At 42.7% G+C, this 57,671-nt stretch carries 55 protein-coding genes and 1 riboswitch (2 of these 56 cut by a window edge); of the genes, 1 reads left to right on the forward strand and 54 read right to left on the reverse strand.

Translation table 11 applies throughout. The features are described 5' to 3' along the window. The 50 genes from DW152_RS09890 to gpr form a co-directional block, all read right to left on the reverse strand. Positions 1-79 carry the 5' portion of a lipoate--protein ligase gene (locus DW152_RS09890; RefSeq protein ID WP_118288533.1) on the reverse strand. 920 nt of this gene lie to the left of the window's left edge, so only the first 79 of its 999 coding nucleotides appear in the window; the start codon lies at positions 77-79; the stop codon falls past the left edge of the window. Between the two features lie 24 nt (positions 80-103). After that, positions 104-1,534, reverse strand: coding sequence for an aminomethyl-transferring glycine dehydrogenase subunit GcvPB (gcvPB, locus tag DW152_RS09895; protein ID WP_118288534.1), 1,431 nt, complete (start codon positions 1,532-1,534; stop codon positions 104-106). 3 nt (positions 1,535-1,537) lie between these two features. Then, positions 1,538-2,848: an aminomethyl-transferring glycine dehydrogenase subunit GcvPA gene (gcvPA, locus tag DW152_RS09900; protein WP_118288535.1), complete on the reverse strand. Its 1,311-nt coding sequence runs from the start codon at positions 2,846-2,848 to the stop codon at positions 1,538-1,540. 37 nt (positions 2,849-2,885) lie between these two features. Beyond that, entirely contained in the window at positions 2,886-3,266 is a 381-nt protein-coding gene (gene gcvH, locus DW152_RS09905) for a glycine cleavage system protein GcvH (RefSeq protein WP_118288536.1), read from the reverse strand. Between the two features lie 87 nt (positions 3,267-3,353). Beyond that, on the reverse strand, positions 3,354-4,442 hold the full coding sequence (gene gcvT / locus DW152_RS09910) for a glycine cleavage system aminomethyltransferase GcvT (RefSeq protein ID WP_118288537.1): 1,089 nt from the start codon (positions 4,440-4,442) through the stop codon (positions 3,354-3,356). A gap of 141 nt (positions 4,443-4,583) precedes the next feature. Further along, positions 4,584-4,679: riboswitch (glycine riboswitch) on the reverse strand. A gap of 237 nt (positions 4,680-4,916) precedes the next feature. After that, the gene (gene alaS, locus DW152_RS09915) at positions 4,917-7,556 is read right to left on the reverse strand and encodes an alanine--tRNA ligase (RefSeq protein ID WP_118288538.1); all 2,640 of its coding nucleotides are present in this window, start codon (positions 7,554-7,556) and stop codon (positions 4,917-4,919) included. A gap of 89 nt (positions 7,557-7,645) precedes the next feature. After that, a complete protein-coding gene (locus tag DW152_RS09920; protein ID WP_021859966.1) occupies positions 7,646-9,157 on the reverse strand; it encodes a 4Fe-4S dicluster domain-containing protein in 1,512 nt (503 codons plus the stop codon). A 114-nt stretch (positions 9,158-9,271) separates the two neighbouring features. Then, positions 9,272-10,279: an aspartate--ammonia ligase gene (asnA, locus tag DW152_RS09925; RefSeq protein WP_118288539.1), complete on the reverse strand. Its 1,008-nt coding sequence runs from the start codon at positions 10,277-10,279 to the stop codon at positions 9,272-9,274. Between the two features lie 64 nt (positions 10,280-10,343). After that, complete coding sequence (locus DW152_RS09930; protein ID WP_118288540.1) at positions 10,344-12,743, reverse strand: homocysteine S-methyltransferase family protein; 2,400 nt, start codon at positions 12,741-12,743, stop codon at positions 10,344-10,346. Between the two features lie 26 nt (positions 12,744-12,769). After that, positions 12,770-13,417 (reverse strand): vitamin B12 dependent-methionine synthase activation domain-containing protein, encoded by a 648-nt coding sequence (locus tag DW152_RS09935; RefSeq protein ID WP_118288541.1) that lies wholly within the window; start codon positions 13,415-13,417, stop codon positions 12,770-12,772. 12 nt (positions 13,418-13,429) lie between these two features. Then, positions 13,430-14,302, reverse strand: coding sequence for a methylenetetrahydrofolate reductase [NAD(P)H] (metF, locus tag DW152_RS09940; protein WP_118288542.1), 873 nt, complete (start codon positions 14,300-14,302; stop codon positions 13,430-13,432). Between the two features lie 232 nt (positions 14,303-14,534). Continuing rightward, entirely contained in the window at positions 14,535-15,971 is a 1,437-nt protein-coding gene (gene glgA / locus DW152_RS09945; RefSeq protein WP_021859971.1) for a glycogen synthase GlgA, read from the reverse strand. Between the two features lie 68 nt (positions 15,972-16,039). Then, complete coding sequence (spo0A, locus tag DW152_RS09950; RefSeq protein WP_021859972.1) at positions 16,040-16,831, reverse strand: sporulation transcription factor Spo0A; 792 nt, start codon at positions 16,829-16,831, stop codon at positions 16,040-16,042. Between the two features lie 145 nt (positions 16,832-16,976). Continuing rightward, positions 16,977-18,035: a SpoIVB peptidase gene (gene spoIVB / locus DW152_RS09955; protein ID WP_117537289.1), complete on the reverse strand. Its 1,059-nt coding sequence runs from the start codon at positions 18,033-18,035 to the stop codon at positions 16,977-16,979. Between the two features lie 149 nt (positions 18,036-18,184). Further along, on the reverse strand, positions 18,185-19,861 hold the full coding sequence (gene recN / locus DW152_RS09960; RefSeq protein WP_118288543.1) for a DNA repair protein RecN: 1,677 nt from the start codon (positions 19,859-19,861) through the stop codon (positions 18,185-18,187). Between the two features lie 8 nt (positions 19,862-19,869). Then, a complete protein-coding gene (argR, locus tag DW152_RS09965) occupies positions 19,870-20,319 on the reverse strand; it encodes an arginine repressor (RefSeq protein WP_117537290.1) in 450 nt (149 codons plus the stop codon). Positions 20,320-20,324: 5 nt separating this feature from the next. Next, positions 20,325-21,158: an NAD(+)/NADH kinase gene (locus DW152_RS09970; protein WP_118288544.1), complete on the reverse strand. Its 834-nt coding sequence runs from the start codon at positions 21,156-21,158 to the stop codon at positions 20,325-20,327. Between the two features lie 14 nt (positions 21,159-21,172). Continuing rightward, positions 21,173-21,979, reverse strand: coding sequence for a TlyA family RNA methyltransferase (locus tag DW152_RS09975; protein WP_021859977.1), 807 nt, complete (start codon positions 21,977-21,979; stop codon positions 21,173-21,175). Continuing rightward, positions 21,976-23,844 carry a 1-deoxy-D-xylulose-5-phosphate synthase gene (gene dxs, locus DW152_RS09980; RefSeq protein ID WP_021859978.1) on the reverse strand — a complete coding sequence of 623 codons (1,869 nt, stop codon included), beginning with the start codon at positions 23,842-23,844 and terminating at the stop codon, positions 21,976-21,978. Before dxs ends, DW152_RS09975 begins: the two co-directional genes overlap by 4 nt. A gap of 15 nt (positions 23,845-23,859) precedes the next feature. After that, the gene (locus tag DW152_RS09985) at positions 23,860-24,762 is read right to left on the reverse strand and encodes a polyprenyl synthetase family protein (RefSeq protein ID WP_021859979.1); all 903 of its coding nucleotides are present in this window, start codon (positions 24,760-24,762) and stop codon (positions 23,860-23,862) included. Beyond that, on the reverse strand, positions 24,746-24,961 hold the full coding sequence (xseB, locus tag DW152_RS09990) for an exodeoxyribonuclease VII small subunit (protein WP_021859980.1): 216 nt from the start codon (positions 24,959-24,961) through the stop codon (positions 24,746-24,748). The genes DW152_RS09985 and xseB overlap by 17 nt, the downstream gene beginning before the upstream one ends. After that, the gene (gene xseA, locus DW152_RS09995) at positions 24,954-26,165 is read right to left on the reverse strand and encodes an exodeoxyribonuclease VII large subunit (RefSeq protein WP_117537291.1); all 1,212 of its coding nucleotides are present in this window, start codon (positions 26,163-26,165) and stop codon (positions 24,954-24,956) included. Before xseA ends, xseB begins: the two co-directional genes overlap by 8 nt. Positions 26,166-26,177: 12 nt before the next feature. Further along, on the reverse strand, positions 26,178-26,579 hold the full coding sequence (gene nusB / locus DW152_RS10000; RefSeq protein WP_021859982.1) for a transcription antitermination factor NusB: 402 nt from the start codon (positions 26,577-26,579) through the stop codon (positions 26,178-26,180). Further along, positions 26,580-26,963 carry an Asp23/Gls24 family envelope stress response protein gene (locus DW152_RS10005; protein WP_117537292.1) on the reverse strand — a complete coding sequence of 128 codons (384 nt, stop codon included), beginning with the start codon at positions 26,961-26,963 and terminating at the stop codon, positions 26,580-26,582. Positions 26,964-27,083: 120 nt separating this feature from the next. Then, complete coding sequence (locus DW152_RS10010; RefSeq protein WP_021859984.1) at positions 27,084-28,688, reverse strand: peptide chain release factor 3; 1,605 nt, start codon at positions 28,686-28,688, stop codon at positions 27,084-27,086. 120 nt (positions 28,689-28,808) lie between these two features. Next, on the reverse strand, positions 28,809-29,432 hold the full coding sequence (locus DW152_RS10015) for a SpoIIIAH-like family protein (protein ID WP_021859985.1): 624 nt from the start codon (positions 29,430-29,432) through the stop codon (positions 28,809-28,811). An 18-nt stretch (positions 29,433-29,450) separates the two neighbouring features. After that, positions 29,451-30,044 (reverse strand): stage III sporulation protein AG, encoded by a 594-nt coding sequence (locus tag DW152_RS10020; protein WP_243059909.1) that lies wholly within the window; start codon positions 30,042-30,044, stop codon positions 29,451-29,453. Further along, positions 30,028-30,378 carry a stage III sporulation protein AF gene (locus tag DW152_RS10025; RefSeq protein WP_021859987.1) on the reverse strand — a complete coding sequence of 117 codons (351 nt, stop codon included), beginning with the start codon at positions 30,376-30,378 and terminating at the stop codon, positions 30,028-30,030. Before DW152_RS10025 ends, DW152_RS10020 begins: the two co-directional genes overlap by 17 nt. 8 nt (positions 30,379-30,386) lie before the next feature. Continuing rightward, entirely contained in the window at positions 30,387-31,601 is a 1,215-nt protein-coding gene (locus DW152_RS10030; RefSeq protein WP_118288546.1) for a stage III sporulation protein AE, read from the reverse strand. Next, the gene (spoIIIAD, locus tag DW152_RS10035; protein ID WP_021859989.1) at positions 31,598-31,984 is read right to left on the reverse strand and encodes a stage III sporulation protein AD; all 387 of its coding nucleotides are present in this window, start codon (positions 31,982-31,984) and stop codon (positions 31,598-31,600) included. Before spoIIIAD ends, DW152_RS10030 begins: the two co-directional genes overlap by 4 nt. 15 nt (positions 31,985-31,999) lie before the next feature. Continuing rightward, a complete protein-coding gene (gene spoIIIAC / locus DW152_RS10040) occupies positions 32,000-32,194 on the reverse strand; it encodes a stage III sporulation protein AC (RefSeq protein ID WP_021859990.1) in 195 nt (64 codons plus the stop codon). Positions 32,195-32,205: 11 nt separating this feature from the next. Beyond that, the gene (locus DW152_RS10045) at positions 32,206-32,724 is read right to left on the reverse strand and encodes a stage III sporulation protein AB (RefSeq protein ID WP_021859991.1); all 519 of its coding nucleotides are present in this window, start codon (positions 32,722-32,724) and stop codon (positions 32,206-32,208) included. Then, positions 32,709-33,701 (reverse strand): stage III sporulation protein AA, encoded by a 993-nt coding sequence (spoIIIAA, locus tag DW152_RS10050; protein WP_021859992.1) that lies wholly within the window; start codon positions 33,699-33,701, stop codon positions 32,709-32,711. The genes DW152_RS10045 and spoIIIAA overlap by 16 nt, the downstream gene beginning before the upstream one ends. 139 nt (positions 33,702-33,840) lie before the next feature. Then, on the reverse strand, positions 33,841-35,928 hold the full coding sequence (locus DW152_RS10055; protein ID WP_021859993.1) for a polyribonucleotide nucleotidyltransferase: 2,088 nt from the start codon (positions 35,926-35,928) through the stop codon (positions 33,841-33,843). Between the two features lie 236 nt (positions 35,929-36,164). Further along, positions 36,165-36,431 carry a 30S ribosomal protein S15 gene (gene rpsO, locus DW152_RS10060; RefSeq protein WP_021859994.1) on the reverse strand — a complete coding sequence of 89 codons (267 nt, stop codon included), beginning with the start codon at positions 36,429-36,431 and terminating at the stop codon, positions 36,165-36,167. 132 nt (positions 36,432-36,563) lie between these two features. Continuing rightward, positions 36,564-38,207: a Na/Pi cotransporter family protein gene (locus tag DW152_RS10065; protein ID WP_117537294.1), complete on the reverse strand. Its 1,644-nt coding sequence runs from the start codon at positions 38,205-38,207 to the stop codon at positions 36,564-36,566. 12 nt (positions 38,208-38,219) lie between these two features. Continuing rightward, positions 38,220-39,119, reverse strand: a complete 900-nt coding sequence (locus DW152_RS10070) for a bifunctional riboflavin kinase/FAD synthetase (protein WP_021859996.1) — start codon at positions 39,117-39,119, stop codon at positions 38,220-38,222. 18 nt (positions 39,120-39,137) lie between these two features. Beyond that, positions 39,138-40,058 (reverse strand): tRNA pseudouridine(55) synthase TruB, encoded by a 921-nt coding sequence (gene truB, locus DW152_RS10075; RefSeq protein WP_117537295.1) that lies wholly within the window; start codon positions 40,056-40,058, stop codon positions 39,138-39,140. 2 nt (positions 40,059-40,060) lie between these two features. Next, the gene (locus DW152_RS10080) at positions 40,061-41,008 is read right to left on the reverse strand and encodes a DHH family phosphoesterase (protein WP_117537296.1); all 948 of its coding nucleotides are present in this window, start codon (positions 41,006-41,008) and stop codon (positions 40,061-40,063) included. Continuing rightward, entirely contained in the window at positions 40,998-41,381 is a 384-nt protein-coding gene (gene rbfA, locus DW152_RS10085) for a 30S ribosome-binding factor RbfA (protein WP_021859999.1), read from the reverse strand. The genes DW152_RS10080 and rbfA overlap by 11 nt, the downstream gene beginning before the upstream one ends. 20 nt (positions 41,382-41,401) lie before the next feature. Then, the gene (gene infB / locus DW152_RS10090) at positions 41,402-44,158 is read right to left on the reverse strand and encodes a translation initiation factor IF-2 (protein ID WP_117537297.1); all 2,757 of its coding nucleotides are present in this window, start codon (positions 44,156-44,158) and stop codon (positions 41,402-41,404) included. A gap of 24 nt (positions 44,159-44,182) precedes the next feature. Then, positions 44,183-44,473, reverse strand: coding sequence for a L7Ae/L30e/S12e/Gadd45 family ribosomal protein (locus DW152_RS10095; protein ID WP_186855643.1), 291 nt, complete (start codon positions 44,471-44,473; stop codon positions 44,183-44,185). Between the two features lie 10 nt (positions 44,474-44,483). Then, positions 44,484-44,738 (reverse strand): RNase P modulator RnpM, encoded by a 255-nt coding sequence (gene rnpM, locus DW152_RS10100; RefSeq protein ID WP_117537298.1) that lies wholly within the window; start codon positions 44,736-44,738, stop codon positions 44,484-44,486. Between the two features lie 32 nt (positions 44,739-44,770). Next, positions 44,771-45,964 carry a transcription termination factor NusA gene (gene nusA / locus DW152_RS10105; RefSeq protein ID WP_117537299.1) on the reverse strand — a complete coding sequence of 398 codons (1,194 nt, stop codon included), beginning with the start codon at positions 45,962-45,964 and terminating at the stop codon, positions 44,771-44,773. An 18-nt stretch (positions 45,965-45,982) separates the two neighbouring features. Beyond that, a complete protein-coding gene (gene rimP / locus DW152_RS10110; RefSeq protein ID WP_117537300.1) occupies positions 45,983-46,450 on the reverse strand; it encodes a ribosome maturation factor RimP in 468 nt (155 codons plus the stop codon). A 463-nt stretch (positions 46,451-46,913) separates the two neighbouring features. Next, on the reverse strand, positions 46,914-47,795 hold the full coding sequence (gene nudC / locus DW152_RS10115; RefSeq protein ID WP_021860005.1) for an NAD(+) diphosphatase: 882 nt from the start codon (positions 47,793-47,795) through the stop codon (positions 46,914-46,916). A gap of 16 nt (positions 47,796-47,811) precedes the next feature. After that, the gene (locus DW152_RS10120; RefSeq protein ID WP_021860006.1) at positions 47,812-50,052 is read right to left on the reverse strand and encodes a DNA gyrase/topoisomerase IV subunit A; all 2,241 of its coding nucleotides are present in this window, start codon (positions 50,050-50,052) and stop codon (positions 47,812-47,814) included. Positions 50,053-50,064: 12 nt separating this feature from the next. Continuing rightward, the gene (locus tag DW152_RS10125) at positions 50,065-51,987 is read right to left on the reverse strand and encodes a DNA gyrase/topoisomerase IV subunit B (RefSeq protein WP_021860007.1); all 1,923 of its coding nucleotides are present in this window, start codon (positions 51,985-51,987) and stop codon (positions 50,065-50,067) included. Positions 51,988-52,089: 102 nt separating this feature from the next. Further along, entirely contained in the window at positions 52,090-53,244 is a 1,155-nt protein-coding gene (gene spoIIP, locus DW152_RS10130) for a stage II sporulation protein P (protein ID WP_021860008.1), read from the reverse strand. Positions 53,245-53,341: 97 nt separating this feature from the next. Then, on the reverse strand, positions 53,342-54,262 hold the full coding sequence (gene gpr, locus DW152_RS10135; RefSeq protein WP_117537414.1) for a GPR endopeptidase: 921 nt from the start codon (positions 54,260-54,262) through the stop codon (positions 53,342-53,344). Between the two features lie 194 nt (positions 54,263-54,456). Here gpr and rpsT point away from each other — a divergent pair, with 194 nt between their 5' ends. Next, positions 54,457-54,720, forward strand: coding sequence for a 30S ribosomal protein S20 (rpsT, locus tag DW152_RS10140; protein WP_021860010.1), 264 nt, complete (start codon positions 54,457-54,459; stop codon positions 54,718-54,720). Between the two features lie 122 nt (positions 54,721-54,842). Here the strand turns inward: rpsT and DW152_RS10145 are convergent, their stop codons facing one another. The 4 genes from DW152_RS10145 to DW152_RS10160 all read right to left on the reverse strand — a co-directional run. Then, positions 54,843-55,487: a hypothetical protein gene (locus DW152_RS10145; protein ID WP_021860011.1), complete on the reverse strand. Its 645-nt coding sequence runs from the start codon at positions 55,485-55,487 to the stop codon at positions 54,843-54,845. A gap of 124 nt (positions 55,488-55,611) precedes the next feature. Continuing rightward, positions 55,612-56,631 carry a ketol-acid reductoisomerase gene (gene ilvC, locus DW152_RS10150; protein WP_117537301.1) on the reverse strand — a complete coding sequence of 340 codons (1,020 nt, stop codon included), beginning with the start codon at positions 56,629-56,631 and terminating at the stop codon, positions 55,612-55,614. A 92-nt stretch (positions 56,632-56,723) separates the two neighbouring features. Beyond that, positions 56,724-57,254: an acetolactate synthase small subunit gene (ilvN, locus tag DW152_RS10155; RefSeq protein ID WP_021860644.1), complete on the reverse strand. Its 531-nt coding sequence runs from the start codon at positions 57,252-57,254 to the stop codon at positions 56,724-56,726. Between the two features lie 127 nt (positions 57,255-57,381). Beyond that, a protein-coding gene (locus tag DW152_RS10160; protein ID WP_021860645.1) for a radical SAM protein crosses the window boundary here: on the reverse strand, positions 57,382-57,671 show its 3' portion. It continues 592 nt past the right edge of the window; 290 of the gene's 882 nt are visible here — the last part of the coding sequence; its start codon lies beyond the right edge, outside the window — the gene reads right to left on this strand; its stop codon occupies positions 57,382-57,384.

Here is a 57,671-nt window from a genome sequence, read left to right on the forward strand (position 1 = left end):
AGAAAAGATATTCTTCCACTGCCAGGTTTTTATAAGGATTATACTGCTCGCTCTCAATATATGTTAACTTATTAACCACTTTATTATTCTCCTGCCATTCTAATTAGTCTTCAAACTGATATCTAAGAATCGGATGTCTTGCTGCTCCTACTTCATCCATTCTTGTTACTGGTGTTGTCATCGGAGCATTATGAAGACTCTCTGCATCCTCACCGGCAGTCTCATACAATTTGCGGAATACTGCAATCGCCTCATCCATTGTCTCTTTAGACTCTGTCTCTGTAGGCTCAACCATTAATGCTTCGTCCACGATCAGAGGGAAATACATTGTCGGTGGATGGATTTCGAAATCGAGAAGTCCTTTTGCAATATCCATTGCTGATACACCTGTCTGTTTTTTCAGATCTGCAAGACTCATAACAAATTCATGCATGCACACTTCATCATAAGCCATTGTATAGAGATCTTTTAATTTATTCATCATATAATTAGCGTTCAGAACTGCATTCTTGCTTGCTTCCGGAATTCCTTCTTTTCCAAGTGTCATAACATAAGCCAGGGCACGTACTACAACAAGGAAATTTCCATAAAAGTTCTTCATCTCACCAATACTGTCTTTTTCTTTTACAGCAACCAGTTTGTCTTCACCTTCTACAAGAATCGATGGAAGGAATGGAACAAGGAATTCCTTGCATCCTACCGGTCCACTTCCCGGGCCGCCTCCACCGTGCGGAGTTGAGAATGTCTTATGAAGATTCAGATGAATAACATCAAATCCCATATCTCCAGGTCTTACTGTTCCCATAACTGCATTTAAGTTTGCTCCGTCATAGTAGCAGAGTCCGCCACAGTCATGAATAATCTTTGTAATCTCAAGAATATTCTTGTCAAACAGACCTACTGTATTCGGGTTTGTAAGCATAAGCCCGGCTACATCATCGCCTGCAATTTCTTTTAATTTTTCAATATCTACGCATCCATCCGGTCCTGAAGGAACACTCACTACTGAAAATCCTGCCATTGCTGCACTTGCCGGGTTCGTTCCGTGTGCAGAATCAGGAACGATGATCTTTTTACGTTTTTCATCTCCACGGCTCTTATGATATGCTTTGATCAGAAGAAGTCCTGTAAACTCTCCATGCGCACCTGCTGCCGGTTGGAAAGTCATACGCTTCATTCCGGCGATCTCGCACAGATAGGATTCCAGTGTTTTTAATACTTCCAGACATCCCTGCACAGTCTCTGTCGGCTGTAACGGATGAATATCTGTAAATCCTTCCAATCCTGCTGCCACTTCATTAACTCTCGGATTATATTTCATAGTACAGGAGCCCAATGGATAGAATCCATCGTTCACACCATGTGATTTCTTTGCCAGTTCTGTGTAATGTCTGCTAAGCTCGCCCTCTGAAAGCTCCGGCAGATGTAATTTCACTTCTCTTTTATCTTTTGCATCTAAAGTAACGACTGGTACATCGCACTCCGGAAGGTTCTGGCATTTTCTTCCTGTTTTGCTTTTTTCAAAAATCAGCATCCACTACACCTCCTTTAAGATCGATACTGCTTTGTCGATCTCTTCTTTTGTGTTCATCTCTGTACAGCACCAGAGAATCCGCTTGTCATCCAGTGGATATCCACCAAGGATGTCTTCGTCCTCCAGTGCCTTCAGTACTTTTTCAGAAGGTGTATCTGATACAGTTACAAATTCATGAAAGAAATTCTGTTTGTTTTCTACTTTAAATCCTGCTTCCGCAAGTTTCTCTGCCATGTAATGTGCTTTGGACATGCTCTGCTCGGCTGCTTTTGTCACACCTTCATTTCCCATGCAGGAAAGATATACACCAACAGCAAGTGCACAAAGTGCCTGGTTCGAACAGATGTTGCTGGATGCTTTCTCACGACGGATATGCTGCTCTCTTGCCTGTAATGTCAGAACATAGCCTTTCTTTCCGTTGTGATCTTCTGTCTCTCCGACAACTCGTCCAGGAAGCTTTCTCATCATACTTTCCACGCATGTCATGAAGCCGAGATATGGTCCGCCAAATGCAATTGGAAGTCCGAGTGGCTGTCCGTCGCCAACTGCAACATCTGCGCCATACTCTCTTGGTGTCTTCAATGCTCCAAGAGAAATCGGATTCACACTCATAACGTATTTAGCGCCTGCCTCGTGTGCCACTTCGCCGATTGTCTGGGCATCTTCCAAATTTCCATAATAATTTGGATGCTGAATCAGCACACATGCTGCCTGTTTATCAATATGTTCTTTCAGATAAGCAATATCTGTCACTCCGTCTTTTTCCGGAATTACTTCGATTTCTAATTCGTTACCGAAGCAATATGTTTTAATAACTTCTAACACACTTGGCATTACTGTTGCTGAAACAAATGCTTTCTTACGTTTTCTGTCAGCACACATTGCAACCGCCTCTGCTGCTGCCGTAGCTCCGTCATAAACAGATGCATTGGATACATCCATTCCTGTAAGATCTGCCATCATTGTCTGATACTCAAAGATGGACTGCAGGATTCCCTGACTGATCTCTGCCTGATACGGTGTATATGCAGTCTGTAAATTTTCTTTTGAAATGACATTGTTTACCATAGCCGGAATATAGTGTCTGTATGCGCCTGCACCACGGAAGATTGTCGGAAATACTTTATTTTTCTTTGCGATTTCTTTCATCTTTTTCAGAACTTCCATCTCTGGCATTCCTTCCGGAATATCTAAGCCGCCCTTGATCTTAACCTGCTCCGGGATGTGGCGGAATAAATCATCGATGCTCTCATATCCGATTTCATTCAGCATCGCTTTTCGCTCATCTAATGTGTTTGGAACATAACTACCCATGTTCTTTATCCACCGCCTTTCTTCACATTCTTATGTATTAAGCCTCTTCGCTTTCTACAAATGCTTTGTATGCGTCAGCATCTAACAGTTCTTCTGTCTCTTTTACTTCACCAACTTTTACAAACCATGCATCATAAGGTGTTTCGTTGATAGATTCCGGAGCATCTAACAGCTCTTCATTGATCTCTGTTACAACACCTGAAACCGGTGAGAATACATCAGATACTGCTTTTACAGACTCAACATCTGCGAATGCTTCTCCGACTGTTACTTCATCTCCAACTTCCGGAAGGTTTATAAATACAAGATCTCCTAATTCAGACTGTGCATAATCTGTTAATCCGATCACTCTTACGTCTCCATCCTCTTTTATCCACTCGTGTGATTTTGAATACTTTAATTCTGCTCTTAATTCCATTGTTTTAATCTCCTTTTCTTTTATGATATAATATGCCCCTGTTTTTGATACCCTCGGTTTCAGACCTTTTCCCTGGCATCCTTATATTTATTTTGCTCTCTTATAGAACGGAAGTGCTACAACTTCTACATCAATCATACGTCCTCTGACATCTACCTGTAATTTTGTTCCTACATCTGTATAGGCAGTTTCCAGTAATGCCATTCCGACAGCCTTGTCAATGAAAGGACCTTTTGTACCGGATGTTGTATGTCCGATCACTTTGCCGTCTGCATATACATCCTGATGTTCACGGATGATTCCTCTTCCAATAACTTCCAGACCTACTCTCTTTCTCGTTAGTTCTGCATGTTCTTCCAGAGCTTTCTTACCGATGAAGTCATCTTTTTTCATCTTCACTGCGAATCCAAGTCCTGTCTCCAGCGGTGAAACATCATCATCCATCTCGTGACCGTAAAGTGGCATTGCTGCTTCCATACGAAGTGTATCTCTTGCTCCAAGACCACACGGGATAAGTCCTTCTTCTTTTCCATTTTCAAGAAGTGTATCCCACATCTTCTCTGCATACTCGCTTGGCAGATATAATTCTACTCCATCCTCACCTGTGTATCCTGTCTTGGAAATGATACATGGGATTCCGGCTACTTCTGTGTCGAATACTGCATGGTAGTATTTCTGAGGAATGTTCTCTTCTGCTGTCAGCTTTCTTAAGATATCCATTGCTTTTGGTCCCTGCAGTGCAAGCTGTGCATACTGAGCAGATACGTCTGTAAATTTGACTTCTCCAAACTGATGATTTAACATCCACTGATAATCTTTATCTTTGTTTGCTGCATTGACAACAATAAAGTAATGATCATCGGAATGTTTGTAAACAATCAGATCGTCTACTGTTCCGCCATGTTCATTACACATCGGACTGTATCTTGCCTGTCCATCCACCATATTGTCAAAGTTATTTGTCAGTATCATCTGGATATTTGCAAGTGCATCCTTTCCTTCGCATAAAACTTCTCCCATATGAGATACATCAAATAGTCCTGCCTGAGTACGAACAGCCATATGTTCTTTGATTACACCTGCTTCATACTGTACCGGAAGAAGGTAACCTCCAAATGGTACGATCTTACCTCCTGCCTTCACATGTGCATCATAGAGTGGCGTTTTTAATTCCATGATAAAAATCCTCCTTTTTTCTCATCATGAACTGCTCTGTCAGCGGGTCTTGTTCCGTTAAAAGTTTGTCGGAGCAAAAAAATAAGAGACATGTCCTATTTCAGGACTTCCTGCCTCCCTGTCTGCTTTCTTTCAGAGCTTCGTCCGAACCCAATTCTTCTGCCTGAGAGTTTCGAATTACTTCTTGCCCCTTCGGCGCTATTACTTATTGCTAATAATCTCTCTTAGGTTCATCACCCGATCACTTTTCTTTTATTTTGACAGGCTTATTGTAACAGCCCTTGAATTATCTGTCAATAATTGTTTATTTTTTAACTTTTCTGTTATTTATAGGCAATTGCAACAGTCATTATAGTTATTATCTATAAAAAAGAAAGATACATTTTCACTTTTTTGTAGAAAATGTATCTTTCTTTATTTCCATTGTATTTTATTGTACTATTATCTGCGTATTTTCATACTTCTAAAGTGCACTTATGCAAGCTGTTCAGCCAGTACTTCTTTCGCTTTTGTGAGTGCATCATTCATGCCTTCCGGCTTCTTGCCCCCAGCTTGGGCCATATTCGGGCGGCCACCACCACCACCGCCAACGCATGATGCACAAGCCTTGATCAGATTACCTGCATGTGCGCCTTTATCAATTGCTCCTTTGGTAGCCATAGCCATCAGGCTGACTTTACCATCTGTAGCCGATACAAGCACGACAACACCTTCGCCAAGCTTGTCTTTTAACTGGTCACCAAGATCACGGAGTCCGTTCATATCCACGCCATCTACCTTTGCGGCGAGCAGTTTCACACCGACAACTTCTGTCACCTGATTCATCACATCACCTATAGCATCTTTGGCAAGCTTGCCCTTCAGGCTCTCCACTTCGCTCTTCAATGCCTTATTCTCAGCCTGCAGATGACTGATCTTCTCTTCCATATTATCCGGAGTTGTCTTCAACATCTTCGCAGCTTCGTGAAGCTTCTGCTCCTGTTCCTCGTAATAATCCATCAGTCCTTTGGAAGTCAGTGCTTCAATACGGCGCACACCGGCTGCGACACCGGACTCGGAAAGGATCTTAAATGCCATGATATCACCGGTATTTGCCACATGTGTACCACCACAGAACTCAATAGAGAAATCTCCCATGCTGACAACACGTACAATATCTCCGTATTTTTCACCAAACAGAGCCGCTGCTCCTGTCTTTTTTGCTTCCTCGATCGGCATGTTGCGCACAACAACCGGAAGATGATTACGAATTTCTCTGTTGACGATTGCCTCTACTTCTTTGAGCTGTTCTTCTGTCATAGCAGAAAAATGCGTAAAGTCAAAACGAAGTCTGTTCGCATTGTTCAGAGATCCAGCCTGTTCTACATGTGTTCCAAGCACCATGCGGAGTGCTTTCTGTAACAGATGTGTTGCACTGTGGTTATTTGCAGCAAGTGCACGGTTCTCACGATCAACTTCCATTGTCACTTTATCACCGATTTTGATCATGCCTTTTGTCACATGACCGACATGTCCGAATTTGCCACCGAGAAGTTTTACAACATCTTCTACTACAAATTCACCGTCTGCACTGCGGATCACGCCTTTATCAGCTTCCTGTCCACCGCTTGTTGCGTAGAACGGAGTCTTCGCTACAATGACCGTTCCCTTTTCTCCGTCAGAGAGTGCATCTACAATCTCTTCTTCACTTGTAAGTGCTGTAACTTCTGACTCTGCTTCCATATTGTCATATCCGACAAATTCTGTTGTCAGTTCCGGATCAAGCGCATCATAAACGCTTGCGTCTGTACCACTGTAACTGTGTGTTCCAAAAGTTCCTTCGGACTTCGCGCGCTGTTCTTTCTGTGCTTTTTCAAAGCCTTCTTTATCATATGTCAGTCCCTTTTCCTCCAGGATCTCACTTGTCAGATCCACCGGGAATCCATAAGTATCATAAAGCTTGAATGCATTCTCTCCGGAAAGTACGGTTGTACCTTCTGCTTTCATATCTGCTTCCATGTCAGCAAGAATAGACAGTCCCTGATCGATCGTCTTGTTAAACTGCGCTTCTTCTTTTGCAATGACATTGAAAATAAAGTCTTTTTTCTCTTCCAGTTCCGGATATCCATCCTTGGAACCATCGATAACAGTCTGTGCCAGTTCTACGAGGAATGCTCTCTCAATGCCAAGCAGTCGTCCATGACGGCAGGCACGACGCAACAGACGCCGCAGCACATAACCTCTTCCACTGTTGGACGGCATAATTCCGTCAGAGATCATAAACGTGACAGAACGGATATGATCCGTGATAACACGGAGAGAAACATCTGTCTCATCGCTTGTTCCATAAGATACACCTGTAATGCGGCATACATGGTCGCGCAGTGCTTTCATTGTATCGATATCAAACATAGAATCTACATTCTGCACAATACATGCAAGACGCTCCAGTCCCATACCGGTATCAATATTCTTCTGTTCAAGTTCTGTGTAGTTGTTGTGTCCGTCATTGTCAAACTGTGTAAATACGTTATTCCAGATTTCCATGTACCGATCACATTCACATCCTACTGTACAATCCGGACGTCCGCAACCATATTTCTCACCGCGGTCGTAATATACTTCTGAACATGGACCACAAGGACCTGAACCATGCTCCCAGAAGTTATCTTCCTTGCCAAACTTGAAGATTCTCTCCGGTGCAATCCCAATCTCTTCATTCCAGATCTTCCACGCTTCATCGTCCTCAAGATAAACAGATGGATACAGACGATTCGGATCAAGACCTACAACTTCTGTCAAAAACTCCCATGTCCAGTGAATTGCATCGTGTTTAAAATAATCTCCAAACGAAAAGTTACCAAGCATCTCGAAGAAAGTACCGTGTCTTGCAGTCTTTCCTACATTCTCGATATCTCCTGTACGGATACACTTCTGACAGGTTGTCACTCTCTTTCTTGGTGGAATCTCCTGTCCTGTAAAATATGGTTTTAACGGCGCCATACCGGAATTGATAAGCAACAGACTCTTGTCATTGTGCGGCACCAGTGAAAAGCTTTTCATAGCCAAATGTCCTTTACTTTCAAAAAAATCAAGGAACATTCTACGTAATTCATTTACTCCGTATTTTTGCATAATTTCCTCCTCCAAACTCACTATCTCCTAATTATAATAAGATACCCGCCGTTTGTCAACGACAGGCATCTTTGCACATTTCTTCTTTTTTACTTTAATTCAATCTCTGCCAATTCTTTTGGCGGAAGTTTTTTCGTGGATGCTTTTACAAATTCTTTGATATTCTTCTGCGCTTTCGGAACCGGAATATTTGTTCCTGCACCTGCCACGCATCCTCCTGGGCATCCCATTCCTTCAATCAGACATCCGTTCATGCGTCCTGCTTTTGCAAGAGCAAGCATCTTCTTACACTCAGCCAGTCCTTCCGCATGTTCGATATTTACTTCTACATCCGGATAATACTCATGGATACATTTCTCGATTGCCTCTGCAACGCCTCCTGCTACTGCATACCCTCTTCCTGCTCCGGTCGCATCATGGAAAGACGATTCTGCTTCATACTGTGTCAGGTCAATATTCTTAGCATCGAACATTGCCTGCAGTTCTTCAAATGTAATAACAAAATCCACATCACTTCGCACATCCCGGCGCATCGCTTCCAGCTTCTTTGCCGCACACGGTCCAATGAATACCACTTTGGCATTCGGATGCTTCTGCTTGATCGTACGTGCAGTCGCAACCATCGGCGTTAACTCCTGTGATACCTGATCAATGAGGTCCGGAAAATACTTCTTAGCAAGCATCGCCCATGACGGACAGCAAGATGTAAGAAGGAACGGCAGTTCTCCTGTCACAACTTTTTCCACATAATGGTGCGCCTCCGCAACTGCACCAATATCTGCCCCAAGTGCAACTTCATAAAATTCCGAGAAACCAAGTTCCTTGAGTGCCGCTTTTAGATTTCTCGGCGTGATATTATCTCCAAACTGTCCTGCATATGCCGGAGCAATCTCGGCAACAATCTCTTCACCATCTTTCAGTGCATGCGCTAACTGGAAAATCTGCGATTTATCAGAAATCGCACCAAACGGACAGTTTACCATACACATTCCGCAGGATACGCATTTATCATTGTTAATGTAAGCTCTTCCCATAGCATCTGACTCAATTGCTCCTACACCACATGCCATTTTGCAAGGTCTTGCCTTACAGGAGATTGCGTCATACGGACAGGCGGATTTGCATTTTCCACACTTGATGCATTTTTCCTGGTCAATGTGAGATTTACCATTTACCATGGAAATCGCACTCTTCGGACAGACTTCCATACACGGATGTGCCAGACAGCCCTTACACATATTGCTCACTTCATATCCACGTTCCTCACATGCTGCACACGCTGACGGTATGACCTGCATAAGCGGCGGCTCATAGTATTTGTCCGAAATATTACTCGCCTCCACACCGGCAGTCAGATGAACCGGTTTGTTCTCCGGACGGAGTGACAATCCCATAGCAAGACGGAGACGCTCCCTGACAACTGCTCTGGCTCTGTAAATGCTGTCCCTGTAAACAGGGCTTTCTTCATTCACCATAGCATATGGAATTGCTTCCATGTCGTCACAAAGCGTCTCATCATTTGCCTCGAAGCCAAGTCTTGCAACTTCTTCGAATACTTTCCGTCTCAAACGTTTGACTGTCGTATCTAATCCTCTGATCATATTGACACATCCTCCTGATTCTCTTTCCTGATAGGATTTCTCATAAACTCCTTTAAGTATAAAAAATCGTTAATACAGTGTCAATATTCCCGCATGTACAGAATTAAATACAACTTACAGTAATACGATATTATGCTCTTTGCATGTCTTTTTCATTTCTTCCGGCCAGATACTTGCCTGAACCTCTCCGACATGGGCACGATCCAGAAGCAGCATACAAAGTCTTGACTGACCGATACCTCCACCGATCGTATACGGCAATTCTCCATTTAAAAGCATCTTATGATACGGCAGTTCTTTGCGTTCCTCGCATCCGGCTTTTTTTAGTTGTTCTGCAAGAGATTTCTCATCTACACGGATACCCATGCTGGAAATCTCCAGTGCACAGTTCAGATTTTCAAACCAGAATAGGATATCTCCATTTAACTGCCAGTCATCATAATCCGGTGCACGACCATCATGCGGCTCCCCGCTTGCCAGCTTGTCACCGATCTGCATAACAAATACACAACCGTATTCTTTCGTAATCAGATTTTCTCGTTCTTTTGGTGTCTTATCCGGATAACGGTCTTCCAGCTCCTGAGAAGTGATAAACGTCACTCCGTCCGGCAGATGTTTCACTGCCTGTGGATACTTATACCATACTTCATGCTCCATATGTTTGATTACTTTGAAAATTGTACGCACGGTATCTTTTAATGTCTCAACTGTACGCTCTTCTTTTGTAATTACTTTCTCCCAGTCCCACTGGTCAACATAACAGGAATGAAGATTATCCAGTTCTTCATCGCGGCGGATTGCATTCATATTTGTATAAAGTCCTTCGCCTGGTTTGAAGCCATATTCATGAAGGGCCATACGTTTCCATTTTGCAAGAGACTGTACAACTTCTACTTCTTCTCCTTTGATCCCTGCAATATCAAACTGTACCGGACGCTCCACACCATTCAAATTGTCATTCAGTCCGCTCTTCTTCGTAACGAAAAGAGGCGCTGAAATTCTTTCCAGATTCATCTCTTTTCCAAATTCTTTCTGAAAGGTGTCGCGAATGTACTTGATTGCTTCCTGCGTCTCTCTTACCGAAAGATGAGGGTCATATTTTTCAGGTAATATTAATGCCATGTTTCTTCCTCCTAGCTGTGACTTGTTTTATGTTTGCTCTATTGTTATGAATCTTCTTATCTGTCTATTCCCGTCCGAATACTTTCTGTGCATAGTATACGGATTGCATTGCATCTTTTCCATAGAAATCTGCATGGATCTGGTCTGCATAATCCTGATTTAGGACTGCACCGCCTACCATAACTTTACAATCCGGCTTTTCTTTGTTGAGCTGTCTGATCGTTTCTTCCATGCTGACTACAGTTGTCGTCATAAGCGCACTTAATCCAACCAGTTTAATATCTTCTTTTACTGCTGTCTCAACAATCAATTCCGGCGGTACATCTTTTCCAAGATCCAGAACATCAAAGCTGTAATTTTCAAGAAGTACTTTCACGATATTCTTGCCTATATCGTGAATATCTCCTTTTACAGTTGCAAGAATGATCTTGTCTTTTTCCTCTTCTTCTGTGCCGCTCTTTGCCAGTTCATCCTTCAATACCGCAAATGCAATCTTAGCGGCATCTGCACTCATCAAAAGCTGCGGAAGGAATACCGTACCTTTTTCAAATCCTTTTCCAACTCCGTCTAAAGCCGGAATCATCTCCTCATTGATAATATCAAGCGGTGCCATCGTCTTTACAAGCTCATAGGCTGCATGATGCGCTTCTTCTTTTAAGCCTTTTTCAATTGCACTCTTGAGCGTAATCTGCGTATCTTTGGCAACAGGTTTGTCTGCCTTTACGCTTCCGTATTGTCTGATATATTCTTCACAGTTCTCATCATAATTCATCAATGCACAATAAGAATAGTATGAACGCATCATATCTTCTGACAGAGGATTGATAATTCCTGCACTCAGACCGTTCTGCATTGCCATTGTGTAGAAATTGGAATTGACTGCCGGGCGGTATGGAAGTCCGAATGAAATATTCGATACTCCAAGCACCGTACAGACTCCATATATCTCCCTGACTTTTCTCAGAGATTCCAATGTGATCCGGGCGCCTTCCGGTTCTGAACTGATCGTCATTGTAAGAACATCGACAACAATATCTTTCTTTGGGATACCATATTTTGCTGCTTCTGTAATGATCTTTCCGGCAATCTCCACACGTTTTTCAACTGTCTGTGGAATCCCGTCTTCATCGATTGTCAGCGCTACTACTGCTCCGCCATACTTTTTGATCAGCGGGAATACCTGATCCATGGACTCCTGCTTTCCATTCACGGAGTTTACCATCGGTTTTCCGTTATAGATACGCATAGCGGCTTCCATTGCCTGCTGGTCAACTGTATCGATTTGAAGTGGCAGGCTTGTAATACTCTGCAGATTCATGACAACTTCACGCATCATCTCTACTTCATCAATATCCGGAAGTCCGACATTGACATCCAGGATATGTGCTCCATGATCCTGCTGGGAAATCGCTTCACGCAGAATATAATCCATGTCGTGATCTTTGAGCGCCTGTTTAAACTTTTTCTTACCGGTTGGATTGATACGCTCTCCGATGATCAGCGGCTTCTCACCTAAAAATGCTGCTTTTCCGTAGGAAGATACGATCGTTCTCTCACAAACTTCCGGCAGTTTTCTTCTGTTCCATGCATCGGATGCTTTCACTCTTGCAATCATCTGACGGATATGCTCCGGTGTTGTACCGCAACAGCCTCCGATCACAGCAGCGCCTTTCTCAACAATCTTTATCATATATTCGGAAAATTCTTCCGGATCTACATCATAATAAACTTCTCCGTCCTTCTGTTTCGGAAGTCCGGCGTTAGGCTTGACAATGACCGGAACGGAAGTATATTTTAAAATCTCATCAAGGATCGGCATCATCTGTTCCGGTCCCATACCACAGTTAATACCGAGTGCATCTACGCGGAGCCCTTCCAGCATCGCAACTACAGACGGAACATCTCCACCTGTGAGAAGTTTTCCTTTTTCATCAAAGATCATCGTTGCAAATACAGGTAGTGATGTATTCTCTTTTGCAGCCAGTATTGCCGCTTTCACCTCATAAGTATCGCTCATTGTCTCAATGTGGATCAGGTCTGCACCGGCTTTTTCTCCATAAATGGTAACTTCTTTAAATGCATTATAGGCATCCTCAAAGTCCAGATCTCCCATTGGTTTTAATAATTTACCGGTCGGTCCGATATCAAGTGCTGCATACACTTCTCTTCCATCCGTAACACCTTCTTCTGCCGCTTTCTTTAAATTTGCAACAGAAGCATTCACAATCGCTTCCAATGAATACTGCGAATCGTGAAACTTCAATGCATTTGCGCCAAATGTATTACTCAGTACAATATCGCTTCCAGATTCATAATATTTTTTATGAATCTGAACCATTGTATCTGGATGCTCAATGCTCCATGTTTCCGGAAGTTCTCCCGGTTTTAATCCATTTTCCTGCAAAAGAGTTCCTGTTCCTCCATCAAAAAACAAAAGCTCTTTCCCCAGCCTGTCTAATAGCATATTCTTGCTCCTTTATCTTTGATTTTCTATGATTCTCTGCGATAAATGCAGTCCTTCTTTCCACAGACCTCGCAACCTTTCTGATGACAGTTCTCCTGCGTCGTACTAAGACCGATCAAAGCGGTTACTGATTTTGTCGGTGTGAGCATACTGCTTTCTGTCATCGTCAGACCAATCTTCTTCGATGCCTCCATCAATGTTAAAATCTCTCGCTGGTGAAGAATGGAAAAATCACCGTATCCCGGGCTGAATCGCGGGCGCAGATACAAGTCCTGTTTTTCCATCTCTGTGCGTATCTCTTCCTGCCTCTCATCCAAATACTCTTCTAACAGTGCTGCTGCACACGCCTGCATTACAACAGCTTTTGCCATTTCCGTATAAGAATATCTCTTAATGAGATAGTCCACTTCAATCCCCAGTGTCCCGCACAGCAGAACGACCTGACGGCAGCCTTTCAGATTCTTTGAAAGATTCCTGCTATGTATTTCCATCATCTCTATCCGGATCGTATCTGTCTGCTTCCACTGAAGTTCAAATGTACGATATATGCTTCTCGGTTTCGCAGTTTCATCCAGTTCTCTGAACGCATCTGCCACCAATCCAAGCGTCTGTTCATCCGCTTCCTGTCTTCCATATCCAAGATAGCGGATTGCTTCTTTGGTTCTGTTATCCATTCACTATCACACCTATCCGTTTTTTACGATATCAGATAAATTGTGCATAATTGCTGTTGCTACTGCCGGATTATTCATAGAATATACATGCACATGATTGATTCCATTTGCAAACAGATCAATAATCTGATCGGTTGCATATGCAATACCGGCCTGCTGCATTGCTTTCGGATCTTCGCCGAAGCGATCCAGTACATCACGGAATCTCTGTGGCAGCACTGTTCCGGACATCTCACTGATTCTCTTCATCTGGTTGCCTTTTGTTACCGGCATAATTCCCGGCACAACCGGAACCGCAATTCCGATTTCACGGATTCTATATAAGAAATTGTAGAAAATTGTATTATCAAAAAACATCTGTGTTGTAAGGAAATCCACACCGCAGTCTACTTTTTTCTTCAGATTATAAATGTCATCTTTCTTATGTTCTGCTTCCACATGACCTTCCGGATAGCATGCAGCTCCGATGCAGAAATCACCCTTGCTTTTGATCTCTTCAACCAGCTCATATGCATATCTGTAATGATTCGGAAGTGGAAATTCAGATTCCTTCGGAATATCCCCACGGAGTGCCAGAACATTTTCAATATTATTCTTCTTCAACTCGTCAATTACGCGTGCTACATGTTCTTTTGTAGAAGAAACGCATGTCAGATGCGCCAGACTGGTAAGTCCCAAGTCGTCCTTGATATGTGATGCAATATTTACCGTATTCTTGCTGGTTCCTCCACCTGCTCCATAAGTTACACTCATGTAAGATGGTTTTAATGCACCAATCTGATCCGTAGCAGATAATACACTTGCAAATCCGGCATCTGTCTTCGGTGGAAATACTTCAAAAGATATGTGTGGTGTCTTTTCTTTTAAAATGTCTTTAATCTTCATATAATCTCCTTTTCCCTCTATGTAAATATATAATTATTCCTATAAAGGCTTTATTATATACGATAAAACAAATTTGCATAAAATGCAAGAAAAACATCCTTCTTATTCATATTCATTCATATGAACAGAAAGGATGTTTTCTCTTTTTAATACATTATTATATAATATTGTGGTTAGAACTCATTCACTATGATACCTGTGAATGTTTCATGATCTATGTTCCTGCAAACTTCTACATGCTTTCATATAAGTCTTCATACTGTTTTGCAGAATTCTTCCATGAAAAGTCCCGTTTCATGCCACGTTCTACAATCTTATTCCAGTCTCTCTTCTTATCATAATAGATACGCTCTGCATAGCGGATTGTTCCAAGCATCTCATGTGCATTATAATTCATAAAGCTGAATCCAGTTCCTGTCTTTTCATATTCATTATATGCTTCTACAGTATCTTTCAGTCCTCCGGTCTCTCTTACGATCGGAACTGTTCCGTATCTTAAGCTCATAAGCTGACTCAGTCCGCATGGTTCAAAGAGTGACGGCATCAGGAATGCATCACAGGATGCATATACTTTATGCGACATCTCTTCGGAATAATAAATATTCGCAGATACTTTATCCGGATACTTCCATGCAAAATGACGGAACATATTCTCATACTGTTCTTCGCCAGTACCGAGTGCCACGATCTGCACAGCATCCTGACAGAGCTCGTCCATCACATATGCTACCAGGTCAAAGCCTTTCTGGTCAGTCAGTCTGGAAACGATACCGATCATCATCGTCTTATGGTTCTTCTCCAGATTCAGTTCTTCCTGAAGCGCTGTCTTGTTCTTGATTTTCTCTCTCCGGAAATTCGATACATCATAGTTCTTCACAATGCTTGGATCTGTCTTCGGATTATAATCCTCATAATCGATTCCGTTCACAATACCGGACAGACAGTTCGCTCTTGCATTCATCAGACCGTCCAGGCGTTCTCCATAGAATGGCATCTTAATCTCTTCTGCATAAGTATTGCTTACGGTTGTGATCCGATCTGCATAGACAATTCCACCTTTCAGATAATTGGCATCCTCATATGCTTCCAGCTTATCCGGTGCGAAATAATACTGCGGCAGTCCCGTGATGTCACGAATCCGCTTCGTATCCCATGTGCCCTGAAACTTCAGATTGTGAATGGTCATGATTGTCTTGATTCCTCTATACCACTCATTACCATAGCGGAAATTATCAAGGTATACCGGAACGAGTCCTGTCTGCCAGTCATGACAGTGAATGATATCCGGTCTGAAATCAATAAGCGGCAGTGCACTTAAAACTGCTTTTGAGAAGAATGCGAACTTCTCAACATCTGTATAGGTATCTCCATATGGTGCGAAACCATTAAAGTAATATTCGTTATCTATGAAATAAAAAAGGATTCCCTCATATTTCATCTGAAGAATTCCTACATATTGTTTTCTCCAGTTCAGATCCATATAAAAATGTGTGACGTATTCCATCTTCTCTTTCCATGTCTCTTTCATACACATGTACTTCGGTAACATAACACGTACATCATATTTATCTTTATCAAAATACTTTGGCAGTGATCCAACTACATCGGCTAATCCACCTGTCTTGATAAATGGTACTGACTCTGAAGCTACAAATAGTATTTTTTTCATATTGCTTCCCTTCCTCTCGATCCACGATATACAATCATTATATCGTATTTTTGTCAAGAAGAAAAGTGTTATCTGTTCTTATATTCCAATCGAATCGTATCTGCGATCAGTGCTATGAACTCTGAATTTGTCGGTTTCCCCTTTCCAGTACTCACCGTATATCCAAACAGATGATCCAGTGTATCCAGTTTTCCTCTGCTCCATGCGACCTCGATCGCATGTCTGATTGCACGCTCTACGCGGCTTGCTGTTGTCTGATGCATCTTGGCAACTGTCGGATACAGCACTTTTGTGATTGCATTTAGCACATCCATATCTTCCACTGCCATGATGATCGCATCCCTAAGGTAATGATACCCTTTGATATGCGCCGGGATTCCGATTTCATGGATCATATCTGTTACCCGGTTTTCAAGCTGCATCTGCGGCTGTGCCGGAAGCACACCGCCTTCTTTCGCAACCGGCTTTATATTTTTTGTCATATTCTCTCCGGCATTTTTTATCCTTTTTATCACCGTATCGTTGTGGAACGGTTTCAGAATATAATAACTTGCCCCTTTCTTGAAAGCATCTTCCGTGATCCGTTCCTGTCCGATTGCCGTGATCACAATAAAATCCGGATGCTTTCTTAATTCCTGATCATTGTTTACCTGATCCATAACACTTAGTCCATCCATCTTCGGAAGGATCAGATCCAGTAATACTACATCCGGCTGTTTCTGCCTGATCATTTCATAGGCATCTTCTCCATTGTTGGCTTTTCCGACCAGCTTCAATTCCTTATCCGCATCAATCATATCGCCAAGTAAATCCAAAATTCTCTCATTATCATCAGCAATTGCTACGTTTATCTCATTCATTGCTCGAAATGCCCCCTTTCCGTTTGTCACAGGTTCTTTCTTTTTGTTAATTGTCATTATAAAGAGTGCCAAAATGTAAATCAAGAATTTAATGTCGTAAAAATCTGACGGTTTACGACTGCATTTTCCATTCATTTTCCATGTTCTACCGGGAGAGCATATTTTCTATGAAAATTGCGTAACCTTTTGTCGGATTATTAACCAGTACATGTGTCACCGCACCCACAATTTTTCCATTTTGCAGTAATGGACTTCCACTCATTCCCTGGACAATGCCACCTGTCACTTTCAGAAGTTCCGGATCTGTCACTTCCAGAAGTATTCCTTTATTTGCTTCTTTCGCTTTTGTATTGATCTCCAGAATACGCACCTCATACTCTTTGACTTTTCCTTCTACAGCACAGCGGATCTTTGCTTTTCCTTTTCGGATCTCTTCTTTTTTTGCCGTTTCTACCGGCTTCTGTTCCGTAAAAAGCGTATCAATCCGTTCGACTTTTCCAAAAATTCCATTTTCCGTATTCTCACTGATTTTTCCAAGGATATTGTAGTTATTGTAAACAATGATTCCTTCCATGCCGCCGGGTGTTCCGTATTTTCCTTTCTGGATATCGCGAATACTCGTCGCATACACCCTGCCTTCTGAAATACTTAAAAGCTTATTCGTATCTACATCATGAATACCATGACCGAGCGCTCCGAAATGGCTGTCCGCATCCAGGTACGTGATTGTCCCAAGTCCCTGTGCATTATCTCTCACCCAGATTCCGAGCTTGTATTCTTTTTTTACATCCCTGACTGCTTTTGTTTTAATCCGGATATTTTCACGGTTCCGCCGGATTGTAAGGACAACTTCCTCTTCTTTCAGTTTTTTCATCTCTTCGATCAGTTCATTTTTAGTCTTTACTGTTGCATTATTGACTTTCTGGATATAATCTCCTGCCTTTACAAGATGACTGGAGGGATTCTCTTTCACACCGTCCTCACGCTCAATTGCATCTGTTCCAAGCACCATAACACCTTTTGTCTCCAGATAAATACCGATTGGCATCCCGCCAGGTATCACCAGCTTCTTGTCCATCGGACTGGCATTTACCTCCTTTTCAAAATCTTTCTGTCTTAATCGAATATAAGAATAGCTGCCACCTACTGACAATACAAAAACAAGTATTATGATCCACATTTTACGCCACCAGTATTTCCGCATAGTTTTCGCCCTTTCCCATTTATAATAAATCGAGCAGGCTGACTCCTGTCCGATTCGTATATCAGCACTTATCGCCATAATTCATAACATAAATAAAGATGGATATCACAAATGTAATATCCATCTTAGTATATGTTTCTTTTTCAATTCTATGCTTTCATCTGTCTTGCAAGTGTCTTCATTTCTTTCGCATTTTCTCTGACTGCATCTGTAATTTTTGCCCCACCTAAGATTCTTGCCAGTTCTTCCACCGACTCTTCTTCAGTAAGCTCATGGATCCCGGTTGTCGTATCCAGATTGCCGACTGTCTTCTCAATCATGAAATGGTGATCTGCCATCGCTGCTATCTGCGCAAGATGTGTAATACAAATGACCTGATGATTCCTTCCGATCAGTGCCATTTTCTCGGAAACTTTCTGTGCAGTGCGCCCGCTGATTCCCACATCAATCTCATCAAAGATCAATGTCTCTGTGTCATCTTTGTCCGCCAGCACGGTTTTGATCGCCAGCATAATGCGCGACAATTCGCCACCAGATGCAACATTCGTAAGTGGTCTTACCGGCTGTCCCGGATTCATTGAAATCATGAATTCCACTTCATCCATTCCTGCCGGAGTACACGCATCAAGAGTACGAAACTGAATCTCAAATTTTACATCTGCGAAGTTCAGCTCTTTTAGGCTCTTCCTAATAGATTTCTCCAGCGTTTTTGCCTGTTTTCTGCGGATTTCAGACAATTTTCCAGCTGTCTTTTCCATCTTTTCTTTTGCTTTCTGACAGTTTTCATTCAAACTGCGAATGTAATTTTCATAGTCTTCCAACTTCTTTATTTTCTCCTGCTGCTCATCATAATATGACAGAATATCCGAAATCTGACTGCCATATTTTAATTTGAGATGATTGATCTCGTTGAGTCTCTGTTCCGTCTCATAAAGTTCCTCTTCAGAACATTCACAGGAATCCCTGTATTCAGACAAATCTCTGTTGAAATCATTTAACAGACTGTCAATCTCCGACAACTGGTCAAAAAGTCCCTGCACGGTATCATCGTAATCGCGGATTTCTCCAAGTGCACGGATTGCCCGACTTAAGCTTTCGCTTGCATTTCCTTCTTCCTGGCTGGTAAATGCATAGGCCTCTGCCGCCCCGTCTGCGAGCTTCTTACTGTTGACTATAAAACGATAAGCCGTCTCCAGCTCTACATCTTCCCCTTCACGAAGCTCTGCCTTTTCGATCTCTTCCGTTTCAAACTGCAGGAAAGAAAGCTCTTTGGCTCTGGACGCCTCATCCTGATCTGCCTCTTCCAGTTCTTTCATCCAGCTCCGGTACTCCCGGTAGTTTTCAGTTATCTTTTTTTTCAGTTCACTGATTTCATCCTTGGCAAATGCATCCACAATTGCCAGATGATTCTTCTTGTAGAGAAGTGATTGATGCTCGTGCTGTCCGTGAATGTCTATCAGCACCGATGCCACTTCTTTTAAAAGTGTCATCGTCACAGTCTCTCCATTGATCCGGCTTACACTTCTGCCTTCCATCAGACGTCTGGAGAGAACTACCATTCCATCTTCCGGGTAGACATCCAGTTCTTTCAGCCTGTGCAGTTGCTTTGCATTTTCAATCTGAAAATTCAATTCAACAAATCCATATTCTGCTCCTTTGCGGAGCATATCTTTGCTGTATCTGGCTCCAAGCGCCAGATTGACAGATCCTAAAATAATAGATTTACCTGCTCCTGTCTCACCGGTCAGAATATTCAGTCCGTCTTTTAACTCTACTTCGATCTCATCGATCAATGCAAGATTTTTCACATATAAACGTTGTAACATGCAGCCTCCTACAAGACAATTTTTCGAATCTTATCCATCACTTTCACAGTATCTTCCACACTTCTGACTGCACACATGATCGTATCATCCCCCGCAATACTTCCGACAATCTCTGTCCATTTCATTGCATCCAGCGCAGCACATACTGCCATTGCCATTCCTGCAACTGTTTTGATCACAAGAATATTCTGTGCCATGTCCATAGATACATATCCGTCTCTTAAAATACGGATATATTTTTCACTCATGCCATTTTCCGTCCCCTGATGGATTGCATAACACTGCTTTCCATTTTCAGACGGAACTTTTGTCAACTTCAGATCACGGATATCCCGTGATACCGTTGCCTGCGTAACTTTGAATCCTTCCTTATTCAGATGATCTGCAAGTTCTTCCTGCGTCTCGATCTGAAATTTACTAATCAGTTCAATAATTTTCGCATGTCTGTTTACTTTCATGACCATTAATTTCCTTTCATTTTTCTACGCAATGTTTCCAGAAAACTGACTTTATTCAGTCTTAAGATCTCTGTTCTGGTAGCGGATCTGCGGATGGTAATCCGCTCTCCTGTATGCATCATAAGCATCTGGGCTCCGTCAAAAGATACCAGCACTTCCTCTTCTGTACCGTTTCTGCCTTCTCCGATCTCAATCTCAATCTCATCTTCACCGGATAAAATCACACTGCTCGTATTCAGTGCATGCGAACAGATCGGTGTGACTACAAGCAGCGATGCTGTCGGTTCTACGATCGGTCCGCCCGCAGAGAGATTGTATGCGGTAGAGCCGGTCGGTGTCGAGATAATGATTCCGTCCGCTTCATAGCAGTTCAGCAATTCTCCATTTACCCATATACGGAAATGAATGATGCGAATTCCACCGTTTCTTGATACAACAATATCATTCAGTGCAACGTCCTTCACAGACGCTCCGTATACTGCTTCCAGCATCATTCTGGATTCCAGCGTATATTCTCCTCTCAATAGCTTCTCAATGGATTCGTCCAGATCTGTAAGCTCTACTTCTGTCAGATAACCGAGTGTTCCCATATTTACCCCAAGCATCGGAACATCCCTGTCATGCAGAATCCTTGCAGCTTCGATAAAACTGCCATCGCCTCCAATTACGATCACACAGTCAATGCCCTCCGGAATACTCTCTTCAATTATTTTCTTTTCTTCATCTTTACGACAAACCGAACAGGTTTTGCCGTAATCTTCGATTATTTTTTTTATGTGTCTTGTCACAGAATGATCTTTGTCTTTTCCATCATTCGTGACAATGAATATATGTTCCATATCTGTTACCTGTATTATTTGGTCAGGGATTCAAATGCACGCTTTGTTATTGCTTCTATATCGAAATTTTCTGAAATCTCTGCCTGTCCTTTACTTTTTTTCAAGTGTACAAGGTACTCAATATTTCCCTCCGGTCCGCGGATCGGTGAAAATTCTAGTTCCAGTACATCAAAACCGATGGAAACTGCATATGCCGTAACCATCTCAATGACTTCTACATGGGTACTTCGTTCTCTTACGACACCTTTTTTTCCGACTTTCTCTCTTCCTGCCTCGAACTGTGGTTTGATAAGCGCAACAATCTCCCCGTCTTCCGTCAGGTAATTGTAGATCGGAAGAAGCACTTTCGTAAGCGAAATAAATGACACATCAATGGACGAAAACTGTACCGGTTCCCCAATATCTTCCGGTGTCACGTAACGGATATTTGTCTTTTCCATGCAGACAACACGGTCATCCTGTCTTAATTTCCAGTCAAGCTGACCACGTCCGACATCAATCGCAAATACTTTGACTGCACCATTCTGTAGCATACAGTCTGTAAATCCACCTGTTGAAGATCCGACATCCGTGCATGTCTTTCCTTTTACACTAACGTCAAAATTCTTCAGTGCTTTTTCGAGTTTCAATCCGCCGCGGCTGACGTATGGCAGTGTATGTCCGCGCACTTCAATCTTGCTTTCTTCTTTAAATAATGTTCCCGGTTTGTCTTCTTTCTGGTCATCCACATAGACATTACCGGACATGATGATCGCCTTGGCTTTTTCTCTGGACGCCGCCAGATTACGCTTTACAAGCAAGACATCCAAACGTTCTTTCATATCTGTAACTCCTTATATGTTTCCATGATTTTCTCTGTCACTGACTGTGCATCAATACCAGTCTCTTTGCGAAGCACTTCCACACTTCCGTGTTCTACATAATTATCCGGAAGTGCAATCGGCAGAACGTGGCAGGAAAGCTGTTTTCTCGCTGCACATTCCAGCACCTGCATTCCATAGCCGCCAGTTATAACATTTTCTTCCAGTACAACGATCAGTTTGTGATTTTTTGCAAGCCTTGCAATACATTCTTCATCTATCGGCTTTACAAAACGTCCGTTTACGAGCGTGCAGGAATACCCTGCATCTTTGAGATTCTTTCGTACTTTTACCGCTTCTTCAAACATATGTCCCATACTGATGAGTGCGATCCCACTCTCCTCGCAGATCATCTCGCTTTTGCCATATTCGATCGGTGCACGATATTCAACATACTGATCGTACGCTGCACCTCTTGGATAACGGATTGCAACCGGACCGTCAGATTTCAGTGCAAAGCGAAGCATGTCTGCCAGTTCCCATTTATGTTTAGGTGACATCACTGTCATATTCGGAATACTGCTTAAAAATGACAGATCAAAAATTCCCTGATGTGTCTCTCCGTCACTTCCGACCAGTCCTGCTCGGTCAACGGCAAATACAACAGGGAGCTTCTGAAGTCCCACGTCATGGATAATCTGGTCATATGCTCTCTGCAGAAAAGAAGAATAAACCGCCACAACCGGGCGCATGCCTCCCGCTGCAAGTCCTGCCGCAAATGTCACAGCATGCTCTTCTGCAATTCCTACATCAAAAAAGCGATCAGGGAACATACTGTGGAAACGGGACAACCCGGTTCCATCTTCCATTGCAGCTGTAATTGCTGTAATGTCCGGATTCTCTTTTGCTTCTGCACACATAACTTTTCCAAACACATCGGTATAGGTATCCTTTTTCTTCTTCTCTGATACCTCACCTGTCGCAATGTCAAACGGGCTAATGCCGTGGAATTTGCCTGGATGCTCTTCTGCCGGCGTATAACCTTTGCCTTTCTTCGTCAGAACATGGACAAGAACCGGTCCTTCTATTCTCCGTGCTTCGGAAAATACACGGCAAAGCGTAGGAAGATCATGTCCTTTTACCGGTCCGAGATATGTAATTCCCATATCTTCAAAAAACATACCCGGAACGATCAGCTGTTTGATACTGCTCTTCGTCCGGCGGATCTGCTCGATCAGAGAATCCCCGACCTTCGGGATCTTCTCAAGCGTCGTTGTCACGCCTTTCTTCAACCCGGTATAAAAATCTGCTGTCCGGATCTTTGCCAGATATCTGGACATTCCTCCGACATTTTCAGAGATCGACATATGATTGTCATTCAGCACAATAATAAAATTACTGTTCAACTGGGACGCATTATTAAGCGCCTCAAACGCCATTCCACCCGTCATCGAACCGTCACCGATCACGGAAATCACACTATAGTCTTCTCCTTTCAGGTCTCTCGCTCTTACATAGCCAAGGCCTGCTGATATGGACGTAGAGCTGTGTCCGGTATCAAATGCATCACAATCGCTCTCCTTACGCTTCGGGAACCCACTCATGCCGCCGTATTTACGCAGGTTTTCAAAACCATCTTTTCTTCCGGTCAGAATCTTATGGGTATAAGACTGGTGTCCGACATCCCAGATAATCTTATCTTCCGGCATTTGGAATACAAGGTGCATTGCCATTGTAAGCTCTATAACGCCAAGATTCGATGCGAGATGTCCACCTGTCTTGCTGACCGTCTCTACAAGAAATTCACGAATCTCCTCTGCCAGTATCGGGAGTTCCTCTTTTTTTAAATTCTTTATATCATTTGCTTTCTGAATTCGTTCCAACATCACGAACGTCCTCTCTTATTTCACTCTATGGATTAGTTTGATGATCAACTCTTCCAGATAATCATTCTCTCCCGGAAGTTCATGTAAAAGAGCAATTGCTTCTTTTGATCTTTCTTCTACAACTGCTGATGCTTTCTCTATACCATACAGAGTTACATATGTAGTCTTCTCATTCTTCTCATCACTGTGGATTGGCTTTCCAAGCACTTCTTCCGTACTTGTCACATCCAAAATGTCATCCTGCACCTGGAATGCGATACCGATATTCGATGCCATCTGCTCAACTTTTTCAAGCTCCTCATCTGTAGCACCTGCAAGGATCGCTCCAACCATCATAGATGCTTCGATCAGTGCAGACGTCTTCAGTTCATAGATCGTATCCAATACTTCCCTGTCGATCTGTTTTCCGGTCTCTTTTACATCAATGACCTGTCCTCCGATCATTCCATGAATGCCGGCTTTTTCCCCCAACACCTGAAGTGCTTTTCCAATCTTAAGGCTGTCCTGAGGACAAAGCTCAAATGCGTGAAACGCAGTCTCAAATGCATAATTTAAAAGTGCATCTCCCGCAAGGATTCCTATATCTTCGCCATACACAACATGGGTAGTCTTTCTACCTCTTCTGTAATCGTCATTATCCATCGCCGGCAGATCGTCATGCACAAGGGAATACGTGTGAATCATCTCAATTGCTGCCATAAACGGTTCGATCGCTTTCATTGTTCCTCCAAAAAGCCGGAATACTTCCTGCATCATCATCGGACGAAGCCTCTTGCCACCTGCCATCAGACTATATTCCATAGCCTCCGTGATAATCTTCTGATAACCGCTCTGCACCGGCAGATATTTCCGCAGTAATTGTTCTATCTCTATTACCTTTTCCTGTTGTAACTGTGCAAAATTATTGTTCAAACTCATGCGTTTCTCCTTCATTATCCAGCACCAGTATCTTTTTCTCTACTTTATCTATCTTTTCATTACACATCTTAAGTGTATCCACGCCTTTATGATACAGTGCAAAAGCTTCTTCCAAAGAGACCTCACCCTGCTCCATCTCCCGGATCACATCTTCCAGTTGTGTAAATAACTTTTCCAGAGTCTGTTCTTTCTCAGCCATGTCTCTCCTCCTTCGTCTCTTCTGCACATACTTTGATCGTACCATCCGTGACATAGATTGTAAGCTCATCTCCCACGTCTACCTGTCCGATTCTTTTCACTGCTTTTCTGTCTGCTGTTTCTACGTAAGAAAATCCTTGATTCAGCTTTTCAAGCGGAGACAGCTTCTTCATTTTCTCCAGATCAACCGTAAAGCGCATCTTATTCTTCTGCAGACTGTTCTCCATAAGAAGACGCAGTTTCTCTTCGTAATCTACTATGCGTTGTCTGTAATCACGCACCTGATTTTCCGGATGGAGATACATAAGCTTCGTCTGATATTCCCGCAGACGCAGACGCTGCATACGAATCTGCTGTTCCAGAAGTCTTGTAGCTTTCTCACGATATTCAATCATCGTCCGTTCTGTCAAGCGATAGTCATAAACTGCAAGTTCTGCAGCCGCAGACGGTGTCGGTGCCCGAAGATCCGCCACATAATCAGCGATTGTCGTGTCTGTCTCATGTCCGACTGCGGAAATCACAGGTGTCTCACATTCAAAAATCGCTCTTGCAACTGCTTCTTCGTTAAACGCCCACAGATCTTCGATCGATCCGCCTCCACGTCCAACAATCATTACATCTACGCCATATGCATCCAGTGTCTGTATTCCTGTAACAATACTCTGCACTGCACCTTCGCCCTGCACAAGCGCCGGATACAGGATCAGCTGTACAAATGGATTCCGCCGCGAAGAAATATTCATAATATCCCGGATCGCAGCGCCGGTCGGTGCTGTCACAATTCCAACAGTTTTCACAAAAGACGGAATCGTTTTCTTATATTCAGGGGCGAACATCCCCATCTCACCAAGCTCCTGTTTCAGTGCCTGAAAACGTTCATAGAGTACTCCTTCGCCATCCAGACGAATCTCTCTTGCATAAAGCTGGTAAGAACCACTTCTTTCATAAACACTGATTCCGCCAAATACAACAACCTGCTGTCCTTCTCTCATATGAAAAGCGAGCCCGCCTCGCTGCCCGGCAAACATAACGCAGGCAATCGTTCCGGACTCGTCCTTTAACGAAAAATATATATGTCCCGATGTGTGGTATTTACAGTTGGATACTTCGCCTTTTACATAGATACGGTTCAGCATATAATCCTGCGTAAACATATTCTTAATGTATGCATTTACCTGTCTGACCGTATATACGTTCTGTGTCATGCTACACCTCTTCTACGCCTTTGCCAGTTTTGCAAGCACGCCATTTACGAAAGACGGACCTTCGTCACTGCTGTATTTTTTAGCAAGTTCTACTGCCTGATCGATCGCAACACCAACCGGAACCTCATCGTCCCATTTCATCTCATAGACTGCGACACGCAGGATGCTTAAGTCTACTTTGTTCATACGACTTGTCTTCCAGCCTTTCGTATGTGTATTGAGCAGCGCATCAATCTCTTCTCTCTTCTCGGCAATATGTTCTGCTTTCTCACGGATGTACTCCATGTCTCTTTCTTTTACATCATCCAGCTGTTCAAAATAAAGCTGGATCTGCTCCGGAATCTCTTCGCCTTCATTAAAATCCAGTCCGAAAACCATCCGGAAAATGTGTTCTCTTAATTCTGATCTTCTCACTTAGTCTTCCTCCGGTACTTTCACGCCTGCAACGCGAATATTCACATCTGCAACTTCCAGTCCTGTCATGTTCTCGATGGAAGATTTGACCTTCTCCTGTACTTTTACAGAAATGTCTTTGACTCCATATCCGTATAATAAATTGAGTGTCAGGGATACTGTAACAATACCGTCCAGAACATCTACTTTCACACCTTTGGAAAGAGACTTCATTCCAAGCTTACTGATCAGTTCTCTTGTTGCATTGCCTGCCATAGAAGCAACACCCTCTACTTCCATCGCAGCCAGTCCTGCGATGATTGCAACAACTTCATCTGCAATCTTCACTTCTCCGATGTTGGCGTCATTTTTTATTGTATAAGCATTTCTTTCTTCTTTTCCCATTTCAGAAACCTCCTGTCTGGTTTATTCGTTCTTATCATTATAACAAATTTCTATTCTTTTGCAAATAGCCAGCACAAAAAACTTCCATCTGCCGACTTCCTTTTCTCACAATCTCCCGGATTAAGATCTTCCAAACTCCTCCAGTATCAGTCCGTCGTTTCTTTCCTGTGTCATACGGATGCTCCACTCATTTACAAACAGAAGCAGCGGTCTTCCTTTGAGATCCTTGATCTTCTTCATATCCGATGTTCCGGAAAGTTTGTCCATATCCACTTCCTCATTGCCGATCCAGCGAATGTATTCATATGGAAGACTGTCCATACGGATCTCTACGTTATATTCATTCTCCAGACGATATTTTAATACGTCAAACTGCAGAACACCGACAACGCCGACGATAATCTCTTCCATGCCTGTATTGTATTCCTGGAAGATCTGAATCGCACCTTCCTGCGCAATCTGGTTGACCCCCTTGATAAACTGTTTTCTCTTCATCGTATCTACCTGACGGACTCTTGCAAAATGCTCCGGTGCAAATGTCGGGATACCTTCATATGCATACCTCTTTGCTGAAGTCGTCAGTGTATCACCGATTGAGAAAATGCCCGGATCAAACACACCGATAATGTCTCCGCCATAAGCTTCCTGCACCAGATGTCTCTCGCTAGCCATCATCTGCTGTGGCTGCGACAGACGTACCTTCTTGCCGCCCTGAATATGGAACACATCCATTCCTGCCTCGAATTTACCGGAACAGATACGCATAAATGCGATACGGTCTCGGTGCGCCTTGTTCATATTTGCCTGAATTTTAAATACAAATGCTGAGAAATCTTCTTCCTCCATCGGATCAATGAGACCTGCATCTGATTTTCTCGGAAGCGGTGAAGTTGTCATTGCAAGGAAATGCTGAAGGAATGTCTCTACACCGAAGTTCGTAAGTGCAGATCCGAAAAATACCGGTGAAAGTTCTCCCTTGCTGACCAGCTCTTGATCGAACTCGGCTCCTGCACCGTCCTGCAGTTCAATCTCTTCTTCTAACTGGCTCTTCTGATCCGCTGTAATAAGATCTGCAATCTCTGGATCGTCAATGTCGATCTTGCGCACCTCACCTTGTGTTGTTCCTTTTCTTGTATCTGAGAACAGCTCGACTTTCTTTGTATTTCTGTCATAGACACCGCGGAACTCCTTACCGGAACCGATTGGCCAGTTTACCGGACAGGTTGCGATTCCCAGCTCGTTCTCGATATCATCTAATAATTCAAATGTATCCATCGCTTCGCGGTCCATCTTATTGATAAAAGTAAAAATCGGGATATGACGCATCGTACATACTTTGAACAGTTTTCTTGTCTGCGCCTCTACACCTTTGGATGCATCAATGACCATTACAGCTGAGTCTGCCGCCATCAGAGTACGGTAGGTATCCTCCGAGAAATCCTGATGTCCCGGTGTATCCAGGATGTTGATACAGAATCCATCATAATTAAACTGTAATACCGATGAAGTTACAGAAATACCTCTTTCCTTCTCAATCTCCATCCAGTCTGATACTGCATGCTTTGCTGTTGCCTTTCCCTTGACACTTCCTGCCTGGTTAATGGCTCCTCCGTAAAGCAGGAACTTCTCTGTTAAAGTTGTCTTACCTGCATCGGGATGGGAAATAATTGCAAACGTTCTTCGTTTTTTAATCTCATTTGTTATTTCATTTGTTATCTCTGACATATATTCCAACACTCCTACATTAGTATATCCGTTTATAGACACTGTTAGTCAGTATAACATATCCTCTGCAAATGCTCAAACAAAAATCCCGCTGCTGCGGGATTTTCCATATATTTTATTCTATTTTTTACTGCCTGCCGGTGTGATCACAATATTTTCAGCTGCCATTCCGGTCTTCCTTATAACAATGTCTTCAATTTGTGCCCGGTTTGCTTCACTTAATTCTTTGGCATTTACCACAACATCTGCGGATTCTTCGGAAAGACTGACTACACTGTCTGTAAATCCTTTGGCAGAAAGCATCGTCTCCGCAGCTGCCTCTTTTTCTGCAATTTTTGTAAGCTCAACCATTTCATTTACCGCTTTTTTCTTCTGCTCTCCTGTCAGTTGTTTATTGTCTATGATTTCCTGCAGGGACTCTTTATTTTTAGCCCGCACCTGTTCTCTTGTGATCTTTGCCTGTGATACGATGGATGTGGCATCTCCTCCTGTCAGTACCGCCTCGCCCGGCGTACTCGTCTGCGCTTCATTATCCCCGTCCTGACTCTTAATATCCGAGGATGCACTCTGACTGTCCTCCTGTGAAATATCCAGAAGTTCCTGACTTGCCACTTCACTTCCTGTCTCACTGGATTTTTCCTTATCCGGGAACAGGCGTCCGGAATAATTCAAATATCCTGCTGCCGCTATCATCACCGCCAACGCTGCAATGATCACCTGATTTTTCTTAAACACTCGTTTCACGTTCTCTCCTCCTGCCTTTTATGGTTTCTGATTCTTTTTCATTATTCTAATCTTATGCGTGTCTATTCCAAATAATGCCTGCACCGCTTCCGTAATATGTTTAGCTACTTCAGGATTATCACCCCTTGTGGCAAGCACGACAACACCTTCAACCTGCGGTGTCAGTTCTTTCGTTACATATGGGCTGTCTCCATTACTGTTTTGCTTTTTATATACCGTTTCTTCAGACAGGGAATCTTTATCTGTCGTACGCTCTCCGCCCTGATGATCGGACTCTTTTACCTGCTCACTCTGAGTGTCACGATCTTTCTCTATCACTTTTTCCGCTGTTGATGCAAGTGTCAGCATCACTTTCACTTCTCCGGCGCCATCCATCTGCGACAACATTTCTTCCAGTTCCTGTTCCATCTCTTTTGTATAACTTTCACGGTCTGTTATCACGCTCTGCCCGGTTCTGCTTCCGACAGTTTTCCTATTTTCTTTTTCCTTACCGGCAGGCAATGTAATAACTAATAAGAGTACTCCGGTAAGAAACAGGATCAGAAGCTGGTCCTTCTTCAGTTTTTCCCCTTTCCACAGCAATTCTTTTAACATCTTAAGGCTGAACTTCAATCTCTTTCACCTCTATTTTTTTCTGCTCATCCTGCGCTTTCCCGTTTTCTACTGCATCTGCTGTTTCCGTCATCTGCTTCCGGACTTTTGTTTCTGTCTTCTGAAGCTTATCCTGAAACTCCTGCCAGTCTGCATCCTGCAAAATCTCTGTCTTCAAGTCGCCTGCGTGCACCGTCTTAAGGACCGGGGTAAGAAGCAGTGCAATCAACACAAGTCCTGTAAAAAAACGGATATATTTCCGGTAATCGCTGTCCGGAAGCATTTGTAAAAGAGCCGTTACAAGAACCAGATAAAAGCTTAAGTTCTTCACCCATTCATAGATTTTGTCGATCATTTCCCCTCCTATTCTCCGGTTGTAGCTGCGACCACAACAATTGTCAGAAGAAATAAAAGCCCTGTTGTAAACAGCACACGCATAAAAAGCCGTAGTCCGTCTCCCACACTTTCAATACAGCCAATCACACGCTCATCGGAAACCGGCTGCAGAAGAGCCGCCGTGAATTTATAAAGTAGCACGACCAGCCCGACTTCTACGAGCGGAACCAAACATAAGAGTACCGCAAACAGTGCGCCCACGACTCCAATTCCATTTTTGACCAGTACGAGTGTACCAATCGTCACTTCCGCAGCGCCGCCCAGAAGATCCCCCACACCCGGTATGGCTTCCATTCCTCTTGTCACAAGACTCTGCTTCACATCATCGACGGACGGACCGATCAGTCCCTGCACCAGATTCCATCCGACTACAGCAGCCAACATTGTCCGGAGCGTCCAGGAAACAAGCATTTCCAGAAAGCCGGCAAATTTGCTCAGATAATCTTCTTTCGAAAGATAATTGAGCAGTCTCAATATCATGTAAATATGGATCATCGGCAGCAGGATCTTGGCAATTACAAGTTCTACCAGATAAATAATAAAAAGCACAAGCTGATAAAATGCGATCGCTGTTACACTGCCTTTCGCAATCGCTACAGCAAGAAAATACAGCGGGCAAAATACACCCATAAATGCAGTCAGTCCTTCTACACCGGTGCTTACCCATTCCGTTACCGCAAGAAATACTTTCAGACACAATGCGATCAGCAAAAGATACAGAACATAGAAGCCGGTTTCTGAGAGCTGGCCGCTTTCAAACACCTGTGAAAAATTATGAAACAATGCCGCCAGAAATGCCAGAAATACAATCGGAATCAGATATTTTCTTCCGCTTTCCACAGCCTGAAAAAGCTTGTCTCTTAACATTTTTCCTGCCTGGCTTAAAAATTCTTCATAATCCCCTTCTGTAATTTTCCGGAGCATCTCTTCTAAATTATAATTCTTTTCCGGAAACATCTGATCTATGTAGTTCTGCATCTCATCAAAGGAAAACTGCTGTATCCATTTTTCTGTCTCTGTCTGTGCATCTTCTGATATTCCTGTTTCATATGCCGGTTCTGCTGCATACACATATTCCATCTGAAAACCTGCCGGAAATCCAGTCAGCAGTATAAACAGGATTGTAAGTCCAGGTACTATTTTCCCACAGCGCATCTTTTTCTGTTTAACCTTTCTTCTCATGACAACACCTTCCGGATCGTGTCCAGAATCGCAAGAAGCACCGGAAAACTAAGCACCATGATTGCAAGTTTCCCGAAAATCTCAATCTGTCTTGCAATCGTCTGATATCCCGCATCTTTGCAAATATTCGATGCAAATTCTGCCACATAAGTAATTCCAAGCATTTTGAACAATGTTCCCATATACATATCATCAACCGATATATATGTACCGATTTTTCGTATTACTTCCGCGATTGTTTCTATTTTCTCGAGTACAGAAAAGAAAATAAGAAGACTCAGCGCTATGCTGATATAGATTCCATACTCCGGTTTCTGCGCTTTAAACTGCACAGCAAGAAGCATACCTGCAACAGCAGCTGCGCAAATCTGTATGATACTCATATGCCCCCTTCTTTCCTACAGGTAAAATAACTGCCGGATATTCTGAAACAACTGGTAAATGTATGGCACGATCCAGAACAATACAAGCAGAAGTCCTGCAAAGCTTGTTAAAAATGCCTGTTCTTCCCTGCCACTATGTTTCAGCACCTGACTGAGTACCGATACTAAAATCCCGACAGCCGCAATCTTAAATATCAGATTTACATCCATCTCTTCCTCCTTCAGATCAGAAGCACGACTGTCAGAATCCCGCCCATGATCCCCATAAGATAATAAAGTCTCATCTTCGTGTACATCTGTTTCTGTATCTGCCTTAACGATTCCTCCACTTTCTCTTCATACAGCTCCAGAGAACGGATCTGCATCTTAAGATCCAGATTTCCAAGTCTTGCACCGACTTCTTTCAGATTCTCTTTTTCTTTTCTTGAAATCATCAGACCCACAAGACAGACATCTGCCGATTCCTGCCATATTTTTACGAATCGTTTTTCTTTTTTGCATCGCATTTCATTTCTCATCATAAGAAGCCAGTTACGGTACGGATCTTCACATTTTTCTGCAACGGATGCAAACACTTCTTCCAGGCTGGACCTGGCATAGCAGATCTCACTTTTTAATAAAGAAATAAGATACCGTATCTTTTGCAGTTCTTCGTATTCCTCACGAATCTTATGTGCATGCCTTGTCCCTTCCATGGAAGCCGAGAAAAGGATAAGAAAAGCGCCTATGGCTTTCCACATTTTTCATCACCTGCCATGCCGGTATAGCCCGCTGTGTTGGACTGTCCGACAAAAGAATACAGTGTATTCCCCCTGTCATCATAGATGCCGCCAACTTCACCGACTTTTCCTTCTCCTGATAAGACAATATATCTTTCAAAACGCTTCTGTTTGATCAATGTGCCAAGTACCGGCTTTCTCTTCACTTCCTGCATGGATTCTCCATGTACGGTCGCAAGCATTTTGCAGCCACAGTGCATTGCATACTCTATGGCATGTACATCCTGCGCCGTGCCGATTTCATCAACTGCTACGACTTCCGGTGTCATGGAACGGATGAGCATGATCATTCCTTCTGCCTTCGGGCAGGCGTCCAGGATGTCTGTCCGCATCCCGACATGATTCTGCGCAACGCCCTGATAACATCCTCCGATTTCCGAACGTTCATCTACAATACCCACTGTTTTCCCGCTGATGTATGTATTCCCTTCCGAAATCTGCCTTACAATATCACGCAGAAGTGTTGTTTTTCCCTGTCCCGGCGGTGACACGATCAGGGTGTGAAAAAGCGATCGGTTTCGTGTTATATATGGAAAAATCCAATCGGCACATCCCATCACTTCATGGGCTATCCGGATATTTACGGACGAAATATATTTTAGATTCTTCACATGCCCTCCTTCTAAAATCGCCTGTCCTGCAAAACCAATCCTGTGCCCTCCCTCCACAGTCAGAAATCCCTGCCTCATCTCTTCTTCGTATGCATATAGCGAATAATGGCTCACATATTCCAGCAATTCCCGCACTTCTTCTTTTGTCGCAATATAAGGTCTCCCCCACTCATCTTTCAGCATATATTCCCTGCCATCCTGAAAATAAAAAACCGGCTTCTCAATGCGTACTTTGATCTCCTGCAGTTTTTCATAATCTTTCACGATCTTCTGCATCTGGATTCTTAATTTCCCCGGTAGTAACGATAAGATACATTCTTCTTTCATGTTTTGTCCACCTCTTATCTCCAATATATGCCCGGGACAGTTATTTATTCCTGAAATCCACAAAGGACCGTACCGGATAACCCGGCACGGTCCTTATTTATCATACTGTCTTTTATTTTACAACGTATCACGCAGCAATTTATTCTGCAACATCTTTCATGCTGAATGAAAATCTTCCCATCTTGTCTTTTCCAAGGCATACAACTTTGACTTTATCGCCAAGTGTCAACACATCTTCAACATGGTTTACACGCTCTTTGGAAATCTTGGAAATGTGAACCATTCCTTCTTTTCCCGGTGCAAACTCAATAAATGCTCCAAATTCTTTGATACTGATAACATGTCCTTCCAGAACCTGTCCTGCTTCATAATCTGTAACAATGATGTGAATCAGCTTCTGTGCTTCTTCCATGCTCTTGGCATCTGTTCCGCAGATAGATACTGCTCCGTCATCTGTAATATCAATCTTCACACCAGTCTGCTCGATGATCGCATTGATCGTCTTGCCTCTCTGTCCAACAACATCACCGATCTTCTGAGGATCGATCTGCATCTGGATAATCTTCGGTGCAAATTCACCAACCTCTGTTCTCGGCTCTGCGATTGCTTTTGACATACACTCATCCATGATGAACAGACGAGCCTGTCTTGTACGTGCGATTGCTTCCTCAACGATCGGTCTTGTAAGTCCGTGGATCTTAATATCCATCTGGATTGCTGTGATACCTTTCTTTGTACCAGTTACCTTAAAGTCCATATCACCAAAGAAGTCTTCCAGTCCCTGTATATCTGTAAGTACCAGATAATCATCATCTGTATCTCCTGTTACAAGTCCGCATGAGATACCTGCAACCATAGCTTTAATCGGAACACCTGCAGCCATAAGTGACATACAAGATGCACATGTAGAAGCCATTGATGTAGATCCGTTAGACTCAAATGTCTCGGATACGGTACGGATTGCATACGGGAACTCTGTCTCACTCGGAAGCACCGGAACCAATGCACGCTCTGCAAGTGCTCCATGTCCGATCTCACGACGTCCCGGTCCTCTGGATGGTCTTGTCTCTCCAACAGAGTATGACGGGAAGTTATAGTGATGCATATAACGCTTTGTTGTCTCTTTTTCATCCAGTCCGTCAAGTCTCTGTGCCTCTGACAGTGGAGCCAGTGTGCAGATATTACAGATCTGTGTCTGTCCACGTGTAAACATAGCAGAACCATGTACTCTAGGAATCAGATCTACTTCTGCAGCAAGTGGACGAATCTGGTCGATTGCTCTTCCATCCGGACGCTTGTGATCTTTCAGGATCATCTTGCGGACAGTCTTCTTCTGATACTGGTAAATTGCATCTCCAAGAACAGCAAGCCATTCTTCATTATCAGCAAACGCTTCCTCTAACTTATCTGTAATCTGACGGATATTTTCTTCTCTTACCTGTTTATCATCTGTAAATACAGCTTCCTCCATAGTCTCCGGCGGTACGATTTCTTTGATTGCTGCAAATAATTCTTCCGGAATCGCAAAACTCTCATAGCTGTGTTTTTCTTTTCCGCATTCTGCAACGATTGTATCGATAAATGCGATTACTTTCTGGTTCACTTCATGAGCTGCGTAAATCGCTTCGACCATCTGTGCTTCCGGAACTTCATTCGCTCCTGCTTCGATCATGATAACTTTCTCTCTTGTAGATGCAACCGTCAGCGCCATATCAGATATTTCTTTCTGTTCTGCTGTCGGATTAAATACAAATTCACCGTCAACCAGTCCAACCTGTGTTGTAGAGATCGGTCCGTCAAACGGGATATCAGAAATTGTAGTCGCAATTGCTGCTCCAAGCATAGCTGTCAACTCCGGTGAACAATCCTGATCTACAGAAAGTACCAGGTTCTCCAATGTAACATCATTACGGTAATCCTTTGGGAACAGTGGTCGCATCGGACGGTCGATAACACGGCATGTCAGGATCGCATTCTCAGATGCTTTTCCTTCTCTTTTGTTAAATCCTCCCGGGATCTTACCTACGGAATACATTCTCTCATTATATTCTACACTTAACGGGAAGAAATCGATTCCTTCTCTTGGCTTCTCAGAAGCAGTTGCTGTACAAAGTACAGTTGTATCACCATAGTGCATTAAAACCGCACCGTTCGCCTGCTTCGCTACTCTACCAACATCTACGCGAAGTGTTCTTCCGGCTAATTCCATCTCATACTTCTTATACATAGTATTCTCCTTTTATCTTCATTCATCTGTTCTGCGAAAGAAGGATACCGAAACTACTGAAAAAGACACTCTCTTTTCGCTACCACCGGACAATATCCTTTTCAGTGGTCTCGGATTATATCTCCCTCGTCCGCAATCCAATATATTATAGCATATCTTATGTAAATACACCATATCTTTTTTCTACAAAAAATTCCGACTGCATAACGCAATCGGAATTTTTATTAAAATCATTATTATTTTCTAAGTCCAAGTTTCTCGATCAGAGCACGATATCTGTTGATATCTGTCTTCTTCAGGTATGCAAGAAGTCCTCTTCTCTGTCCTACCATCTTAAGAAGTCCTCTTCTTGAGTGATGATCCTTCGGGTTAGCTTTGAAATGATCTGTCAGGTCATTGATTCTTGCTGTCAGGATAGCTACCTGTACTTCCGGTGAACCTGTATCTCCTGCTGTTCTTCCAAAGTCTTTAATGATCTGTTCTTTCTGTTCTTTTGAAACCATTGTGATTTCCTCCTTTTAATTCTCTTAATTATCGCCTGATATTAAGCAACGGTTGGAGTATCCTGTTACCGAACACCGGCTGTTCATACCAGATGAGTATAACACAACACTTATCCTCTGTAAAGGATTATTTTACTCTTCTTCATCAGATTTGTATTCATCCGGTACCATGATCGCAAATGCGATATTGGTTCCATGGTCGGCTACACGCTCCAGACCAGATACTGCATCCGCAAAGATCATTCCTGCTTCCGGTGTACATTTGTTCTTCGTCAGCCGCTTGATATGTGATCTTTGCAGTTTCTTTTCCAGCTCATCAATGGCATCTTCCAGTTCCAGAATCTCACGCATATGTTCTTGATTTCCATTTGTAAACATATCCAATGCATATTCCAGAAGTGTCTGTACCGACTTCATCATATCATTCATCTGACGTATCGCCTTGTCGCTTAATTTTACGCCGGAATCAATTCTCTCTCTTGCAGCCTCAGCCATATTTTCTGCATGATCACCGATTCTTTCAATATCATTTACTACATGGAACAGTCCTCCCAGCTTATCTGCATCTGCAGTCGGAAGTTCCAGCTCATTTGCCCTCACAAGGTAATCCGTGATCTTACTGTTCATAAAATCAATATATTTTTCGGTTTTGTATACCTTTTCAATTGCTTCTCCGTCCAACTCACAGAGTGCATGCATGGACAGTTCCAGATTGCTCATTGCAACCTTTCCCATATGCTCGATCTCATGGATTGCATCCATAACTGCCGTTGCAGGTGACATCATAGACTGTTTGATATAATTCAGTTCATACTCATCTTCGTCTGTATCGTCATTTCCCGGAACTACTTTGTAAGTCAGCTTCACGATCCAGCCCATAAACGGGAACAACATAGCCACTTCTATGATTTTCATCAGAGAATGTGTATTGGCAACCGCACGTGCCACATTTCCACCGGAAATTCCAAGCAGTGCACCTGTGATCGGTTTGGTAAATATAAAGATCACAGTAAACATAATTGCAGATCCGATCACGTTAAATAAGAAATGAATCATCGCTGCTCTCTTTGCATCTTTTCTTCCGTTCAGGCTGGCAAGAAGTGCAGACACGCAAGAACCGATGTTACAGCCAAGAATTACAAACGGACAGATCATAAACTGGATCAGATTCTGTGATGCCATCAAAATAATAATACCAACCGTTGCCGAAGAGCTCTGCAAAACAGAAGTCGCAATAAATCCGACAAGGATCGCAATAAACGGACTGCTTAAAGAGCTTAAAAATTCTTTTACAACCGGTGACTGTTTTACAATGGTCAAGGATTCACCCATAACTTTCAGCCCCATAAACAAAATGCCAAATCCCAGAATCACATCACCGGCTCTCTGCACCTTCTGGTTCTTACAGAACATGGACATAATCACACCGATGATTACAAATAGTGGCGCTATATCCGACAGATTAAATGCGATCAACTGTCCGGTGATTGTAGTTCCGATATTGGCTCCCAGAATAATTCCGGTTGCCTGCATCAGATTCATCAGTCCGGAGTTTACAAAACTCACGACCATAACTGTTGTAGCATTGGATGACTGGATGATCGCTGTAAAGATCATACCTACCAGCAGTCCGATAAATCTGTTTTTCGTAAAGACTGCCAGAATACTTCTCATTTTGGCGCCGGCTGCTTTTTCAAGGCTTTCGCTCATCTGGCTCATACCATATAAAAACAGTCCAAGTCCACCAAACAGAGAAAATATAGTTATTATATTCATCTGTTTCTCCTTTTACTCTTTTTCAAAGTATTCTCTGACATACTGTATATCCTGACGGACTCGTACCTGCATTTCCTTAATGGAAGAAAATTTATGTTCCGGGCGTCGGAATTCCAGTAATTCAATTTTAACGTTTTTTCCGTATGCATCTCCGCTATATCCATATAAATAACTCTCGATCAGCACTTTGTTTTCATCTGATACGGTTGGCTTGACTCCGATATTGGATATTGCGCCATAAACTTCCCCATCAATATAAACACGGCTTACATACACTCCTTTTGGCGGCAGTACTTTATGCGCCGGCCATTCTACATTACATGTGGGAAATCCCAACTCACTTCCCAGATGTTTTCCATGTTTTACAATTCCTTCTACCGGGTATGGATATGTCAGAAGGTAATTCGCGGTTGTAATGCTTCCATCTTTGACCAGACTCTTAATAAAACTGCTACTGATCTCCCGATGCTTAAACCGTGCTTTTTCAACTACGATTGCCTTATAATGATATTTTTCGGCATACGCCTCCAGCATATGCGCATCGCCTTCTTTTCCATATCCAAAATGAAAATCAGTCCCTACAACCACATATTCAGCATGAAAAACACCCTTTATAACCTTTTTAATAAAATCTTCCGCACTCATGTGCCGGAGTTCATCTGAAAACGGACATTCCACAAGATAGTCTATTTTGCCGTCCATTCTTTCTCTTCTCTCATCCGGAGTCATAAGAATGTCTTTTTTATTCATCTCAAATGCACACAAAACACTTTTTATATTTCCATTTGTGCAGCATCTGAGCACTTCTTCAACTAACTTCTGGTGGCCCTTATGCACTCCGTCAAACTTTCCAAAGGTCACTGCTGACTTTTCGGTTTCTGTATATTCATTCAGACCTTCTATATATTGCATATTTTTTCCTCTCATGTTCTATACATCCGGCGTATAAAACATTTTTACAAGTTTGTATTTATTTTCGCTTTTCTTATAATCGTACAGACCGATAAACTCCTCCTTTGAATTGTAGATCCTCACTCTGTGAACGTCCGAAATGCTGTGCCCGTCTGGCACATCCCCCACTGCATCCTTCGGAAGTGCGTTACCATTATATGCGAATTTGTCCCATTTTTCCGTCACACACAATGCCGGATAGTGTGCAAACATTGCGTCGACCGGTGTTATGATTTCAGAAAGTCTGCCGTCTGCCACAAAATTTTCCACTTCTGCAAGCGTCTTCGCTTCCGTGAGCATAAATGAACTCACCTTTGTACGGACAAGCTCTTCCATACAGCCGCCGCATCCTAACTTCGCACCGATATCATTGCAAAGCGTACGGATATACGTGCCTTTGGAACAGTGCACCCGCATCTTCACATGCGGCAGATCCATTTCCAGAATATCAATAGAAAAAATTTCAACATTCCGCGGTTTTCTCTCCACTGTCTTTCCTTCTCTTGCAAGCTCATAGAGCTTCTTTCCACCAATCTTAATTGCCGAATACATCGGCGGAGTCTGCGCATAAGCACCGACAAAAGAAGCCACCACACTTCTTACATCTGCCTCTGTCACAGTACCGGTCTGCTTTTCACTCAGTACAGTTCCGGATATATCCTGTGTATCTGTTTCCCGCCCAAGCAGCAGTACCGTTTCGTATGTTTTATCTTTGTCTGTTAAAAGATCACATAATTTTGTTGCTTTACCAAAGCAGACCGGCAGCACACCGGTCGCATCCGGATCCAGTGTTCCTGTGTGTCCGATTTTCTTCTGCCCGACAATTCTGCGTAATTTTGCAACGACATCATGTGATGTATAGCCTTTTTCTTTGTAAATATTTATAATGCCATGAATCATAGTTACTCCTCAAGCTGCGCTACAATCTGTGCGGAGACATTGTTCAACACATCAAACGGCTGACCTGTCATTGTAAAGCCTGCCGCTTTTTTATGTCCGCCGCCGCCAAAATACTGTGCGATCTTGCTGACATCCACATCGTCATTCGAGCGGAGACTGACTTTGAATTCATTCAGCTTTAATTCATACATGAAAATCGCAACTTTTGTATCTTTTGTATTGCGCAACTGACTTACGATTCCTTCCAGATCTTTCGGTTTTACACCATAGAATTCCATCTCTTTCTGCCGCACATAAGTTGCAATGCACTGTCCATCCAGGAGAAGGATACTCTCTAAGAGTGCACGTCCTAAAATCTGGTTCTGGTTGTATGTTTTTTCATAAAATGTATCATGAATAATCTCCGGCGCATCGATTCCTTTTTCCATCAGTACTGCCGCCGCCCGCATCGTATCCGGTGAAGTGCAGGAATACTGGAATACACCGGTATCGTGTACGATTCCAAGATACAACGCTTCTGCCGTCTCTTTGCTGATACGCTTCTTATCCAGCAGTTCATACACCAGTTCCGATGTAGAACTTGCATCCGGCCGGATCACATTATCCATCGCAAAGCTTACATTGCTGATGTGATGATCCACACAGAATGTGTGTGCTGCCTGTTCAAAAAGCGGTGCTGAAAATCCAAGTCTTCCCTTATCTCCACAATCCAGGCAGATAAAGAGATCATAGACTTTATTCTCCGGGATTTCTGAACGGATTTCCTCAATTCCTTTCAGGAATTGAAAAGAATCTGGGATTTCTTCCAGATATACCGTCACTTTTTTATCTGGATAATTCTCAATGATATACTGACGCAGTCCCATACAGGAACCTACACAGTCTCCGTCCGGTCTTACATGACCACCGATTGCGATTTCTTTTGCTCCGCTCAGTATCTTATTCAGCATCTTCGTCACCTTCTGTTTTCATTCCTTTTGTCACTTCATCGATCTTTTTGGACATATTTACACCATATTCGATCGACTGATCCAGAACAAATGTAATCTCCGGTGTGTTGCGCATATTTAATGTATGCGCAAGCTCCCGGCGGATATAACCTTCTGCACTCTGTAAACCTTCCAGTGTATCTTTCTGTGCTTTTTCATCACCGAGCACACTGATATAGGCTTTACAAGTCTTAAGATCCGGTGCGACTTCTGCCGCAACAACAGAAGTCCATGGAGCAACTCTCGGATCTTTGAGCCCGCCCCGGATAATACTACTTAATTCGCGCTGTACTTCTGTATTTACTCTTGTATTCTTAATGCTACGTTTTCTCAAATTGCTCTCCTCTTTTCTTCCTATCTAGGAATCTCAACCATCTTGAATGCTTCTACAAGATCGCCTTCTTTTACATCATTGAAGTTTGCAAATACGAAACCACACTCATAGCCTGCTCTGACTTCTTTCACGTCATCTTTGAAACGTTTAAGGGAAGCAAGTGCACCTTCAAATACGACAATGCCATCTCTTGTGATACGCACAGAACAGTCTCTTTCAAATGTTCCATCCAGTACATAAGATCCTGCGATCGTACCAACACCGGATGCTTTGAACAGCTGACGTACTTCTGCATGGCCAAGTACTTTTTCTTCAAATACCGGATCCAGAAGTCCTTTCATGGCTGCTTCCACATCTTCGATCGCATTGTAGATGACACGATACAGACGGATATCTACACCTTCACGGTCTGCGGTTTCTTTTGCTGTTGCATCCGGACGTACATTAAATCCTATGATGATCGCGTTAGATGCAGATGCAAGGCTTACATCAGATTCATTGACCGCACCAACACCGCCATGGATGATTTTTACAACAACTTCATCATTGGAAAGTTTCAGAAGACTCTGTTTGATTGCTTCTACAGATCCCTGTACGTCTGCTTTTACAACGATGTTTAATTCTTTTAAGTTACCTTCCTGAATCTGGTTGAACAGATCATCCAGAGACAGTTTTGATTTTGTTTCTTCCAGAAGTTTTACTTTGCTCTGTGAAATAAATGTCTCAGCAAAGTTTCTTGCTTCTTTATCATTTGCACATCCGACAAATACTTCTCCGGCATTCGGTACATCATTGAGTCCGAGAATCTCTACCGGCACAGACGGACCTGCTTCTTTGACGCGGCGTCCTTTGTCGTCCATCATTGCTCTGACTTTACCATGTGAAGATCCTGCTGCGATCGCATCTCCGACACGCAGTGTTCCTTTCTGTACAAGGACTGTTGAAACCGGACCTCTTCCTTTGTCGAGCTGTGCTTCTAGGACAAGTCCTCTTGCACGTCTGTTTGGATTTGCCTTTAATTCCATTACTTCTGCAGTCAGTACGATCATTTCCATCAGATCTTCCAGACCTTCTCCTGTCTTTGCAGATACCGGGACAAAAATTGTGCTTCCGCCCCAGTCTTCCGGAATCAGTTCATACTCTGTCATTTCCTGTTTTACTCGCTCGATATTAGCGCTTGGTTTATCGATCTTATTAACTGCAACGATGATCTCAACACCGGCTGCTTTCGCATGGTTGATTGCTTCTACTGTCTGCGGCATTACACCATCATCTGCTGCTACAACAAGGATTGCGATATCTGTAGAGCTTGCTCCACGCATACGCATTGCTGTAAACGCCTCATGTCCCGGTGTGTCAAGGAATGTGATCTTCTCACCTTTAACATCTACGACATAAGCACCGATATGCTGGGTGATTCCTCCGGCCTCGCCGCCTATTACATTCGTATGACGGATTGCATCCAGAAGAGAAGTTTTACCGTGGTCAACGTGTCCCATAACACATACAACCGGCGGACGTTTTTTCATCTTCTTCTCATCTTCTTCCTCTTCTTTTAAGAGTTCTTCGATAACATCCACAACTTCTTCTTTTTCACATAATACATCAAATTCCAGCGCGATCTCTTCTGCTGTATCATAATCGATCTCCTGGTTGACTGTTACAACTTTGCCCTGCATAAACAGCTTTTTAACAATCACAGAAGGGACAACTTTCATCTTGTCAGCAAGCTCTTTGATCGTCAGAACTTCCGGAATTACGATAGACTTAATCTCTTCTTCCTGTTTCTGCTCCTTCGGCTGTGGTTTCTGCATTGGCTTCTTGTTATTCTTTGGCATTCTTTCTTCTTCATCACGGCGGTAATCTTTTTTCTTATGCTCATCCTTGCCTTTGCCCTTGTTACTTCTCTGCGGCTTCTGTGTCGGTGCCTCAGGTGCCGGAATTGAAGGTCCGTTATTTCTTCTGTCATTATTTCTTCCGCTGCGGTCGTTTCTTCTATCATTATTTCTTCCGCCACGGTCGTTTCTTCTGTCGTCATTTCTTCCGCCGCGGTCGTTTCTTCTGTCATCATTTCTTCCGCTGCGGTCATTTCTTCTGTCGTCGTTTCTTCTGTCATTATTTCTTCCGCCACGGTCATTTCTTCTGTCATCATTTCTTCCGTTGCGGTCGTTTCTTCTGTCATCATTTCTTCCGCCGCGGTCATTTCTGTTATCGTTACGACCGCTTCTATCACCGCGCTCTGATCTTGTTGTACGCTCAGAATTCGGTCTGTCGTTATTTACACGTTTCTCGTTATTCTTCACTACTTTTTCTTCTCTCTTTTCTTTATTCTCTTCCTTTATCTCCGTTTTCACTGCCTGTTTCTCTGCTGTCTTCACTTCTGCTGCTTTGGCTTTCTCAGCTGTTTTAACTCTCTCTTCTGTCTTCGGTGCTTCCGGTTTTACCGATCCTTTTGCCGGTCTTCCGTTGTTCACTTGCATCGGACGCCCCTGGGGCATGGTCTGCTTCGTCCCCTGACGTCTTCCATGCTTATTGCCATTCTGTGTATTCTGCGGCCGGAATACATGAACAATATTTTTCTTTTTCGGTGCTTCACCGGATTCCCCCTCAGATTTCCGGTTCTTACTGAAATGTTCTTTTACCTGACCGGCAGCAGTCTCTTCCAGTGCACTCATGTGATTTTTCACTTCTATTTTTTTGCTCTCCAGGAACTCCAGTACATCCTTACTCTGTACATTCAGCTCCTTAGCTAATTCATATACTTTGATTTTTGCCATATATTAACTACCTCCTTTATGCAATTATTCTTCTTCCGTTTCCAGATGTCTGCGAATTCCCTTTGCAAGACCTTCATCCAGAATTGCAAGGGATGCACGAAATTCTTTTCCCATTGCATGCCCTAAGGTATCTTTATCTTTGTAAAAATAAATCGGTACCTGATAAAATTCACACATATTGCGGAATTTCTTCTTTGTATTCTCAGACGCATCTCCTGCTACGATCACAAGATATGCTCTTGCGGATTTTACTTCCTTTTCTGTACTGAACTCACCACTGGCAACTTTTCCGGCTTTTGTAGCAAGCCCAATCATTGACAATGCTTTACTGTGACTCAAGATGCTCCATCTCCTTTTCCAGCGACTCATACACTTCTTTCGGAATTGCCTGCTTAAAAGAACGCTCCAGTCCTTTGCTCTTAATTGCCTGTGACAGGCACTCTCTGTTCGGACAAATATACGCTCCTCTGCCATTCTTCTTGCCGGTTGCATCCAGAACAAATTCCTGTTCAGAAGTACGGATTACCCGGATCATCTCTTTTTTATTCTTCATTTCCCGGCATCCTACGCACTGACGCATAGGTATTTTTTTATTCGCGCTCAAACAATCACCTATTCTTCTGTTTCACTGATTTCTTCCGGTTTCTCAGTTTCTTCTACAAGATCCAGATCTATATCTACATCTGCGGTCTCTTCTTCGTATCCGTCTTCCACTTCTTCTTCAAAGACACCTTCGCTCAGTTCCATATAGTTTTCCGGAAGTTCTCCTGATTCAATTGCCTGTGTTTCACTCTTAATATCAATTTTATAACCGGTCAGCCTTGCCGCCAGCCTTGCATTCTGTCCTTCTTTACCGATTGCAAGTGAGAGCTGGTAATCCGGCACGATCACGCTTGCGACCTTCTCATCCGGATCTGCCATTACGGAAATAACTTTCGCCGGGCTTAAAGCATTCTCGATCAGGATTGCCGGGTTGTCACTCCAGTTGATAATATCGATTTTCTCACCGCGGAGTTCATTTACGATTGCATTAACTCTTGCACCGTTCATTCCGACACAGGCTCCTACCGGATCAACATCCGGATCATTGGACCATACAGCAATCTTTGTTCTGCTTCCGGCTTCTCTTGCAATACTCTTGATCTCTACAATACCATCTTTTACTTCTGTTACTTCTGATTCAAAGAGACGTTTTACAAGTTCCGGATGTGTACGGGATACAAGGATCTTCGGTCCCTTCGTTGTATTCTTAACTTCTACGATATATAATTTGATTCTCTCTGTCGGTTTGAATACTTCACCTTTTACCTGCTCATTCTCTGTCAGCATCGCATCTGCTTTACCAAGATTAATACTCACATTCTTGCCAACATAACGCTGTACGATACCTGTTACGATATCTTTTTCTTTCTCAAAGTACTGATCATATACAACTTTCCTCTCTTCTTCACGAATTTTCTGAAGAATCAGGTTCTTGGCATTCTGTGTTGCAATTCTTCCAAATGATTTGGATTCGATCGGTACATGTACGATATCTCCAATGTCATATTTACCATCCATCTTTCTTGCATCTTCCAGACTGATCTGTTCCAACGTATCTTCTACATCTTCCACAACTTCTTTCTCAGCATAGAGCTGGTAATCACAGGATTCACGATCCATGATCACTTTAATGTTATCAGCCTTGCCAAAATGACTCTTGCAGGCATTCAGCAGCGAATTTTCGATTGCATCTAACAGACTCTCTTTGCTGATATCCTTTTCTTTCTCTAAAATATTCAACGCTTCTAATAATTCTGTGTTCATGATTATCCTCCTCCTAAACTAAAAATCGAACGCCTGGCGAATCAGCGCTATCTCGCCTTTTTCAAATGTTTTCATTGTTTCATCATCAAGCTCAATTGTTACCGTGTCTGCATCGTATGCTTTCAGGATTCCGGTAAATTCTTTGCGCTTATCTATCATACGGTAAGTACGGATCTCAACTTTCTTATTCAGATTACGTTTGTAATCCTTCTCCTTCTTAAGCGGTCTTCCCAGTCCCGGAGAGCTGATCTCCATAATATAGCTGTCTTCAATATAATCTTTCTCATCCAGAATGTCTGACAGTCTGCGGCTTACTTTCTCACAGTCATCTACACTGATTCCGCCCGGTTTGTCAATGTAAGCACGTAAATACCAGTTGCTTCCTTCTTTCACGTATTCTACATCGACCAGTTCAAATCCATATTCTTCTACGATCGGTGTCAGATATTCTTCTGTCTTCTGTTCGTAAATTTCTCTTTTTGACAACGCTAAACTTCCTTTCTCTGATTTAAAGTAAGATACTGTAGCAACAAAGAAGAGTGAACTTTCGTCCACTCTTCTGTCATCGGGTTGCTTATGTTACTATGTGTCAGTATAACACTGTTTCCTTTTAAAATCAAGGAATTATTTATATTTTGCCTATTTTATATACATAATTTGCACGCATATGTTTTTTCTGTCTCGACTTTACTGTTTTTAGATTGTCCGGAAATCCGATAACTGTACTTCACATTATAAATCCAGAAAACTTCAGGATGATCATAACTGAAGGCATCTACTGCATTTTGTGCAATTTCTGAAATCTCTTCTTCCAAATGTATAAAATCTTCATCCTCTTCCAGATTCTCCCAGGCGCTGTTCGAATCTAATTGGAATTTGTCCCGCCGGTGATAATAACATCACAGCCAGAGCAATAATAAGTGTTCCTGCAATTCATTTTTTCATTCTGCTATACTCTTCCTTCTTTAAATGCCATCATCATGTCATTTGTAAGGCTTAAATCTTCACGCTCTACCGGCATCTTCTCCCGGTCAAACCATTCTGCCATTGCCAGTTCTTCTCTGTCGAGATTAATTTCTTCCTCTCCATCCAGATCACAGAAGAATCCCATCAGCAGTGTATCGGAGAAAGACCATGGCTGACTTTTGTAATAACGAATATTTTTAACCTTCAGGCCTACTTCTTCCATGACTTCTCTTGATACGGTTTCCTCTATCGATTCTCCGATTTCATTAAATCCTGCAAGCAGAGCATAATTTTTATAACTTCTGCCTGTGTATTTGGACATCAGGATTCTGTCTCCATGAGTCACACCGATGATCACAGCCGGGCAGATTTTGGGAAATTCCATCAATCCGCACTTCGGACATTTTAGCATTCTCTCTTTTCCATCTGCTTTCATACGCGTTCCGCAATAACCGCAGAAACGTCTCGTATCATACCAGCGCTGTAACTGCCATCCGGTAATCGCTGCAAACGCCTGATATTTTGGCTTTGCACTGCGGAAATATTCTACAGCCTTCCACACATATCCGGCTACTTGCAGGCGTTCCACACTCACAGATGTATTCACATCATCTACAACTTCCATCTTATCTGTCGTCTTATGATTCAGAAGATAGTACACTTTTTCATCAATCGTGAACAGATAAATAAGTTTCTCCCCGGCAGTCTCTGACGCTTTGCAGATCTCTGCGACTTTCGGAAATGCAATCTCTCCTTCTGTCACAAGCACTGCTCTTCCATCATAGTAAAGCACATAATCCTCTGCTTCCGGTTTCTGTGGTCTGTATGTATTATCATACTGATGTGGTGCAATTTCCTGTATCATTTGTCCATCCCCTTATTTATGCCCTTGTCTTTGTTCCTGTTCCGTCACGTTTTGCCATTTTCAGTCGATTTAATGTCACTTCTTTTTCTTTGTACATGACCTTTGTCTCGGTTCCTTCTTCAAACAGATAAACATGTTCCAGCTCGTCTTCTTTCCGGAGTTTGATTCCACGCACACCAATTGCACCTTTCTTCTTCTCCGAAACTTCATCTGCCGCAAAACGCAGAAAATATCCATCTTTTGTCTGTAAGACGACCTGCTGGTTATCGGTGATCACCTGAATGCTTACTACTGCATCATCTGCCTGTAATTTCGTAGCTGCGATCGTACGCTTTGCCACCTGGAATTCCTGTCCGTCTACCTTTTTGATCATGCCCTGTTTCGTTGCAAATAATAATTTTGCATAACGGGTTTGTTCTGCATCACAGATATAAACAATTTCCTCTGCGGTGCTATCATAATTACTTACATTGTCGATTGGCAGACCTTTGTCACGGAATTTTCCGTGCGGCAGATCTAACACTTTGATCTGATGCATCTTACCTCCCGCTGTAAATACACACAGTTTTCCGGTATTCATCGCATGCAGGACATATTTATTCTCACTGTCCGCCGCTTCTTTATTTCTCTCATATGTTGCGGCATCTACCGTTCTGGCATAACCGAAACGATCCATCAGGAAGACAACTTCCTGTTCTTCGATCTTATTCTCTTCAAAGACAGCCTCTTCTGCATTTTCAATAACAGTCCGTCTCTTTCTGCCGAATTCTTTCTTGATCTGATCTAAATCTTCCATGATCACTGCTGCCATGGAATCATAATTATTCAGAATATCTTCGTATTTTGCAATATTTGCAAGCGTCGTCTCATGCTCTTTCATAAGCGCTGCGATTTCCAGACCAATCAGCTTATAGAGCCGCATCTCCAGAATGGCATTTGCCTGACGTTCTGTAAAACGGAGCATTGCCGCCATTTTTCTGGAAATATTAGATTTAAACTTAATATTTTCCGTAATTCCTTTTGTCAGACATGCTCTGGCGTCTTTTACAGACTGGCTCCCACGCAGGATCTCAATGATCAGGTCAATGACGTCACATGCCTTGATAAGACCCTCCTGGATCTCTTTTTTATCCTGCTCTTTCGCAAGCAGATTTTTATATTTTCTCGTTGTTAGCTCAAACTGGAAATCCACATGATGCTCAATGATCCTTTTGAGTCCCATCGTCTCCGGGCGCCCATTTGCAACAGCAAGCATATTTACGCCAAAGGTATCTTCCAGACGTGTTTTCTTATATAACATGTTTGTCAGATTGGTTACATCTGCACCTTTTTTCAGTTCAATAACAATCCGGATTCCTTCCTTAGATGACTGATTGGAAATATCTACAATATCACTTGTCTTCTTTGTCTCTACAAGATTGCAGACATCGTTTAAGAATTTTCCAATTCCGGCTCCGATCATCGTATATGGAATCTCGGAAATGACAAGACGTTTCTTGCCACCTTTCATCTCTTCGACATCCACTTTTCCACGAAGTTTGATCTTACCGGTTCCACTTTCATAAATACTCACAAGATCGTCTTTATTTACAACGATTCCTCCTGTCGGAAAATCCGGTCCTTTGATATATTTCATCAGCTGTCTCGTACTGATATCATCATTTTTCATATATGCTTTGACAGCATCTACAACCTCGGCAAGATTGTGTGTCGGGATACTGGTTGCCATCCCGACCGCGATACCTTCCGCACCGTTTACAAGAAGGTTCGGGATACGGACCGGCAAAACTTCCGGCTCTTTCTCTGTCTCATCAAAATTCGGCACGAAATCAATAACATCTTTATCCAGGTCAGCCAGATACACTTCCTGCGTAATCTTCGCAAGCCTTGCTTCTGTATAACGCATGGCGGCCGCTCCGTCTCCTTCGATGGAGCCAAAATTTCCATGTCCGTCTACAAGTATCATTCCTTTTTTAAAATCCTGTGCCATCACGACAAGTGCATCATAAATCGAGCTGTCACCGTGCGGATGATATTTACCCATCGTATCCCCAACAATACGGGCGCATTTCCGGTATGGCTTGTCATAGCGGATACCCAGTTCGTGCATATCGTAAAGCGTACGTCTCTGTACCGGCTTTAATCCGTCACGTGCATCCGGCAGCGCTCTGGCAACAATAACACTCATCGCATAGTCAATATATGATTTTTTCATCACTTCCGAATACTCGGTTCTTATGATCTGTGAATCCTGCATCTTTCTTCTCCTTTATACGTCCAGTTCTGCCTCTGCAGCATTTTCATAAATAAATTCTCTTCGCGGCGGTACTTCCGTTCCCATCAACATCTCTGTCACTGCAGAAGCCATTCTCGCATCTTCAATCTCAACTCTTTTTAAAATACGGGTTTCCGGATTCAGTGTTGTCTCCCAGAGCTGCTCTGCATCCATCTCGCCCAGACCTTTGTACCGCTGCAATGTAAACGGACCTTCGTGTGTCTTCCGGTAACACTCCAGCGCTTTGTCATCGTACAGATATTCTTCTTCGCCTTTTTTCGGCATCGCTTTATAAAGTGGCGGCATCGCAATGTAGACATGTCCTTCATCGATCAGTTCTTTCATAAAACGATAGAACAATGTAAGAAGCAGTGTCGAAATGTGTGCACCATCCACGTCCGCATCTGCCATGATAATGATCTTATCATAACGGAGTTTGCTGATATCAAAATCATTTCCATAACCTTCCGAAAAGCCACAGCCGAATGCATTGATCATCGTCTTGATCTCCGCATTTGCAAGCACCTTGTCGATCGTTGCTTTTTCTACATTCAGGATCTTACCACGGATCGGCAGGATTGCCTGATACATACGGTCACGCGCTGTTTTTGCAGATCCTCCGGCGGAATCTCCCTCGACAATAAAAATCTCACATTTTGATGCATCACGGCTTTCACAATTTGCAAGCTTTCCGTTGCTGTCAAAGGAATATTTCTGCTTTGTCAGAAGATTGGTCTTCGCTTTTTCTTCTGTCTTACGGATCTTTGCCGCTTTCTCTGCACAGCCGATCACTTTCTTAAGCGTTTCCAGATTACGATCAAAATAACGCACGATTTCATCGCCGGTCACCTTACTTGTCGCTTTTGCCGCATCCGGGTTATCCAGTTTTGTCTTCGTCTGTCCTTCAAAGCGGGGGTCCGGATGTTTGATGGATACGATTGCAGTCATTCCATTTCGGATATCTGCTCCGGTAAAGTTCGCATCTTTATCTTTCAGAATTCCAAGTTCTCTTGCATATTGGTTGATCACGGTCGTAAATGTCGTTTTAAATCCGGTCAGATGCATTCCGCCTTCACTGTTGTAAATATTATTACAGAAGCCAAGAATGTTTTCATGGAACTCATTGACATACTGGAATGCCACTTCCACTTCAATTCCGTCCGCAGTTCCTTTAAAATAAACCGGCTCATGGATCTTCTCTTTCTTTCCATTCAGATCCTGGATAAATCCGATGATTCCTTCCGGTTCGTGGTAGGTGATCTTCTCTTTTTTTCCATCTCTTAAGTCTTCAAAAACGATCGTCAGCTCTGGATTCAGATATGCCGTTTCATGCATACGGCTTTTTACATCTTCAGCCTTGAATCTTGTTTTCTCAAAAATCGTTCCATCCGGCAGGAAATTTACTTTTGTTCCGGTTTTTCTTGTTTTTCCAAGTTTTGGAAGAAGACCATCTACCAGCTCTACGACCGGATTTCCCTTTTCATATCTGTCATGGTGGATATAGCCGTCACGGCTGATCTCCACATCCATATATACGGACAGTGCATTTACAACAGAAGAACCTACACCGTGCAGACCTCCGCTTGTCTTATATGCCGAGTCATCGAACTTACCACCGGCATGAAGCGTTGTATAGACAAGACGCTCTGCCGGCACACCTTTGGCATGCATATCGACCGGCACACCACGTCCATTATCTGCAATCGTGGCAGAACCGTCTTTTTCCAGTGTGACATGAATCTCGCTGCAGTATCCTGCCAGATGTTCATCTACCGCATTATCTACAATCTCATAGATCAGATGGTTCAGACCTTTTGTAGATACGCTTCCGATATACATTCCCGGTCTTTTTCTTACCGCTTCCAGACCTTCTAATACTGAAATACTCTCCGCATCATATGTGTTTTTCTTCGCCATTCCTTCTATATCCTCTCTCTTTTTTCCACATGTTTCCGTTTTTTCTATACTTTTCCATACTTTGTATATATTAGCATAAAATCCGGCACGAAGTAAATACTTTTATGGATCCACCACCGCATCTAAAAGGTCTGCGAGGACTTTCATCGATCTTTGCATTTCTTTTACCGTATTCGTCTGTGCACCTGCCTCGATCAGCAGATATTTGGGCATCAGATGCATATTATAGCGATAACTTTTCAGATAAATCCTTCTTGTGAAACCAGGGTATTTTTTTGCGGCAGCAAGCTGCATTTGCATGGAAAATGCAAGATTATCCTGTATGTATGGATTCTTAAGATAAGCAATATCTCCATTCTTCTTCGTCCGGCTTAGTCCATTAAAGAACATGATCTGTCCGGTTTTCTTTCCATCTATGGATGTCACCAGATGTGTGTTGTTTCCGACACCGTCTCTGTGCAGATCGATCACAACTTCAATCGACGGATATTTTTTCAGGATTTTCCTCACCTTTACTTCTGCAAGCTGGTATGCACGGCTACGATCCATTTTCCCGCCAATCAGATCATACACTCCTTCGTGGTGCATTGTCGGGATCCGGTAAGTATCATTTAACTCTTTCGTCAGAATATCTCCCATACCGACAATCGATGTTTTTTTATCTCCCGCTTTGGAATCTTTAAATGCCTCCTGGGAATGGGTATGATAAATTAGAATCTTCGGTTTGCTTCCGTCTTTTCTGATCTTCATATTCTTTTTCAGAAGTTTTCCGGCATCCAGCTCCTTTGCATCCGTCTTTGTTGTCTGATCTACGGTATAAAAATGGCTGCGCAGATATGCATAATTTTTCAGCTTCTTTTCGGATATCTTTGCAGTCTGTGTTTTTTCTGTTTTCTCTTTGTTGTTTTTTACAGTTCCGTCCTCCAGCACTTCATTTTCATCTTCTGCCTGTTTCTTTAAAATCAGACGGTAAGTATCTTCATCCTCAACCGCCAGCGTCTTTTCTTCTTCCCCATTTGCCATATATCCGATTGGAAATAATAGCTCCATCTGATTGATAAGCCATTTTTCAAAGGATTCTTTTCCTGTTTCTTCTATATACATAAGTTCCGGCATATGCAGCTTCCAGGCACATTTTAAAATTTCCCGGTTCACATATTCTCTTCCTTGATATGGATACTTTGTTTTTCTGGCAAGCATAGTTCCTGCCCATGCAGCGGCAAGCAGGCATACTGCCATCAGAACCATTACTGCCATGCTTTTTCGCTGCCTCTTTCCGGAAGTTCTTCTGCACCAATTTTTCATCTCTTCTCTTTTCTCATATCTTTTCTTAACACTATATGATGTGCAATTTTTAAATATGTGCCTGTCCGGCAGCAAGAGCATTTAACGCTTCCGAGATTGTATAGCTTGTCCGCTCCATTGTTTCATCGATATCTTTCGGTGTGACAAACATTCCATACAGATACGGCGGAATCAGATGTTCTTTATTTTCTCTCATTCCTTCGTCACGGCATTTTGCAACATATTCTTCGATAGAATCACCTACAATCGTCGCGGCATCAACAACAGTCGGGACACCAATGGCGATTACCGGAACCCCCACCGTCTCCTTTGTGATCGCGTTTCTGTGATTTCCAACGCCGGAGCCCGGCGCGATTCCGGTATTTGCAATCTGGATTGTCCGGTTCAGCCTTCTCACACTTCTTGCAGCAAGCGCATCGATTGCAATTACAAAATCCGGTTCTGTCTCTTCCACAATTCCCCGCACGATCTCTACTGTCTCCATCCCGGTCTGTCCCATGACACCCGGTACAACTGCACTTACGAGCCGGTCCGCCTCCCCGCCAAGTGCATATTTTCCATATTCTTTCACCAGATGTCTTGTAATATCCAGATGCTCAACAACAAGCGGTCCCAGTGCGTCTGGCGTGACATTCCGGTTACCCAGTCCAATGATCAGAATACTCTGTCCATCTTCCTTCTCTGGCAGGCACCCCTCAAGTACTTCCATTAATTTCCCTGAAATCTCTCTGTGATAGCTCTCATCTGCTTCTGCCATTTTCGGTGCTTCCAGCGTGATATAATTTCCTACTGGTTTTCCCATCACTGCAGCACCGTTTTCTGTCTCAATCCGTACTGTCGTCACACGCACTTCACACATGTCATCATAGGTTTCTTCCACAGCAACTCCAGGAATCTCAATCTGATCCGAGACAAATCGTTCTCTCTGCTCCAGCGCAAGATCCGTCCGCACATTATATCGATCCATCATTTTTGTTTCCGCCTTTCTTCTACATTTTTTCACCTGTATTTCCTAGTTTTTACAAATAATTGATAAATATGTATTGACAGAAAAGCTTTCGTGACATAAAATAAGTTCGTATGTTTCGTTAGAACGTCCGTGTCCGGATCTAACGAACTGGAAAATCGACAACAGATCGAAATATTTAATCGGAGGTGGACAGATTGGCTAACATCAAATCTGCAAAGAAAAGAATTTTAGTAAACGAAACAAAGGCTGCTAGAAATAAAGCAATCAAATCTAAAGTTAAAACTTATGTAAAGAAAGTTGAGACTGCAGTAGCAAAGAAAGATGCTGAAACAGCTAAAGCTGCTTTAAAAGATGCCATTGTTGAAATCAACAAAGCTGGAAGCAAAGGTGTTTATCACAAAAATACATGCTCCAGAAAGATTTCCCGTTTAACAAAAGCTGTTAACGGAATTGCTTAATTATAGAATGACATATTAAAAAAACAGCCATACCGTCATGTGGCTGTTTTTTTGTTGCTGTTTTCTCCGTCAGGAACTGTCAGCGACAGTTCCGCCGAGGTTGTTTTTAATGAATATAACTTCTATTCTAACTTAGAATATCCAAAGCTGTTCACGAGCGCTTCTACCCTCTCGCCCTTCTGGCACATTGGACAATTCAGCGAATCATAAGCATGATATGCCGGTACGTCTGCACTTGTGAAGATTGTCTTAATCTCCATTCCAGCAACTTTTGTAACAGCACTGAAGATCGAACATACTCCACATACATTTCCACCATAATAAAGAACAGACTCAATGGCACGCATGATTGTCTTTCCGGTTGTAACAGATGCAGCAAGGATCAATACCTGTTGATTCCTAATCATACGTAATTTGTTATCACGGAACATGATCTGTCCCTGCATATTGTACTCCGGTGTGATCACAGAAATATTATTCCCCGCACTCAGAGACATCTGGCTCGAATTCGCAAGATGCTCTGCCATAAATGTTCCGATCACTTCTGTCTCATCCAGACATACAATCGTATCGATCGTTGCATTCGTCATATATGCATTGGCTAATTCCTTCGCTGTCTCTTTTGCATTGTTATGACGAGTCTTGACTGTTGACATATCGATATATGTATTCAGATGCGAGTTACTCGTCGCAAAATGTCCTTTCATAATTTTAATACGTGCTTTTGGATTTCTGGTGGATCTTAAGTCTTCTAATCTGCTATCCATGATGCTCACCACTCCTTTCTAAATCTATATCCAGATTACCACGAAAAAAGGACGGCGTAAAGATGAACTTTACACCGTCCGTTATTTCTTTTACAGTCAGATTTTAAACGCTTCGACTTACTGATTAATTGTTGATCAGTTTGTCTTCTCCGTTCCAGCTGTACAGTTTTCTGATCTCTTCTCCGACTTTCTCTGATGGATGCTCGGAAGCAAGTTTTCTCATTGCTTTGAAGTGTACCTGACGTCCTGCTGGTGACATATCTACTAAGAATTCTTTTGCAAATGTTCCGTCCTGGATGTCTGTCAGGATCTGTTTCATAGCTTTCTTTGTATCTTCTGTGATGATCTTCGGTCCTGTAATGTAATCACCATACTCAGCTGTGTTAGAGATAGAATATCTCATTCCTGCGAAACCGCTCTGGTAGATCAGGTCTACGATCAGTTTCATCTCGTGAATACACTCGAAGTAAGCATTTCTCGGATCATATCCAGCTTCGCAAAGTGTCTCGAAACCAGCCTGCATAAGTGCACAAACACCACCGCAAAGTACTGCCTGCTCACCAAAGAGGTCTGTCTCTGTCTCTGTTCTGTATGTAGTCTCAAGAAGACCAGCTCTTGCCCCACCAATTGCAAGACCATAAGCAAGTGCACGATCCCATGCTTTTCCCGTAGCATCCTGCTCTACAGCGATCAGACAAGGAGTTCCTTTACCAGCCTGATACTCACTTCTTACAGTATGTCCCGGTGCTTTTGGTGCGATCATTGTTACATCGACATTCTTCGGTGGTTTGATACATCCAAAGTGAATGTTGAAACCATGAGCGAACATTAACATGTTACCTTCCTCAAGGTTTGGCTCGATGTCTTTTTTGTACATATCAGCCTGTAACTCATCGTTGATCAGGATCATGATGATATCAGCCTGTTTTGCTGCTTCTGCTGCTGTGTATACTTTGAATCCCTGAGCTTCAGCTTTTGCCCATGATTTACTTCCTTCATAAAGTCCTACGATAACATCACATCCTGACTCTTTTAAGTTCAGTGCATGTGCATGTCCCTGGCTACCATAACCGATGATAGCGATCTTCTGTCCGTCTAATACAGATAAATTACAATCTTCCTGATAAAAAATTCTTGCTGCCATTTTAGCATTCCTCCTAAATAATATAATAAATTTTTATTGTGTTATAAATATATCATTAAACGAAAGTATCTTTCGTTTAATACCATAAAGTATCACTCCTGTGTGAGTGTCTCTACATTGCCGTCCTGATCGATGAGTGTTACATCTTTCATGCCACGGTTCAGACCTGTAATTCCGGTTCTTGCAAGTTCCAGAATATCATACCCTCCCAGAAGATTTAAGAAAGCATCCAGTTTGGACTGTGTACCGGTAAGCTCAACCATCAGGGAATCCTTCTCCACATCAACGATCTTCGCACGGAAAATATCGGCTACTGAGATGATCTCTGAACGCTCCGACTTGTTTGCCTTTACCTTAACCATAATCAGTTCACGGTAAACGGAATCTGACGGCTCCAAAACCTTAATCTCAATAATGTCTTCCAGCTTTCTGACCTGCTTTTCAATCTGGGATAAAATCAGTTCATCACCACTTGATACGATTGTTATCCTTGTAAACCTTGGATCAGCGGTAACGCCTGCTGTAATGCTGTCAATACTGTATCCCCTTCTACTGAACAATCCTGAAATCCGACTTAAAACTCCTGGATTGTTGTCAACTAATAATGAAAAAACTCTCTGCATGACTGCACCTCTCTTTCGTTATATTTAAAAAACAGAGTGCGTTCTGTTTTTATATAATAGCAATACCTGTCACTTTTGTCAAGCGTATACGAATATCTTTTTTGTTTTCTTTTTTATTTATCTGCTCCTACGACCACGATTCCGAAATATAAGCGATTACTTCTTCCTTTTTCTCCTGCCTGATAATCTCATCCGCAATCTTTTTTATCATCTTTTCTTTGTCTTTTTTTAAGTTCCCGCGCACACGGAATTCAATAAAATCATGAAACCCGTCATAAGCAAGATCCATTGGTTCCAACTCTTCCAGCAACAGCTTTTCTTCTTTCAGATTCTCCAATTCTGTTGCCGGTTTGAAATTGCCGTTCCGAATCTCCTGATATAACGGTGCATCTGTATGTAAAAACATAGAGAAATTAA

The organism is Dorea sp. AM13-35 (assembly GCF_003473885.1).
GTDB classification, from domain to species: Bacteria; Bacillota; Clostridia; order Lachnospirales; family Lachnospiraceae; genus Dorea_D; species Dorea_D hominis.

Bases quoted from the DNA above. Each gene is read 5' to 3' on its own strand.
- nudC (WP_021860005.1), bottom strand. From the start codon at position 47,795: ATGATACAGGAAATTGCACCACATCAGTATGATAATACATACAGACCA.
- argR (WP_117537290.1), bottom strand. From the start codon at position 20,319: ATGAAAGTAAACAGACATGCGAAAATTATTGAACTGATTAGTAAATTT.
- alaS (WP_118288538.1), bottom strand. From the start codon at position 7,556: ATGCAAAAATACGGAGTAAATGAATTACGTAGAATGTTCCTTGATTTT.
- gcvH (WP_118288536.1), bottom strand. From the start codon at position 3,266: ATGGAATTAAGAGCAGAATTAAAGTATTCAAAATCACACGAGTGGATA.
- DW152_RS10005 (WP_117537292.1), bottom strand. From the start codon at position 26,963: ATGGGAAAAGAAGAAAGAAATGCTTATACAATAAAAAATGACGCCAAC.
- DW152_RS09975 (WP_021859977.1), bottom strand. From the start codon at position 21,979: ATGAAAGAACGTTTGGATGTCTTGCTTGTAAAGCGTAATCTGGCGGCG.
- glgA (WP_021859971.1), bottom strand. From the start codon at position 15,971: ATGAAAAAAATACTATTTGTAGCTTCAGAGTCAGTACCATTTATCAAG.
- DW152_RS09935 (WP_118288541.1), bottom strand. From the start codon at position 13,417: ATGGATAACAGAACCAAAGAAGCAATCCGCTATCTTGGATATGGAAGA.
- infB (WP_117537297.1), bottom strand. From the start codon at position 44,158: ATGGCAAAAATCAAAGTATATGAATTAGCTAAGGAGCTGAATGTACAG.
- rpsO (WP_021859994.1), bottom strand. From the start codon at position 36,431: ATGGTTTCAAAAGAACAGAAAGAACAGATCATTAAAGACTTTGGAAGA.
- ilvC (WP_117537301.1), bottom strand. From the start codon at position 56,631: ATGGCAGCAAGAATTTTTTATCAGGAAGATTGTAATTTATCTGTATTA.
- DW152_RS10045 (WP_021859991.1), bottom strand. From the start codon at position 32,724: ATGTGGAAAGCCATAGGCGCTTTTCTTATCCTTTTCTCGGCTTCCATG.
- gpr (WP_117537414.1), bottom strand. From the start codon at position 54,262: ATGATGGATCGATATAATGTGCGGACGGATCTTGCGCTGGAGCAGAGA.
- DW152_RS10070 (WP_021859996.1), bottom strand. From the start codon at position 39,119: ATGCAATATATAGAAGGTCTGAATGAATATACAGAAACCGAAAAGTCA.
- DW152_RS10095 (WP_186855643.1), bottom strand. From the start codon at position 44,473: ATGATTGGGCTTGCTACAAAAGCCGGAAAAGTTGCCAGTGGTGAGTTC.
- xseB (WP_021859980.1), bottom strand. From the start codon at position 24,961: ATGGCTGAGAAAGAACAGACTCTGGAAAAGTTATTTACACAACTGGAA.
- recN (WP_118288543.1), bottom strand. From the start codon at position 19,861: ATGTTACAACGTTTATATGTGAAAAATCTTGCATTGATCGATGAGATC.
- spo0A (WP_021859972.1), bottom strand. From the start codon at position 16,831: ATGAATGAGATAAACGTAGCAATTGCTGATGATAATGAGAGAATTTTG.
- DW152_RS10010 (WP_021859984.1), bottom strand. From the start codon at position 28,688: ATGTCAGAGATAACAAATGAAATAACAAATGAGATTAAAAAACGAAGA.
- DW152_RS10055 (WP_021859993.1), bottom strand. From the start codon at position 35,928: ATGTATAAGAAGTATGAGATGGAATTAGCCGGAAGAACACTTCGCGTA.
- DW152_RS10025 (WP_021859987.1), bottom strand. From the start codon at position 30,378: ATGATCGACAAAATCTATGAATGGGTGAAGAACTTAAGCTTTTATCTG.
- DW152_RS09930 (WP_118288540.1), bottom strand. From the start codon at position 12,743: ATGCTATTAGACAGGCTGGGGAAAGAGCTTTTGTTTTTTGATGGAGGA.
- spoIVB (WP_117537289.1), bottom strand. From the start codon at position 18,035: ATGCGGAAATACTGGTGGCGTAAAATGTGGATCATAATACTTGTTTTT.
- rnpM (WP_117537298.1), bottom strand. From the start codon at position 44,738: ATGCGTCAGTGCGTAGGATGCCGGGAAATGAAGAATAAAAAAGAGATG.
- DW152_RS10125 (WP_021860007.1), bottom strand. From the start codon at position 51,987: ATGGCGAAGAAAAACACATATGATGCGGAGAGTATTTCAGTATTAGAA.
- DW152_RS10120 (WP_021860006.1), bottom strand. From the start codon at position 50,052: ATGCAGGATTCACAGATCATAAGAACCGAGTATTCGGAAGTGATGAAA.
- asnA (WP_118288539.1), bottom strand. From the start codon at position 10,279: ATGGCATTAATATTACCTGAAAAATATGACCCTCATCTTTCGGTAAGA.
- spoIIIAA (WP_021859992.1), bottom strand. From the start codon at position 33,701: ATGAAAGAAGAATGTATCTTATCGTTACTACCGGGGAAATTAAGAATC.
- DW152_RS09970 (WP_118288544.1), bottom strand. From the start codon at position 21,158: ATGGAACATATATTCATTGTCACGAATGATGGAAAAGACAAAGATCAT.
- gcvPB (WP_118288534.1), bottom strand. From the start codon at position 1,534: ATGCTGATTTTTGAAAAAAGCAAAACAGGAAGAAAATGCCAGAACCTT.
- spoIIIAD (WP_021859989.1), bottom strand. From the start codon at position 31,984: ATGAGTATCATACAGATTTGCGCAGCTGCTGTTGCAGGTATGCTTCTT.
- spoIIIAC (WP_021859990.1), bottom strand. From the start codon at position 32,194: ATGGATGTAAATCTGATATTTAAGATTGCGGCTGTCGGGATTTTAGTA.
- DW152_RS10065 (WP_117537294.1), bottom strand. From the start codon at position 38,207: ATGAATATAATAACTATATTTTCTCTGTTTGGTGGACTTGGACTGTTT.
- DW152_RS09985 (WP_021859979.1), bottom strand. From the start codon at position 24,762: ATGAGTTTGAACAATAATTTTGCACAGTTACAACAGGAAAAGGTAATA.
- metF (WP_118288542.1), bottom strand. From the start codon at position 14,302: ATGAAGATTAAAGACATTTTAAAAGAAAAGACACCACACATATCTTTT.
- ilvN (WP_021860644.1), bottom strand. From the start codon at position 57,254: ATGCAGAGAGTTTTTTCATTATTAGTTGACAACAATCCAGGAGTTTTA.
- spoIIP (WP_021860008.1), bottom strand. From the start codon at position 53,244: ATGGCAGTAATGGTTCTGATGGCAGTATGCCTGCTTGCCGCTGCATGG.
- gcvPA (WP_118288535.1), bottom strand. From the start codon at position 2,848: ATGGGTAGTTATGTTCCAAACACATTAGATGAGCGAAAAGCGATGCTG.
- xseA (WP_117537291.1), bottom strand. From the start codon at position 26,165: ATGACACAGAACGTATATACGGTCAGACAGGTAAATGCATACATTAAG.
- nusA (WP_117537299.1), bottom strand. From the start codon at position 45,964: ATGAACACAGAATTATTAGAAGCGTTGAATATTTTAGAGAAAGAAAAG.
- DW152_RS10080 (WP_117537296.1), bottom strand. From the start codon at position 41,008: ATGCTGAATAAGATACTGAGCGGAGCAAAAGAAATCGCAATCGGTGGT.
- truB (WP_117537295.1), bottom strand. From the start codon at position 40,058: ATGATTCATGGCATTATAAATATTTACAAAGAAAAAGGCTATACATCA.
- DW152_RS09920 (WP_021859966.1), bottom strand. From the start codon at position 9,157: ATGATCAGAGGATTAGATACGACAGTCAAACGTTTGAGACGGAAAGTA.
- gcvT (WP_118288537.1), bottom strand. From the start codon at position 4,442: ATGGAATTAAAAACGCCACTCTATGATGCACATGTGAAGGCAGGAGGT.
- DW152_RS10145 (WP_021860011.1), bottom strand. From the start codon at position 55,487: ATGGATAGCAGATTAGAAGACTTAAGATCCACCAGAAATCCAAAAGCA.
- dxs (WP_021859978.1), bottom strand. From the start codon at position 23,844: ATGTTGGAACGAATTCAGAAAGCAAATGATATAAAGAATTTAAAAAAA.
- DW152_RS10030 (WP_118288546.1), bottom strand. From the start codon at position 31,601: ATGAGAAGAAAGGTTAAACAGAAAAAGATGCGCTGTGGGAAAATAGTA.